General features: G+C 72.3%; 47 protein-coding genes, 2 rRNA genes and 1 pseudogene (1 of these 50 running past the window's edge). 37 read left to right on the forward strand and 13 right to left on the reverse strand.

The features are described 5' to 3' along the window. From AB0E91_RS16325 to AB0E91_RS16340, 4 genes and pseudogenes are all read left to right on the forward strand, one after another. Positions 1-74: ribosomal RNA gene (locus AB0E91_RS16325) — 23S ribosomal RNA — on the forward strand; the annotation flags it as partial. Positions 75-179: 105 nt separating this feature from the next. Further along, positions 180-296, forward strand: a 5S ribosomal RNA gene (rrf, locus tag AB0E91_RS16330). A gap of 125 nt (positions 297-421) precedes the next feature. Beyond that, positions 422-1036 (forward strand): annotated as a pseudogene (locus tag AB0E91_RS16335) (tetratricopeptide repeat protein); the annotation flags it as partial. Between the two features lie 699 nt (positions 1037-1735). Beyond that, a complete protein-coding gene (locus tag AB0E91_RS16340) occupies positions 1736-2503 on the forward strand; it encodes a hypothetical protein (protein ID WP_361782425.1) in 768 nt (255 codons plus the stop codon). Positions 2504-2599: 96 nt separating this feature from the next. On the opposite strand, the gene AB0E91_RS16345 is transcribed toward AB0E91_RS16340, so the two are convergent. Then, positions 2600-3883: a DUF1015 domain-containing protein gene (locus AB0E91_RS16345; RefSeq protein WP_361781368.1), complete on the reverse strand. Its 1284-nt coding sequence runs from the start codon at positions 3881-3883 to the stop codon at positions 2600-2602. A 73-nt stretch (positions 3884-3956) separates the two neighbouring features. Here AB0E91_RS16345 and AB0E91_RS16350 point away from each other — a divergent pair, with 73 nt between their 5' ends. From AB0E91_RS16350 to AB0E91_RS16365, 4 genes are all read left to right on the forward strand, one after another. Beyond that, the gene (locus AB0E91_RS16350) at positions 3957-4985 is read left to right on the forward strand and encodes an HAD hydrolase-like protein (RefSeq protein ID WP_361781371.1); all 1029 of its coding nucleotides are present in this window, start codon (positions 3957-3959) and stop codon (positions 4983-4985) included. Positions 4986-5103: 118 nt separating this feature from the next. Continuing rightward, a complete protein-coding gene (locus AB0E91_RS16355) occupies positions 5104-6147 on the forward strand; it encodes an iron chelate uptake ABC transporter family permease subunit (RefSeq protein ID WP_361781374.1) in 1044 nt (347 codons plus the stop codon). Further along, positions 6144-7190, forward strand: coding sequence for an iron chelate uptake ABC transporter family permease subunit (locus AB0E91_RS16360; RefSeq protein ID WP_361781377.1), 1047 nt, complete (start codon positions 6144-6146; stop codon positions 7188-7190). Before AB0E91_RS16355 ends, AB0E91_RS16360 begins: the two co-directional genes overlap by 4 nt. Continuing rightward, entirely contained in the window at positions 7187-8044 is an 858-nt protein-coding gene (locus AB0E91_RS16365; RefSeq protein ID WP_361781380.1) for an ABC transporter ATP-binding protein, read from the forward strand. Before AB0E91_RS16360 ends, AB0E91_RS16365 begins: the two co-directional genes overlap by 4 nt. Positions 8045-8059: 15 nt before the next feature. On the opposite strand, the gene AB0E91_RS16370 is transcribed toward AB0E91_RS16365, so the two are convergent. Then, positions 8060-8407 carry a sterol-binding protein gene (locus AB0E91_RS16370; RefSeq protein ID WP_361781383.1) on the reverse strand — a complete coding sequence of 116 codons (348 nt, stop codon included), beginning with the start codon at positions 8405-8407 and terminating at the stop codon, positions 8060-8062. Positions 8408-8449: 42 nt separating this feature from the next. Here AB0E91_RS16370 and AB0E91_RS16375 point away from each other — a divergent pair, with 42 nt between their 5' ends. The 6 genes from AB0E91_RS16375 (at position 8450) to AB0E91_RS16400 (ending at position 14455) form a co-directional block, all read left to right on the forward strand. Continuing rightward, positions 8450-8728 carry a hypothetical protein gene (locus AB0E91_RS16375; RefSeq protein WP_361781386.1) on the forward strand — a complete coding sequence of 93 codons (279 nt, stop codon included), beginning with the start codon at positions 8450-8452 and terminating at the stop codon, positions 8726-8728. A 38-nt stretch (positions 8729-8766) separates the two neighbouring features. Beyond that, a complete protein-coding gene (locus tag AB0E91_RS16380; RefSeq protein ID WP_361781389.1) occupies positions 8767-9582 on the forward strand; it encodes a TlyA family RNA methyltransferase in 816 nt (271 codons plus the stop codon). After that, positions 9579-10499 carry an NAD kinase gene (locus tag AB0E91_RS16385; RefSeq protein ID WP_161183543.1) on the forward strand — a complete coding sequence of 307 codons (921 nt, stop codon included), beginning with the start codon at positions 9579-9581 and terminating at the stop codon, positions 10497-10499. Before AB0E91_RS16380 ends, AB0E91_RS16385 begins: the two co-directional genes overlap by 4 nt. Positions 10500-10538: 39 nt before the next feature. After that, positions 10539-12281 (forward strand): DNA repair protein RecN, encoded by a 1743-nt coding sequence (recN, locus tag AB0E91_RS16390; protein ID WP_361781393.1) that lies wholly within the window; start codon positions 10539-10541, stop codon positions 12279-12281. Between the two features lie 55 nt (positions 12282-12336). After that, entirely contained in the window at positions 12337-13125 is a 789-nt protein-coding gene (locus AB0E91_RS16395; protein ID WP_361781396.1) for a hypothetical protein, read from the forward strand. A gap of 193 nt (positions 13126-13318) precedes the next feature. Continuing rightward, positions 13319-14455, forward strand: coding sequence for a glycosyltransferase family 4 protein (locus AB0E91_RS16400; RefSeq protein ID WP_361781399.1), 1137 nt, complete (start codon positions 13319-13321; stop codon positions 14453-14455). 10 nt (positions 14456-14465) lie between these two features. Here the strand turns inward: AB0E91_RS16400 and AB0E91_RS16405 are convergent, their stop codons facing one another. The 3 genes from AB0E91_RS16405 to AB0E91_RS16415 all read right to left on the reverse strand — a co-directional run bounded on the left by AB0E91_RS16405 (position 14466) and on the right by AB0E91_RS16415 (position 19493). Beyond that, positions 14466-16109, reverse strand: a complete 1644-nt coding sequence (locus AB0E91_RS16405) for a PucR family transcriptional regulator (protein ID WP_361781402.1) — start codon at positions 16107-16109, stop codon at positions 14466-14468. Between the two features lie 88 nt (positions 16110-16197). Beyond that, positions 16198-17580, reverse strand: coding sequence for an FAD-binding oxidoreductase (locus AB0E91_RS16410; RefSeq protein WP_361781405.1), 1383 nt, complete (start codon positions 17578-17580; stop codon positions 16198-16200). 110 nt (positions 17581-17690) lie between these two features. Further along, positions 17691-19493 (reverse strand): glycoside hydrolase family 15 protein, encoded by a 1803-nt coding sequence (locus tag AB0E91_RS16415; RefSeq protein WP_361782428.1) that lies wholly within the window; start codon positions 19491-19493, stop codon positions 17691-17693. A gap of 722 nt (positions 19494-20215) precedes the next feature. On the opposite strand from AB0E91_RS16415, the gene AB0E91_RS16420 reads away from it, so the two are divergent. The 11 genes from AB0E91_RS16420 to AB0E91_RS16470 all read left to right on the forward strand — a co-directional run bounded on the left by AB0E91_RS16420 (position 20216) and on the right by AB0E91_RS16470 (position 33232). Then, a complete protein-coding gene (locus tag AB0E91_RS16420; protein WP_161181989.1) occupies positions 20216-21883 on the forward strand; it encodes a CTP synthase in 1668 nt (555 codons plus the stop codon). Positions 21884-21968: 85 nt separating this feature from the next. Next, on the forward strand, positions 21969-22595 hold the full coding sequence (locus AB0E91_RS16425; protein ID WP_361781409.1) for an NUDIX hydrolase: 627 nt from the start codon (positions 21969-21971) through the stop codon (positions 22593-22595). A gap of 186 nt (positions 22596-22781) precedes the next feature. Continuing rightward, positions 22782-24872, forward strand: a complete 2091-nt coding sequence (locus AB0E91_RS16430) for a tetratricopeptide repeat protein (RefSeq protein ID WP_361781412.1) — start codon at positions 22782-22784, stop codon at positions 24870-24872. Between the two features lie 148 nt (positions 24873-25020). Continuing rightward, a complete protein-coding gene (gene ald, locus AB0E91_RS16435) occupies positions 25021-26136 on the forward strand; it encodes an alanine dehydrogenase (RefSeq protein WP_361782431.1) in 1116 nt (371 codons plus the stop codon). Positions 26137-26549: 413 nt separating this feature from the next. Beyond that, the gene (locus AB0E91_RS16440; RefSeq protein WP_161180223.1) at positions 26550-27686 is read left to right on the forward strand and encodes a ParA family protein; all 1137 of its coding nucleotides are present in this window, start codon (positions 26550-26552) and stop codon (positions 27684-27686) included. Continuing rightward, positions 27671-28222 (forward strand): hypothetical protein, encoded by a 552-nt coding sequence (locus AB0E91_RS16445; RefSeq protein ID WP_361781416.1) that lies wholly within the window; start codon positions 27671-27673, stop codon positions 28220-28222. Before AB0E91_RS16440 ends, AB0E91_RS16445 begins: the two co-directional genes overlap by 16 nt. 39 nt (positions 28223-28261) lie before the next feature. Then, the gene (locus tag AB0E91_RS16450; RefSeq protein ID WP_361781419.1) at positions 28262-29389 is read left to right on the forward strand and encodes a segregation/condensation protein A; all 1128 of its coding nucleotides are present in this window, start codon (positions 28262-28264) and stop codon (positions 29387-29389) included. Then, the gene (gene scpB / locus AB0E91_RS16455; protein WP_361781422.1) at positions 29386-30024 is read left to right on the forward strand and encodes an SMC-Scp complex subunit ScpB; all 639 of its coding nucleotides are present in this window, start codon (positions 29386-29388) and stop codon (positions 30022-30024) included. Before AB0E91_RS16450 ends, scpB begins: the two co-directional genes overlap by 4 nt. Positions 30025-30037: 13 nt before the next feature. Continuing rightward, positions 30038-31108: a pseudouridine synthase gene (locus tag AB0E91_RS16460; protein WP_361115165.1), complete on the forward strand. Its 1071-nt coding sequence runs from the start codon at positions 30038-30040 to the stop codon at positions 31106-31108. Positions 31109-31458: 350 nt separating this feature from the next. Further along, positions 31459-32481 carry an ADP-ribosylglycohydrolase family protein gene (locus tag AB0E91_RS16465; RefSeq protein WP_361781426.1) on the forward strand — a complete coding sequence of 341 codons (1023 nt, stop codon included), beginning with the start codon at positions 31459-31461 and terminating at the stop codon, positions 32479-32481. 4 nt (positions 32482-32485) lie between these two features. Next, a complete protein-coding gene (locus tag AB0E91_RS16470) occupies positions 32486-33232 on the forward strand; it encodes a nucleotidyltransferase domain-containing protein (protein ID WP_361781429.1) in 747 nt (248 codons plus the stop codon). Here the strand turns inward: AB0E91_RS16470 and AB0E91_RS16475 are convergent. After that, the gene (locus AB0E91_RS16475; RefSeq protein WP_361781432.1) at positions 33161-33901 is read right to left on the reverse strand and encodes a nucleotidyltransferase domain-containing protein; all 741 of its coding nucleotides are present in this window, start codon (positions 33899-33901) and stop codon (positions 33161-33163) included. The genes AB0E91_RS16470 and AB0E91_RS16475 overlap by 72 nt on opposite strands. Before the next feature lie 22 nt (positions 33902-33923). After that, on the reverse strand, positions 33924-34358 hold the full coding sequence (locus tag AB0E91_RS16480) for a Rieske (2Fe-2S) protein (RefSeq protein WP_361781435.1): 435 nt from the start codon (positions 34356-34358) through the stop codon (positions 33924-33926). Positions 34359-34709: 351 nt separating this feature from the next. Here AB0E91_RS16480 and AB0E91_RS16485 point away from each other — a divergent pair, with 351 nt between their 5' ends. The 4 genes from AB0E91_RS16485 (at position 34710) to der (ending at position 38847) form a co-directional block, all read left to right on the forward strand. Further along, positions 34710-35795, forward strand: a complete 1086-nt coding sequence (locus AB0E91_RS16485) for a prephenate dehydrogenase (RefSeq protein WP_361781438.1) — start codon at positions 34710-34712, stop codon at positions 35793-35795. 139 nt (positions 35796-35934) lie between these two features. Next, complete coding sequence (gene cmk / locus AB0E91_RS16490; RefSeq protein WP_361781441.1) at positions 35935-36627, forward strand: (d)CMP kinase; 693 nt, start codon at positions 35935-35937, stop codon at positions 36625-36627. Next, a complete protein-coding gene (locus AB0E91_RS16495; RefSeq protein WP_361781444.1) occupies positions 36624-37292 on the forward strand; it encodes a lysophospholipid acyltransferase family protein in 669 nt (222 codons plus the stop codon). Before cmk ends, AB0E91_RS16495 begins: the two co-directional genes overlap by 4 nt. 64 nt (positions 37293-37356) lie before the next feature. Next, a complete protein-coding gene (gene der, locus AB0E91_RS16500) occupies positions 37357-38847 on the forward strand; it encodes a ribosome biogenesis GTPase Der (protein ID WP_361781447.1) in 1491 nt (496 codons plus the stop codon). A 64-nt stretch (positions 38848-38911) separates the two neighbouring features. On the opposite strand, the gene AB0E91_RS16505 is transcribed toward der, so the two are convergent. Both AB0E91_RS16505 and AB0E91_RS16510 read right to left on the reverse strand, forming a co-directional pair. Next, positions 38912-39313: a hypothetical protein gene (locus AB0E91_RS16505; protein WP_361781450.1), complete on the reverse strand. Its 402-nt coding sequence runs from the start codon at positions 39311-39313 to the stop codon at positions 38912-38914. A 328-nt stretch (positions 39314-39641) separates the two neighbouring features. Continuing rightward, entirely contained in the window at positions 39642-40439 is a 798-nt protein-coding gene (locus AB0E91_RS16510) for a hypothetical protein (protein ID WP_361781453.1), read from the reverse strand. 543 nt (positions 40440-40982) lie between these two features. Here AB0E91_RS16510 and AB0E91_RS16515 point away from each other — a divergent pair. After that, positions 40983-41687 (forward strand): transglycosylase family protein, encoded by a 705-nt coding sequence (locus AB0E91_RS16515; RefSeq protein ID WP_361781456.1) that lies wholly within the window; start codon positions 40983-40985, stop codon positions 41685-41687. A 441-nt stretch (positions 41688-42128) separates the two neighbouring features. Then, a complete protein-coding gene (locus AB0E91_RS16520; protein ID WP_361781459.1) occupies positions 42129-42344 on the forward strand; it encodes an I78 family peptidase inhibitor in 216 nt (71 codons plus the stop codon). A 73-nt stretch (positions 42345-42417) separates the two neighbouring features. On the opposite strand, the gene AB0E91_RS16525 is transcribed toward AB0E91_RS16520, so the two are convergent. Together AB0E91_RS16525 and AB0E91_RS16530 are read right to left on the reverse strand one after the other, a co-directional pair. Then, on the reverse strand, positions 42418-43440 hold the full coding sequence (locus AB0E91_RS16525) for a phosphatase PAP2 family protein (protein WP_361781461.1): 1023 nt from the start codon (positions 43438-43440) through the stop codon (positions 42418-42420). A 308-nt stretch (positions 43441-43748) separates the two neighbouring features. After that, positions 43749-45014: a mannosyltransferase family protein gene (locus tag AB0E91_RS16530; RefSeq protein WP_361781464.1), complete on the reverse strand. Its 1266-nt coding sequence runs from the start codon at positions 45012-45014 to the stop codon at positions 43749-43751. Between the two features lie 301 nt (positions 45015-45315). Here AB0E91_RS16530 and AB0E91_RS16535 point away from each other — a divergent pair, with 301 nt between their 5' ends. Continuing rightward, positions 45316-47040: an MFS transporter gene (locus AB0E91_RS16535; RefSeq protein ID WP_361781467.1), complete on the forward strand. Its 1725-nt coding sequence runs from the start codon at positions 45316-45318 to the stop codon at positions 47038-47040. 110 nt (positions 47041-47150) lie between these two features. After that, the gene (locus AB0E91_RS16540) at positions 47151-48341 is read left to right on the forward strand and encodes an acyl-CoA dehydrogenase family protein (protein ID WP_361781470.1); all 1191 of its coding nucleotides are present in this window, start codon (positions 47151-47153) and stop codon (positions 48339-48341) included. Between the two features lie 38 nt (positions 48342-48379). Here the strand turns inward: AB0E91_RS16540 and AB0E91_RS16545 are convergent, their stop codons facing one another. After that, positions 48380-48817, reverse strand: a complete 438-nt coding sequence (locus AB0E91_RS16545) for a cell division protein SepF (RefSeq protein WP_161182495.1) — start codon at positions 48815-48817, stop codon at positions 48380-48382. A 310-nt stretch (positions 48818-49127) separates the two neighbouring features. After that, positions 49128-50180, reverse strand: coding sequence for an ABC transporter substrate-binding protein (locus tag AB0E91_RS16550; protein ID WP_361781474.1), 1053 nt, complete (start codon positions 50178-50180; stop codon positions 49128-49130). 461 nt (positions 50181-50641) lie between these two features. Here AB0E91_RS16550 and AB0E91_RS16555 point away from each other — a divergent pair, with 461 nt between their 5' ends. The 4 genes from AB0E91_RS16555 to AB0E91_RS16570 form a co-directional block, all read left to right on the forward strand. Then, entirely contained in the window at positions 50642-51499 is an 858-nt protein-coding gene (locus tag AB0E91_RS16555; RefSeq protein WP_361781477.1) for an amino acid ABC transporter permease, read from the forward strand. Next, positions 51496-53256, forward strand: a complete 1761-nt coding sequence (locus AB0E91_RS16560; protein WP_361781481.1) for an FAD/NAD(P)-binding protein — start codon at positions 51496-51498, stop codon at positions 53254-53256. Before AB0E91_RS16555 ends, AB0E91_RS16560 begins: the two co-directional genes overlap by 4 nt. A 204-nt stretch (positions 53257-53460) precedes the next feature. Beyond that, entirely contained in the window at positions 53461-54360 is a 900-nt protein-coding gene (locus AB0E91_RS16565) for a S1 family peptidase (RefSeq protein WP_361781484.1), read from the forward strand. Between the two features lie 495 nt (positions 54361-54855). Beyond that, positions 54856-57671, forward strand: partial view of a DNA polymerase III subunit alpha gene (locus tag AB0E91_RS16570; RefSeq protein WP_361782434.1) — the 5' portion only. It continues 595 nt past the right edge of the window; the window shows 2816 of its 3411 coding nt (coding positions 1-2816); it begins with the start codon at positions 54856-54858; the stop codon falls past the right edge of the window.

Below are 57671 nucleotides of genomic sequence, written 5' to 3' on the forward strand. Positions count from 1 at the left end.
GGTTGATAGGCCAGATATGGAAGCCCGGTAACGGGTGGAGTTGACTGGTACTAATAGGCCGAGGGCTTGTCCTCAGTTGCTCGCGTCCACTGTGTAAGTTCTGAGGCAACGAACAGTTGCCGGTTCAGAGCTGAACTCACAAATAAAAAGTGTGCTTGTTCGCTCGAAACCATTAGGGTTTCGGTGGTCATAGCGTGAGGGAAACGCCCGGTTACATTTCGAACCCGGAAGCTAAGCCTCACAGCGCCGATGGTACTGCAGGGGGGACCCTGTGGGAGAGTAGGACGCCGCCGAACAATCTTTGGAGGACCCCTGGTCCCAGCGTTCAGCTGGGACCAGGGGTCCTTTTGTTTTTACAATGCTTGTTGTACCTGAAGACAGGAGTCATCCGATGGCCACCAACTCTCCCGACGACCGACCGGAGCGCGACCAGCGGCGACGGGACAGTGGTGACCGCGGCGAACGCGGCGGTTACCGCGGTGCCCCGCGTCGCAGCGGCGGCAACGACCGTGGTGACCGCGGTGGTTACGACCGTGGCGGCTACGGCCGGCGCGACGACAACCGCCGTGACGACAACCGTGGCGACCGTGGCGGCGACCGTCCGTCCTACCGCCGGGACGACCGCAGCGGTGGTGACCGTCCGTCCTACCCGCGTCGCGATGACCGTGGTGGCGACCGCCCCTCGTACCCGCGTCGTGACGACGACCGTGGTGGCTTCCGCCGCGACGACCGCCGCGATGACCGTGGTGGCGACCGTGGCGGTTTCCGCCGCGACGACAACCGTGGTGGCGGCGACCGCCCGTCCTACCCGCGCCGTGACGACAACCGTGGTGACCGCGGTGGCTTCCGCCGGGACGACCGTCGCGACGATCGCGGCGGCGACCGTGGTGGTTTCCGGGGCCGCGATGACCGTGGTGGCGACCGTCCGTCGTACCCCCGTCGTGACGACAACCGTGGTGACCGTGGTGGTTTCCGTCGCGACGACCGCAGCGGTGGTGACCGTCCGTCCTACCCGCGTCGTGACGACCGTGGTGGCGACCGTCCCTCGTACCCCCGTCGTGACGACGACCGTGGTGGTTTCCGCCGCGACGACCGTGGTGGTTTCCGTCGTGATGACCGCAGCGGTGGTGACCGTCCGTCCTACCCGCGTCGTGACGACCGTGGCGGCGACCGCCCCTCGTACCCGCGTCGCGATGACGACCGTGGTGGTTTCCGCCGCGACGACCGTCGTGACGACAACCGTGGTGGCGGCGACCGTCCGTCCTACCCGCGTCGTGATGACCGTGGTGGCGACCGTCCGTCGTACCCCCGTCGTGACGACAACCGTGGTGACCGCGGTGGTTTCCGTCGCGACGACCGCAGCGGTGGTGACCGTCCGTCCTACCCCCGTCGTGACGACCGTGGCGGCGACCGCCCCTCGTACCCCCGTCGCGATGACGACCGTGGTGGCTTCCGTCGCGACGACCGCCGTGACGACCGTGGTGGCGACCGTGGTGGTTTCCGGGGCCGTGACGACCGTGGTGGTGACCGTCCGTCGTACCCCCGTCGGGACGACCGTGGTGGGCGTCCGGCCGGCGGTGGGTTCCGGGGTCGGGACGACCGGCGTGGTGGGGACGACCGGCGTGGTGGTTTCCGGGGTCGGGACGACCGTGACCGGGACCGTGACCGCGACCGGGAGCCGATCAAGCGGCTGCCGATCCCCGAGGACGTCACCGGTGACGAGGTCGACAAGGACGTGCGGCAGGAGCTCCAGAGCCTGCCGAAGACGCTCGCCGAGGACGTTGCGCGCAACCTGGTGATGGTCGCCCGGCTCATCGACGAGGACCCCGAGGGTGCCTACGGCTACTCCCGGGTGGCCCTGCGTCTGGCGTCCCGTGTCGCCGCCGTCCGTGAGGCGGCCGGTTTCGCGGCGTACGCGAACCAGAAGTACTCCGAGGCCCTGGCCGAGTTCCGGGCCGCGCGGCGGATGACCGGCAACACGGACCTGTGGCCCGTGATGGCCGACTGCGAGCGTGGTCTGGGCCGTCCGGAGAAGACGCTGGACATGGCCGGTGCCCCCGAGGTGCAGAAGCTGGACAAGGCCGGTCAGGTCGAGATGCGGCTGGTCGCGGCCGGTGCCCGGCGTGACATGGACCAGCTGGACGCGGCGATCGTGACGCTCCAGAGCCCCGAGCTGGCCTCCAACTCGGTGCAGCCGTGGACCGCGCGTCTGCGGTACGCCTACGCCGACGCCCTGCTGGCCGCCGGCCGGGAGACCGAGGCGCGCGAGTGGTTCGCCAAGGCCGTCGAGGCCGACCGTGACGGCAGCACCGACGCTTCCGACCGGCTCGCCGAGCTGGACGGCGTGGAGTTCGTCGACGCCCTCAACGAGGACGAGACCGACGCCACCGTCACCGTCACGGAAACCGAGACCGAGACCGTGACCGAGACCCCGGCCGCCGAGGCTGAGGACGAGGACGACGAGGACGACGAGCCCGTCGTGCGGAAGACCGACGAGGACTGACGCGTCACGCGGTGACCACAGCACATGAGTGAGGGGCGGAACCCGGCCGGGTTCCGCCCCTCACTCATGTCCGGAGCCGGTCGGCCGGCCGGAACGTCAGATGTCCAGCACCCGCAGCACAAGCCCCGACGCAGGCTTCGGGCCGAACGAGGTCGACTTCCGGGGCATCGTCACGCCCTGGCGGGCCAGCTCCCGTACGACGTCCTCGTGGACCGGGTGCAGCAGTACGGCCGTGGCGCCGCTGCGTTCGGCCTTCGCGACCGTGGCGGCGGTGTCGTGGATGTAGGCGATGTGGGCGGGGGAGTCCTCGGGGATGTGCCACACATGCTCGAGGAGCGTGGCGTGCAGGACGGTCGCGTCCAGGGAGCGCCAGGCGGCGGGACGGTCGGCCGGGACCGTGCGGGCCAGCAGCTCGGGGTCCGGCCGGTCCAGAAGGTGGAAGGCGCCGTCCCCGGCGAGCAGGAAGGCGTTGCCCTCGGCGGCCGCCTCCGCCAGCTCCGTCAGCGCCTCGGCCAGCGGCAGTTCCAGGCGCCGTACCCGGAACAGGTCCCGCACCGCCGTCAGCGCGTCCGCCAGCGGCAGGCCGTGCAGCAGACGGTGGATGGCGCGGACGCGCAGGGGATAGCGGACGGTGTCGACCAGCAGGACCAGGCCGTGGTCCCAGGGGCTGGGCGAGGGGTGTTCCGCGCGGAGCAGCCGGTAGGTGGCCCAACGGTGGTGTCCGTCGGCGATGAGGGCCTGGTGTCCGGCCAGGTCGGAGGAGACGAGGGTGAGGTCACCGGGGTCGGTGACCGCCCAGAGGCGGTGCCGTACGCCGTCCTCGGTGGTGGTGGCGAGCAGCGGCGCGTGCGCGACCGTGCGCTCCACGACCTCGGCCGTGGCGCCGTTGCCGCGGTAGGTCAGGAGCAGGGGTTCGAGGTTGGCGCGGGTGGCGCGCATCAGGGCCGCGCGGTCGGCGACCACCGGGGGCATGACGTCCTCGTGCGGGAGGACGACGCCCTCCTCGGGTTCCGAGACGCGCAGCGCGCCGATGACGCCGCGCTGGACCAGGCCCTCGACGTCGCGCTGTTCGTACACGTACAGCGCGGGCTCGGGGTCGGCGGTCAGGACGCCCTCGGCGAGCCAGCGGCTCAGGGTGCCGGCCGCCTGGCCGTTGCGGACGGTGGGGGTTTCGGCCTGCGGGAGGATCAGCCGGACGATGTTGTGCGGGTCGGCGTCCTGGAGGTGGTGCAGGCCGTCGGGGCGTACGACCACGTCGTACGGCGGGGAGGTGACGGAGGCGAGGCTGCCGACCCGTTCGGGGTCGTAACGAAGGCCTCGGAACGGGGTGAGTTCCAGGCCTCGGGGCGCCATTGCTTCCGAGTGACCTGCGTTGTTCATCCCGGCATCGTACGTGTGCGGAGGCTGTGGGGGATGATCGGGGGAAAGAGCGTCGAACGAGGAGCGATACCGCATGAGCCAGAGCGTCAGGACGAGGCCCGAGGGCAGTGGGCGGCCCCTGAGCGAGGCGTACGACACGGCGCTGCTCGATCTGGACGGGGTGGTGTACGCGGGCGGCGAGGCCATCGCGCACGCCGTGGACTCGCTCGCGGTCGCGCGCGCGGAGGGGATGCACCTCGCGTACGTCACCAACAACGCGCTGCGCACCCCGGACACGGTCGCCGGACACCTCACGGAGCTGGGCATACCGACTGCGGCCGGTGATGTGATCACCTCCGCGCAGGCGGTGGCGCGGCTGATCAGCGAGCAGGTGCCCGCCGGGGCGAAGGTGCTGGTCATCGGCGGTGAGGGGCTGCGGGTGGCGCTGCGCGAGCGCGGGCTGACGCCGGTGGAGTCGGCGGACGACGACCCGGTCGCGGTCGTGCAGGGCTACGGCGGTCCGGACCTGACGTGGGGGCGCTTCGCGGAGGCGTCGTACGCGGTGGCGCGCGGGGTGCCGTGGTTCGCGTCCAACACCGACCTGACCATCCCGAGCGGGCGGGGCATCGCGCCGGGCAACGGCGCGGCCGTGGAGGTCGTCCGCATCGCGACCGGTGCCGAGCCGCAGGTGGCGGGCAAGCCGCTGCCTCCGATGCACAAGGAGACCATTCTGCGCACCGGCGCCGAGCGGCCGCTGGTGGTCGGGGACCGGCTGGACACCGACATCGAGGGCGCGTTCAACGGCGAGGTCGACTCGCTGCTCGTGCTGACCGGCGTCACCGACGGCGCCCTGCTGCTCGCCGCGCCGCCGCAGCACCGGCCGACCTATGTGGACGCCGACCTGCGCGGACTGCTCACCGGGCAGCCGGAGGTCACGGAGGCGGGCGACGGTTTCCGCTGCGGTGGCTGGACGGCGACGGCCGGGGCCGAGCGGCTGGAGCTGACGGGTGACGGCGAGCCGCTCGACGGGCTGCGGGCGCTGTGCGCGGCGGCCTGGACGGCGGCCGGTGAGGGCGCGTGCACGCTGGACGGAGGCAAGGCGCTGGCCCGGCTCGGGCTCTGACCACGGCGTATGTCCCGGACCCGGGCCCGTGCGGGGCTCGTCCGGGGCCCGTCCGGGGCTTGTACGAGGGCCCGTACCGGTCACTTGATCACATTGGAGGATAGGCTAACCTAACCTCGTGTTGGTCGAGAGTCCTCCGGAACCGCGCGCGGAAATCACCCCCGCGCCCCCGAAGCGACGCGCGGTACGGGCCCTCGGGCTCCTCCTCGCCGTCGTGCTCCTGGCGTTCGTCGCCGCGGCGAGCATCGCCATCGGCGCGAAAGCACTGTCTCCCGACCAGGTCCTGCACGGCCTGTTCCACGACACGGGGACGTACGGCGACACCGTCGTGGGCTCCCGGATCTCGCGCACCCTCCTCGGCCTGCTGGCCGGGGCCGCGCTCGGGCTCTCCGGGGCCGTGCTCCAGGCGGTCACCCGCAATCCGCTGGCCGACCCCGGTCTGCTCGGCATCAACGCGGGTGCCTCCGCCGCCGTCGTCACGGCCATCACCTTCTTCGGTGTGACCTCGCTGACCGGCTATGTGTGGTTCGCGTTCGCCGGCGCCGCCGTGGTGGGCGCGCTGGTGTGGTTCCTCGGCGGCAGCCGGGGCGCCACGCCGGTGCGGCTCGCGCTTGCCGGTACGGCGATCAGCGCCGCACTGTACGGCTACCTCCAGGCCGTGATGATCTCCGACGACGCTGCCCTTGGCCGCATGCGGTTCTGGACGGTCGGCTCGCTGGACTCGGCCACCAACCACACCATCGTCCAGGTGCTGCCGTTCCTCGCGGCCGGCATGGTCCTCGCGCTCGCCCTGGCCCGGCCCCTGAACGCCATGGAGATGGGCGACGACACCGCCCGCGCGCTCGGCGCCAACCTCCACCGCACCCGCGGCCTGGCCATGCTCGCCGCGACCGTGCTGTGCGGCGCCGCGACCGCCGCCTGCGGTCCGATCGTGTTCGTCGGCCTGATGGTCCCGCACGTCGTGCGCTCGTTCACCGGGCCCGACCTGCGCTGGATCCTGCCGTACGCCGCCGTCCTCTCGCCGGTGCTGCTGCTCGGCGCGGACATCATCGGGCGGCTCGTCGTGCGCCCCGCCGAACTGCAGGTGGGCATCGTCACCGCGATCATCGGCGGCCCGCTGTTCATCATGCTCGTACGACGCCGGAGGACGGCCCAGCTGTGAAGACTCACTTCCGGAGCCGTGCGGTACGTACCCCCGGCGGGCTCTCCCTGCGCGTGGACCCGCGTGCCCTGACCGTCGTCCTGCTGCTGATCGTGGCCGTGCTCGCCGCGGGCGTGGCCCTCATCGGCACCGGCGACGCGAAGATCCCGGCGGTCGACGTGCTGCGGACGCTCGCCGGGAACGGCAACGCGTACCAGGACTTCATCGTCAACGAGCTGCGGCTGCCGCGGCTGCTCGTCGCCCTGCTGGTGGGCGCCTCGCTGGGCCTGGGCGGCGCGCTGTTCCAGTCGATCTCGCGCAACCCGCTGGGCAGCCCGGACGTGCTCGGCCTCTCCCAGGGCTCGACCGCGGGCGCCCTCGTGATGATCGTGCTGTTCTCCGGCAGCGCCACCGCCGTGACCCTCGGCGCGCTGGTCGGCGGCCTGGTCACGGGCATCGCCATCTATCTGCTCGCCTGGAAGCAGGGCGTGCACGGCTACCGGCTCGTCCTGGTCGGCATCGGCGTCTCCGCGATCCTCACCGCCGTCAACGGCTATCTGATCACCAGGGCCGACATCGTGGACGCCGCCCGCGCGATCGTGTGGATGACCGGCTCGCTCGACGGCCGGGACTGGACCCAGGTCTGGCCGCTGCTCGGGATGTGCGCGGTCCTCGTCCCGCTGGTCCTCGCCAACGGGCGGGGCCTCAGGATGATGGAGATGGGCGACGACGTGTCGTACGCGCTCGGGGTGCGCGTGCAGCGGGTGCGCCTGGTGCTGATGGTCTCCGCCGTGCTGCTCACCGCCGGTGCCACCGCCGCCGCCGGACCCGTCGGCTTCGTGGCGCTCACCGCCCCGCAGCTCGCCCGGCGGCTGACCCGCTCGCCCGGCCCCAACCTGGTGCCCTCCCTCTTCATGGGCGCCGCCCTCCTCGTCACCGCCGACTGGCTCTCGCAGCGCGTCTTCGGCGCCGACCAGCTGCCCGTCGGCGTGGTCACCGGTGTCCTCGGCGGCGCGTATCTGCTGTGGCTGCTGGTCACCGAGCGCAGGGCGGGCCGGATATGAGCGGAGCCCCGCGCACGGACGGCACGACGACGAACACTTCTAGGAGCACTGTGAACCGCCTGTCCGCCGAGAACGTCACCCTCGCCTACGAGCAGCGCGTCATCGCGGAGAAGCTGTCGGTGGAGATACCGGACAACTCCTTCACCGTGATCGTCGGTCCCAACGCGTGCGGCAAGTCCACGCTGCTGCGGGCGCTCTCCCGGATGCTGAAGCCCAGCGAGGGCCGGGTGCTGCTCGACGGCCAGGTCATCCAGTCGATGCCCGCCAAGAAGGTCGCCCGCACGCTCGGCCTGCTGCCCCAGTCCTCCATCGCGCCCGACGGCATCACCGTCGCCGACCTCGTGGCCCGGGGCCGCTACCCGCACCAGGGCATCCTGCGCCAGTGGTCCGCCGAGGACGAGCGGGTCGTCGCCGACTCCATGGCCCGCACCGGCGTCGCCGAGCTGGCGGAGCGGTACGTCGACGAGCTGTCCGGCGGCCAGCGCCAGCGCGTCTGGATCGCCATGGCGCTCGCCCAGCAGACCCCGCTGCTCCTCCTGGACGAGCCGACCACCTATCTCGACATCCAGCACCAGATCGACGTCCTCGACCTGTGCGCCGAGCTGCACGAGACCCAGGGCCGCACCCTGGTCGCCGTGCTGCACGACCTCAACCACGCGGCCCGCTATGCCACCCACCTCATCGCCCTGCGCGGCGGCGAGGTCATTGCGGAGGGCGCCCCCGGCGACATCGTCACCGCCGAGCTGGTCGAGAAGGTCTTCGGGCTGCGCTGCCAGGTCATCGACGACCCCGAGACCGGCACCCCGCTGGTGGTCCCGGCCGCGCGCAGGGCCCGGGCGGCTACAGCGTCCTGAGCTGCGAGGCAGTCCTCACAGCAGCTTTCTCAGCCGGAACAGATCCAGCAGGTTCGCCTCCAGGCGCACCCGGCCCGACCCCCAGGCGGTCGCGAAGTTCAGCTCGCCGTCCACCAGGGACACCAGGTCGTCGCCCGCCAGGGCGAGCCGGATCTGCGCCCGCTCGCCCGGCGGTCCTGGCAGCGTCTCGTCCACCTTGATCCGGCCGCCCGTCATACGGCCGGCGAAGGTGACGTCCAGGTCGGTGATGTGACAGCTCACCGAGCGGTCCAGGGCCGCGGCGGCGCGCACGTCGCCCTCGGCGCCCTGCATGTTGTCCGAAAGTTTTTCCAGTGCGGCGCGGCACTGCTCGATCGTGGCCATCGCGCACGACGGTACCCCAGTCGTTCGCGGTAGCGTCTGGGCATGAGCGAGTCCGCCGCCGAGCCGCAGGGCGCCACCGGGCCCCGGCCCGCCCCGGAGCAGGGGTACGAGCCCGAGGCCCCCGCCCCGCTGAACGTCCCCCGCACCCCCACCGGCGACCCGGACGTGGACGCCCGCCTGGCACGGCTGGCCGACGCCGACCGCCTCACGGCCGACGGACACCTCACGGTGTACGAGGATGTACACGCGGGGCTGCGCGACGCGCTGAGCGCGCTCGACGCCCGGCCGGGGCCCCAGGCCCCCGCCGGACACCCCCGCTAGATCCGCAACACCGTGAGAAGTCAGGAGCTGAACCGAACGTGGCTGGAGTCGCACGCCGCCGTCTGGACGCCGAGCTGGTCCGCCGGAAGCTGGCGCGCTCGCGCGAGCACGCGAGCCAGCTGATCGCCGCCGGGCGGGTCAGCGTGGGCAAGACCGTGGCGACCAAACCGGCCACCCAGGTCGAGACCGCGGCGGCCATCGTGGTCCAGTCCGACGACGGCGACCCCGAGTACGTCTCCCGGGGCGGCCACAAGCTCGCGGGCGCGCTCGCCGCGTTCGTCCCCGAGGGGCTCGTCGTCGAGGGGCGCCGCGCGCTGGACGCGGGGGCCTCCACCGGCGGCTTCACCGACGTCCTGCTGCGCGCGGGCGCCGCGCGCGTCGTCGCCGTGGACGTCGGCTACGGCCAGCTCGCCTGGTCTCTGCAGAGCGATGAACGCGTCACCGTCAAGGACCGTACGAACGTACGCGAGTTGACGCTTGAGGCGATCGACGGGGAGCCTGTGGACCTGGTGGTGGGGGATCTGTCCTTCATTCCGCTGGGGCTGGTGCTGCCCGCTCTCAAGCGGTGCGTGACGCCGGACGCCGATCTGGTGATGATGGTCAAGCCGCAGTTCGAAGTGGGCAAGGAACGGCTGGGCAGCGGGGGTGTCGTACGGAGTCCGCAACTGCGGGCGGAGGCCGTGCGCGGGGTGGCCGAGAAGGCCTGGGAGCTGGGGCTCGGGGTGCGAGGAGTGACCGCGAGTCCGCTGCCGGGCCCCTCGGGCAATGTCGAGTACTTTCTCTGGCTGAAGTCCGGTGCACCCGAACTGGACCCGGCCGACGTCGATCGTGCAGTGGCGGAGGGGCCGCGTTGACACAGAACCGAGCGCGAACTGTTTTCCTGCTCGCCCACACCGGGCGTCCGGCTGCGATCCGCAGCGCGGAACTCGTGGTGAAGGGGCTGCTCTCGCACGGGATAGGCGTGCGGGTGCTGGAGGAGGAGGCGCGCGACATGCCGCTGCCGGGCGAGGTCGAACTCGTCACGGAGGCGGCACCGCACTCCCTGGACGGCTGCGAGCTGCTGATCGTTCTCGGCGGTGACGGCACGCTGCTGCGCGGCGCCGAATTCTCCCGCGCCTCCGGGGTGCCGATGCTCGGCGTCAACCTCGGCAGCGTCGGCTTCCTCGCCGAGGCCGAGCGGGACGACCTGGACCGGGTCGTGGACCGGGTGGTGGCCCGCTCCTACGAGGTCGAGGAGCGCATGACCATCGACGTGGTCGTGCACCGCAACGGTGACATCGTGCACACCGACTGGGCGCTGAACGAGGCCGCCGTCCAGAAGGTCTCCGCCGAGAAGATGCTCGAGGTGGTCCTGGAGATCGACGGCCGCCCGGTCACCGCCTTCGGCTGCGACGGCATCGTGCTCTCCACACCCACCGGGTCCACCGCCTACGCCTTCTCGGCCGGCGGTCCCGTGGTGTGGCCCGAGGTGGAGGCGCTGCTCATGGTGCCGATCAGCGCCCACGCGCTGTTCGCCAAGCCGCTGGTCACCTCGCCGGACTCGGTGCTCGCCGTGGAGGTGCTGCCGCACGTGCCGCCGGGCGTGCTGTGGTGCGACGGCCGCCGCACCATCGAGCTGCCGCCCGGCGCCCGGGTCGAGGTCCGGCGCGGGGCCGTCCCGGTCCGCCTGGCCCGGCTGCACCACGCGTCCTTCACCGACCGCCTGGTGGCGAAGTTCGCCCTGCCCACCACGGGCTGGCGCGGGGCCCGGCAGGACCACACCACCGAGTGACATGGGCGGCCTGTGTGCGCATCCCGCCCCGGACCTCGTATGGTCTGTTCCGTGTTGGAGGAGATGCGCATACGGTCGCTCGGGGTCATCGACGACGCCGTGGTCGAGCTGTCACCCGGGTTCACCGCTGTCACCGGTGAGACGGGTGCGGGCAAGACCATGGTCGTCACCAGCCTGGGGCTGCTGCTCGGCGGGCGCGCCGACCCGGCGTTGGTCCGGCTCGGCGCGGGCAGGGCGGTGGTCGAGGGGCGGATCGCCGTACCCGCCGACGCCTCGGCCGTCGTACGGGCCGAGGAGGCCGGGGCCGAGCTGGACGACGGCGCCCTGCTGATCAGCCGCACCATCTCCGCCGAGGGCCGCTCCCGGGCGTACCTCGGCGGCCGCAGCGTCCCCGTCGGGCTGCTCGCCGAGCTGGCCGACGAGCTGGTGGCCGTGCACGGGCAGACCGACCAGCAGGGCCTGCTCAAGGCGAACCGGCAGCGCGGCGCGCTCGACCGGTACGCGGGCGAGTCGGTCGCGGTGCCGCTGACCGGGTACGCGGACGCCTACAAGCGGCTGCGCGCGGTGAGCACCGAGCTGGACGAGATCGTCACCCGCGCCCGCGAGCGCGCCCAGGAAGCCGACCTGCTGCGCTTCGGCCTGGACGAGATCGCGGCCGTGGAGCCGCGTGCCGGGGAGGACGTGGAGCTGGCCGAGGAGGCCGAGCGGCTCGGGCACGCCGAGGCGCTGTCCTCCGCCGCGACCGCCGCGCACGCGGCCCTTGCCGGGAACCCCGAGGACCCCGAGGGCATCGACGCGGCCACGCTGATCGCCGGTGCCCACCGGGCCCTTGAGGCTGTCCGCTCGCACGACCCGGCGCTGGCCGCGCTCGCCGACCGCATCGGCGAGATCGGCATCCTCGCCGGGGACGTGGCCGGAGAGCTGGCCGGATACGCCGACGACCTGGACGCCGACCCGCGGCGCCTGGCCGCCGTGGAGGAGCGCCGGGCCGCGCTGAACGCCCTGACCCGCAAGTACGGCGCGGACATCGCCGCCGTGCTCGCCTGGGCCGAGCAGGGCGCCGCCCGGCTGACCGAGCTGGACGGCGACGACGAGCGGATCACCGAACTGACCGCCGAGCGCGACGAGCTGCGCACCGAACTGGGCGCGCTCGCCGAGCAGTTGACCAAGGCGCGCACCGAGGCCGCCGAACGCTTCGCGGCCGCCGTCACCGCCGAGCTGGCCTCCCTCGCCATGCCCCACGCCCGGGTGTCCTTCGACATCCGGCAGACCGAGGACCCCGACGGCGTCGAGTCCGGGGAGCGCACGGTGGCGTACGGCCCCTCCGGCGTGGACGAGGTCGAACTGCTCCTCGCCCCGCACCCGGGCGCCCCGCCCCGGCCCATCGCCAAGGGCGCCTCCGGCGGTGAGCTGTCCCGCGTGATGCTCGCCGTGGAGGTCGTCTTCGCGGGCACCGACCCCGTGCCGACCTACCTCTTCGACGAGGTCGACGCCGGAGTCGGCGGCAAGGCCGCCGTCGAGATCGGCCGCCGTCTCGCCAAGCTCGCCCGCACCGCCCAGGTCGTCGTCGTCACCCACCTGCCCCAGGTCGCCGCCTTCGCCGACCGCCAGCTCCTGGTCGAGAAGACCAACGACGGCTCGGTCACCCGCTCCGGCGTCAAGATCCTGGAGGGCGAGGACCGCGTCCGCGAACTCTCCCGGATGCTCGCGGGCCAGGAGGACTCCGAGACGGCGCGGGCCCACGCGGAAGAACTGCTGGCGACGGCACGCGGAGAGGCGTAGGACCGGGGTGCCCCTGCCCGGCGGGGGCGCCCCAACTCCCTTCTGGAGTGGCCGGATGATCACCCGCACGACCACCTTCACGACGGCCGCCCTCCTCACCCGGGGCGCCACGGCCGCCCTGCGCGCCCTCGCCCCCGGCGGCGCGAGCCGCTGGCAGCGGAAGAACCACGCGGGCCGGACCGTGGAGCTGTACTGCGGCCCGGCCTGTGCCGCCGCCACCGCCCTCGCGGCCGCACGCGTCCACCCCGCCGCCGGGCTCGCGGTGTTCGCCGCCGGTGCCTGCGGGGCGTACGACGACGTCGCCGGGGCCGACGATCCGCGCCGGGGCTTCCGGGCCCACCTGGGCGCGCTGCGCGAGGGCGAAGTCACCTCCGGCGCGGTGAAGTTGTTCGGCATCACGGCCGCCGCGCTGGTGGCCGGGGCGTTCCTGAAGCAGCGGCCGCTGGACCGGCTGCTGGCGGGCGTGGTGATCGCGGGGGCCGCGCACACCGTGAACCTGCTCGACGTACGCCCCGCGCGCGCCGCCTCGGCGGTGCTCGCGCTGGGACTGCCGGGGGTGGTGCGTGGTGGAACCGGTGGTGCGCTGGCGGCGGCCGCCGTGGGCGGGGCGGGGGCCGTGCTGCCCGAGGATCTGGGGGAGCGCGCGATGATCGGGGACACCGGGGCGCACGCCCTGGGTGCCGCGCTCGGAACCGCCGTGGTGGCGGCCAACGGGCGCGCGGGGCTGCTCGCGCACGCCGTCGCCGTCGTGGCCGCCACGGTGTACGGGGACCGGGTGAGCGGCTGGGCGCGGGGGCTGGGGGCCGATGGCAGCATGGTTCGGTTGGCTCACCCGGACGGGTGATATGCGCCTGTGTGTTGCCTCTGTCCGCCGGGGTCCGCGCTGACCGGCGATTGCCGGAACCGCCTTGGCTCCTGGCATCCTTGAGGGGGATGGCGGCGGGAGCGGAGGGGGCGCGGCAGCTCCTCGCGGCGCCGGCGACCGCTACCGTCTGTACGTCCCTTCGTGAATGCCCGCCGAATCAGGAGCCGGCCCCGTGAGCCCCGTGAGCAGCACCGCACCGCCCGGCCAGTCGCCGCTGCGCACCGTACAGGTGCTCGGCGGAGGCAACGCGGGCAGCAGCGCGCATGTGCGCTCCCTGGCGGCGGGCCTGGTCGCGCGCGGGGTACGGGTCACCGTGTGCGCCCCGGCCGAGGCCGACGGGGTCTACGACTTCAGCGGGACCGGCGCCGAGCACCTGCCCGTGCCCCGCAGCGGCGACCCGGCGGCCGTGGCCGCGCTGCGGGCGGCCTGCGCGGACGCCGACCTGGTCCACGCGCACGGCCTGCACGCCTCTCTCCGTACCGTGCTCGCGCTCGGCGGCCGTACCACCCCGTTGGTGGTCACCTGGCACAACCGGGCCCACGCCGAGGGTGCGCGGGCGCGGCTGCTGCGGATGCTGGAGCGGCGCGTGGTGCGGAGCGCGACCGTCGTGCTCGGCACCAGCTCCGACCTGGTGGACCGGGCCCGCAGGACCGGCGCGCGGGACGCCCGGCTCGCCGCCGTGGGCCTGCCCGGCGGCAGGTACGGCGGCCGCGGCCCCGACCCCGAGCGGCCCGCCGACAAGGTGCGGGCCGAACTCGGCGCCACCGGACGCCCGTTGCTCGTCGCCGTCGCCTCCCTGGACCCGCACCGCGGTCACGAGACGCTGCTCGACGCCGCCCGCGCCTGGCGCGACCTCGACCCCCAGCCGCTGGTCGTCGTCGCGGGGGAGGGGCCGCTGCGGCCGGAGTTGCAGCGGCGGATCGAGGCCGAGCATCTGCCGGTCCGGCTCCTCGGCGTCCGTGACGACGTGCCGGACCTGCTCGCCGCCGCCGACCTGGCGCTCCTGACCGGCCGTTGGGAATCGCGTTCGGTGTTCGCGCAGGAGGCGCTGTACGCCCGGGTGCCGCTCGTCGCGACCGCCGTCGGCGGTGTCCCGGACCTCGTGGGCGACGCCGCCCACCTCGTCCCCTACGGCGACGGACCCGCCCTCGCCGCCGCCGTCACCGATCTGCTCGACGACCCCGAGCGGCGCGAGCACTTGCGCGAACGGGGCGTACGGCAGGCGGCCACCTGGCCGACCGAGGACGAGACGGTCGCCCAAGTCCTCAGCGTCTACGACGAGTTGACTCTTCCGGTCCCGCTCGCCTGAGACCTGCTCACTAGGCCACGTGCTCCCGGGCGCGCAGCGCGAGGCTCAACGCCAGTACCGTCTGCGGGTCGTCGAGGTCGGTGCCCAGCAACTCGCCTATCCGGGCAAGCCGGTTGTAGAGGGTCTGCCGGTTCAGATGCAGTTCGCGGGCGGTCTCCGCCTTGCGGCCCGCGTGCGCGAGATAGGTCTCCAGGGTCGGCAGCAGCGGCGGCCGCGAGCGCGCGTCGTGCTCCAGGAGCGGACCGAGCGCGCGGTCCACGAACGCCGCCAGGTCCGGGTGGTCGCGCAGCCGCCACAGCAACAGGTCGATGTCGAGGCGCCGCGCGTCGTACCAGGGCCGGTCGGCCGGGCCGCGCACCGCCGTCGCCGCCTCCGCCGCGTGCCGCAGCCCCGCCGGTACGGCCGCCCAGCCGCCCGCCGCCCCGACCACCACCAGCGGCGGCGGACCGCCCGGCCGCAGCAGCCCGGCGCGCTCCACCCCGGCCCGCAGCGCGGCCGCCACCCGGTCCGCGACCGCCGCCCGCTCCGACTCGGCCCGCAGCCCCGCGAGCACCGGCACCCGGCCCTCCACCGGCCGCACCCCAAGGAGCACCGGCACCCCCACCGAGGCCAGCTCCTTCGCCACCGCCTGTGCCAGCACCGCCCACCCCGCGCCCGGTCCGACACAGTCCCCGACCCGCATCACGACCGGCAGCAGCGGGCCCTCGCCTGGCCGGAAGCCCAGCACCCGGGCCTGCGCCAGGGCGTCCTCGGCAGCGATCCGGCCCTCGGCGAGGTCGCTCAGGAAGTCGCCCCGGCCGCGTGCCGCCAGCTCCTCCTCCTGCCGGGCCTGCATCAGCACCACGGCGACGATCCCCGCCGCCCGCTCGGCCGCCATCCGGTGCACCGGCGCCAGCGGCCCGCGCACCGGCAGCAGCACCAGGCGCGCCCGCACCGAACCCGGACCGGGCCCGCCCCCGGGCACGTCCACCAGGACCGAACCGGCCGGGGGCGGCACGTCCCGCTGCTTCCCGCGCAGCCCCTCCCACACCTGCAGGGCGTCCGCGCCCTCGGGGCCCGCCCCGGCCGCGTACAGCAGCCGGCCGTCCGCCGTCTCCAGGAACACCGGGTTGGCCGCGAAGTCCGCCAGGATGCCCAGCATCTGCGGCACCCCGCCCCCGCCGAGCAGCGCCTCGGTGCAGCGGCGGTGCACCTCCTCCGCCCGCTGGAGCAGGGCGTAGTGCCCGTTGACGATCTCGGTGTGGATCTCCTCGGTGACGGTCACGAACGCCACCTCGCGGTGCAGCTGCACCAGCGGCAGCCCGGTCGCCCGCGCCGTGTCGACCAGGGCGGCCGGCAGCCGGGAGAAGCGCGGGCCCAGCTCCACCACCAGCGCGGCGATGCCCCGCTCGGCCAGCGTCCGTACGAACGCCCGCTGCTCGGCGGGGCGCGTGCCGAGCCCGTACCCGGTGGTGAGCAGCAGCTCGCCGCCCTTGAGCAGCGAGGCGATGTTCGGCACCTCGCCCGCGTGCACCCAGCGCACCGTGCGACCGAGGCGGTCGCCGCCCGCCAGGATCTCCGGCAGACCGCCGCGCAGCCCCGGCAGCTCCAGGGCGCGCCGGACGGTTATCCCCGCGCCGCGCGGGGCGGGCCCGCTCTCCGTACCGCTGTCCATGCGCCGGACGCTACCCGCGCGTCCGCCGCTCCGACAGCCCCGGCCGGGGCGGCCCGGAACCGGCGCTCCGGCCTGCGTGCCAACTCCGCTACAGCGGCCGGATGTTGTGGTTGAAGCGGAACACGTTGTCCGGGTCGTACGCCCGCTTCACCTTCTCCAGGCGCAGCAGGTTCTCCGCGCCGAGCCCCGCGCGGACCCGCTCCGCGCCCTCGTCGCCGATGAAGTTCAGATAGACGTCGCCCGTGCTCCACGGCTTCACCGCCGCGCGGACCTCACGCACCCAGTCGACCGCCCGGGTGTCGTCGGCGGGGTCCTCCCAGACGGCGAAGGGGTGCGCGACCCAGGCCGCGTCCCGGTACGACACCGGGTACTCGTGCGGCCCCGCGGCGATCGCGCCGCCCTGCGGGAACAGGATGTGCTGGGTCGCGGTCGGCACGGGCTCGCTCGCGGACAGGGCGCAGTACACGTCCACCAGGTCGTCCGGCATCCCGGTCAGATACTCGGCCGACCAGTAGTTCCGCAGCCCCGGCGGATCGTCGATCATGCACTGGACGTCGGCGTACGGCATCCCGCCGACCAGGCCGCCCTCGTACGGCAACGCCAGCAGCGGCGCCGCCAGCTCGTGCAGCAGGTCGAGGGAGCCCGCGTGCGTCACCAGCACCGCGCAGACCAGTCGGCCCACCATCTGCTCGGGGACGAACTCGAAGGGCGGGCCGGTGAGATAGATCGTGGCGCCGCTCAGGGAGTCGGGGCCCGCCGCGATCACGTCACGGAACGTGCGGACCGCCTCGGGGCCGTCCTCCGGCGCGAACAGCAGCAGCGCGATCGAGAACTCGGGCAGCTCGTGCAGGCCCAGCGTGAGCGCGGTCGCCACGCCGAAGTTGCCGCCACCGCCGTGCAGCGCCCAGAACAGCTCGGGGTTCTCCCGGGCGCTCGCGCGCACCGGCTCGGCGTCGGCGGTCACCAGCTCCACCTCGCGGAGATTGTCGACGGCGAGCCCGTAGATCCGGTCCAGCCAGCCGGTACCGCCGCCGAGCACGAACCCGCCGACCCCGGTGGTGGACGCGCGTCCACCGGTCGTGGCCAGACCGTACGGCTGGGTGGCCCGGTCCATGTGGCTCATGGTGGCCCCGCCCCCGACCCGCACCTCACGGGCCTCCAGGTCGACGTCCACCTGATGCATCCGGCGCAGATCCACCACCACCGCGCCGTCCCCCAGCGCCGTACCGGCCACACTGTGCCCGCCCCCGCGCACCGCGACCGGTAGATCCAGTTCCCGCGCGAACCGCACGGCCCGGACCACGTCGGCCACATCCGCACACTGGGCGATCACGGCAGGCCGCCGGTCGATCATCCCGTTGTAGACGGCCCTGGCCTCGTCATAGCCCGCGTCCCCCGGCGCGAACACCTCTCCGGCCAACTCCTCGCGCAGCACGGCCAACGCCGCACCCGCCTTCGAGAGGGAAGCCATGGGGCCGCCCCCTTCCGAGATCGGGGGCAGAATGCGCTCCCAGCCTAGGCGCGCGCGGCGAGGCGGTCATCCGCAGGGCTCCCGCGCTGCGGCGGGAGCCCTACTGGCCGTCAGCCCCCGTACGCCCCCGAAGCCGTCAGCCGCAGTGCCGTGTCGATCAGCGGCACATGGCTGAACGCCTGCGGGAAGTTGCCGACCTGGCGCTTGAGGCGGGAGTCCCATTCCTCGGCGAGGAGGCCGAGGTCGTTGCGGAGGGCGAGGAGTTTCTCGAAGAGTTTGCGGGCCTCGTCGACGCGGCCGATCATCGCGAGGTCGTCGGCCATCCAGAAGGAGCAGGCGAGGAAGGCGCCCTCGTCGCCGGGGAGGCCGTCGACGCCCGCGTCCTCGCCGTCGGTGGGGTAGCGCAGGATGAAGCCGTCCGGGGTGGACAGCTCGCGCTGGATCGCCTCGATGGTGCCGATGACGCGCTTGTCGTCGGGGGGCAGGAAGCCCATCTGGGGGATCAGGAGCAGGGAGGCGTCCAGTTCCTTGGAGCCGTAGTACTGCGTGAAGGTGTTGCGCTCCGGGTCGTAGCCCTTCTCGCAGACCTCGCGGTGGATCTCGTCGCGCAGTTCCTTCCAGCGCTCCAGGGGGCCTTCCGCGTCACCGGACTCGATCAGCTTGATCGTGCGGTCGACGGCGACCCAGGCCATCACCTTGGAGTGCACGAACTGCCGGCGCGGCCCGCGCACCTCCCAGATGCCCTCGTCCGGCTCCCGCCAGTGGTCCTCCAGATAGCGGATCAGCTTCATCTGGAGCACCGAGGCGTAGTCGTTGCGGGCGAGCCCGGTCATGTGGCCCAGGTGCAGCGCCTCGATGACCTCGCCGTACACGTCCAGCTGGAGCTGGTGCGCCGCGCCGTTGCCGACCCGGACCGGGGTCGAGTGCTCGTACCCCGGCAGCCAGTCCAGCTCGGCCTCGCCCAGCTCGCGCTCACCGGCGATGCCGTACATGATCTGCAGGTTTTCGGGGTCGCCCGCGACCGCCCGCAGCAGCCACTCGCGCCAGGCGCGGGCCTCGTCGCGGTAGCCGGTGCGCAGCAGCGAGGACAGGGTGATCGCCGCGTCCCGCAGCCAGGTGTAGCGGTAGTCCCAGTTCCGCACACCCCCGATGTCCTCGGGCAGCGAGGTGGTGGGCGCGGCGACGATGCCGCCGGTCGGGGCGTACGTCAGCGCCTTCAGGGTGATCAGCGAGCGGATCACGGCCTCGCGGTAGGGGCCGTGGTACGTGCACTGCTCGACCCACTCGCGCCAGAACTCCTCCGTCGCCTCCAGCGACTGCTCCGGCTCGGGCAGCGGCGGCGGCTCCTTGTGCGAGGGCTGCCAGGAGATCGTGAACGCCACCTGCTCACCGGGTGCGACGGTGAAGTCGGAGTACGTCGTCAGGTCCTTGCCGTAGGTCTCGGCGTCCGTGTCGAACCACACCGAGTCCGGCCCCGCGACCGCCACCGTGCGGTTGTCGTGCTTGTGCACCCACGGCACCACCCGGCCGTAGGAGAACCGCATCCGCAGCTCCGAGCGCATCGGAACATGCCCGCTGACGCCCTCCACGATCCGGATGAGCTGCGGGGCGCCGTCGCGCGGCGGCATGAAGTCGGTCACCCGGACCGTGCCGCTCGGGGTGTCCCACTCCGACTCCAGGATCAGCGAGTCGCCCCGGTAGCTCCGCCGCGCGGCCTTGGGCGGCGGCGCGTCGGCCGCGTGCGCCGGGCCGATCCGCCAGAAGCCGTGCTCCTCGGTGCCCAGCAGACCGGCGAAGATGGCATGGGAGTCGAAACGGGGCAGGCACAGCCAGTCCACCGTGCCGTCCCGGCAGACCAGCGCCGCCGTCTGCATGTCTCCGATGAGTGCGTAGTCTTCGATGCGCCCGGCCACGTGCAACTCCAGTCGAACGGCCACGTCACCCCCGCGCGAGGGGGCTGTCGCTTGGTGCGGTCAAGGGATCGTCGGTTGTGCGTCGTTGAGCGGTGAAGCAAAGCAGCCGTCCGAGCCCTGAGGCAAACGGCAGTCCTCGCTCGACGAACTGCCACGCTGTGGTTGTCTCCGGCGGGTGGTGCGGGCGGGGGTGTGCCGTCGTTCCGGCCGGGCTCGGCAGCGAGTGTCCGAGCAGGATACGACGCACGTAGATGATCTGCGCGCCGCTCCGGACAACCCGTGTGAGCCGAACGAGTTAGGGCCTGCCGTCGACCTCCCGTCTGCGGGGCGACGCCATGCACGCACTCTCGCCGCACCGGGCGCGGACCCACGTACGTCCAGTACGAGGGCCCACGCCCGGCACGCCGAGAGCACGCACCTGACGCCGCCCCGCCCGCCCTCCGGGCGGACGACGGGAGGTCGACGACAGGCCCTGCCCCCGGTGAGAACCCCTCGACCGCCCCGGAAGACCTCCCGGCACTGGTCACAGCCGCATGCCCGGGTCGTCGCGGAGCGTGCCCGGACGCCATTCCCTCCGGGCGCTGATACCCTGGTAGCCCGTGGACCGGTGGGCGTAAAACCCCCGAACCGCAGCGACGGCGCCACCGCGAGGAAGACATGATCCTCCGGGCCGACGGCCGTTCCGCATCACAGACAGCGACCACGGGAGCCCCCTCTTGGCCATGCCGCCGAAATCTACGACGACCAAGCACATCTTCGTCACCGGGGGTGTTGCCTCCTCGCTCGGCAAGGGCCTCACCGCCTCCAGCCTGGGCATGCTGCTCAAGGCCCGTGGCCTGCGTGTCGTCATGCAGAAGCTCGACCCGTACCTGAACGTGGACCCGGGCACGATGAACCCCTTCCAGCACGGCGAGGTGTTCGTCACCAACGACGGCGCCGAGACCGACCTGGACATCGGCCACTACGAGCGCTTCCTCGACCGCGACCTCGACGGCTCCGCGAACGTCACCACTGGCCAGGTCTACTCCACCGTGATCGCCAAGGAGCGGCGCGGCGAGTACCTGGGCGACACCGTGCAGGTCATCCCGCACATCACCAACGAGATCAAGCACCGCATCCGGCGCATGGCCACCGACGAGGTGGACGTCGTCATCACCGAGGTCGGCGGCACGGTCGGCGACATCGAGTCGCTGCCGTTCCTGGAGACCGTCCGCCAGGTCCGCCACGAGGTCGGCCGGGACAACGTCTTCGTCGTGCACATCTCGCTGCTGCCGTACATCGGCCCCTCCGGCGAGCTGAAGACCAAGCCGACCCAGCACTCCGTCGCCGCGCTGCGCAACATCGGTATCCAGCCGGACGCCATCGTGCTGCGCTGCGACCGCGAGGTCCCCACCGCCATCAAGCGCAAGATCTCGCTGATGTGCGACGTGGACGAGGCCGCCGTCGTGGCCTGCCCCGACGCCCGCTCGATCTACGACATCCCGAAGGTCATCCACGGCGAGGGCCTGGACGCCTACGTCGTGCGCAAGCTCGACCTGCCCTTCCGCGACGTGGACTGGACGACCTGGGACGACCTGCTGGACCGCGTCCACAAGCCGGACCACGAGATCACCCTCGCGCTGGTCGGCAAGTACATCGACCTGCCCGACGCCTACCTGTCGGTCACCGAGGCGCTGCGCGCGGGCGGCTTCGCCAACAAGGCCCGCGTCAAGATCAAGTGGGTCACCTCGGACGACTGCAAGACCCCGGCCGGTGCCGCCGCCGCCCTCGGCGACGTGGACGGCATCTGCATCCCCGGCGGCTTCGGCGACCGCGGTGTGCTCGGCAAGGTCGGCGCGATCCGCTACGCCCGCGAGAACAAGATCCCGCTGCTGGGCCTCTGCCTGGGTCTGCAGTGCGTGGTGATCGAGGCCGCGCGCAACCTGGCCGACATCGCCGACGCCAACTCCACCGAGTTCGACCCGTCCACCGCGCACCCGGTCATCTCGACCATGGCCGAGCAGATGGACATCGTCGCGGGCGAGGGCGACATGGGCGGCACCATGCGCCTGGGCATGTACCCGGCCAAGCTGGCCGAGGGCTCCATCGTGCGCGAGGTCTACGACGGCAAGGAGTACGTCGAGGAGCGGCACCGCCACCGCTACGAGGTCAACAACGCGTACCGCGCCGAGCTGGAGAAGAAGGCCGGTGTCCTCTTCTCGGGCACCTCGCCCGACGGCAAGCTCGTCGAGTACGTCGAGTACCCGCGTGACGTCCACCCCTACCTGGTCGCCACGCAGGCCCACCCCGAGCTGCGCTCCCGGCCGACCCGGCCGCACCCGCTGTTCGCGGGCCTGGTGAAGGCTTCCGTCGAGCGCAAGACGGCGGGCAAGCCGAAGAACTCCAAGTAACACACCGATTGTTACGGTGACCGGGGTGCGAACCTTCAACAGGGACGCACCCCGGTTTTCTTTTGCGTGACGGGAAGGACAGGGCATGACGATCAAGGACACCCCCGAGGAGTGGGAGGTCCGCGGCACCGCGACCCCCTTCACGGGCAACAAGACCTCCGTCCGCACGGACGACGTGGTCATGCCCGACGGCTCGGTGGTCCGCCGCGACTACCAGGTCCACCCCGGCTCCGTCGCCGTCCTCGCCCTGGACGAGGAGGACCGGGTCCTGCTGATCAACCAGTACCGCCACCCGGTGCGCCACAAGCTCTGGGAGATCCCGGCGGGCCTGCTCGACGTGCCCGGCGAGAACCCGCTGCACGCCGCGCAGCGCGAGCTGTACGAGGAGGCGCACGTCAAGGCCGAGGACTGGCGGGTCCTCGCCGACGTCTACACCACCCCGGGCGGCTGCGACGAGGCCGTGCGGATCTTCCTCGCCCGTGACCTCGCCGAGGCCGAGGGCGAGCGCTTCGAGACGGAGCACGAGGAGCAGGACATGGGGTACGCCCGCGTGCCCGTCGACGAGCTGGTCCGGCTGGTCCTCGCCGGGGACGTGCACAACAACTGCCTGGTCGTGGGCGTCCTCTCGCTGGTCGCCGCGCGCGGCGGGGAGGGCCTGGACGCCCTGCGCCCGGCCGACGCGCCGTGGCCCGCGCGACCGTTCAGCGCGTGACCGTACGCGGGACGGCAGGCGTGAGGCTCGCGTGACGGTATTGGTGTGACCATCGCTTGATCCGATCGGGGGATGTGCCCGCCCCGCTCGCACGGGAAGGTCGCAGAGCGTGAACTAGGCTCTGGAATCGCCCGTACCGGAAGAACCGGCGGGCTGTGCGCGTGCGGTGGGACGGGAGCGTGACCCGTGACGGATCAGGCGGTGGACCAGAACGACGTGCGGCCGGCGGAGCCTCCAGCCGCACCGGCCTCGTTCCTGGGCCGCACACGGGAGTTGAAGGAACTGCGCGCCGACATCGAGCGCACGGGACTGGACACCCTCGCCGGGCGCAAGGCCCCCCGCGCGAGGGTCCTCCTCATCGCCGGGCGCCCCGGTTCCGGCCGCACCGCCCTCGCCGAGGAACTCGTCCGCCAGGTCGCTCCCCGTTACCCCGACGGCGTCCTGCGCGCCCGGCTCAGCGACCCCGACGGCACCCCCGTACCGGTCGAGCGCACCGCCCGCGACCTGCTCACCGCCCTCGGCGTGCGCCCGCCCGCCGGAGCCCCCGAGGACGTCCTGACCGAGGTGCTGCGCACCGCCCTCACCGGCCGCCGCACCCTGCTCCTGCTGGACGACGCGACCGGCGCCGAACAGGTCGACGCCCTCCTCCCGGACGCCCCGGACTGCCTGGTCGTCGCCGTCTCCGCGGGACCCCTCACCGGCATCTCCGACGTCCGCCCCTGCACCCTGGGCGGCCTCGACACCAAGTCGGCCGTCGAACTCCTCACCCGCTGGGCCGGATCGGTGCGCGTCACCGTCGACCCGCGCTCCGCCGAGAGCCTGGCCGAGATCTGCCAGGGGCAGCCCGCCGCGCTCACCCTGGCGGGCGGCTGGCTCGCCTCGCGCCCCCAGGCCGGGATCTCCGACCTCGCCAAGCGGATGCACGCCGACTCCGACGACGGCAGCGACAGCCCCCCGCTCACCCGCGTCCTCCGGCTCGTCCACGACCGGCTCCCCGTCGCCTCCGCCCGGCTGCTGCGCCTGCTCTCCCAGGCCCCGGCCGGAACCGTCGACCCGCACACCGCCTCCGCCCTGGCCGGCTGCTCGCCCACCCGCGCCCGCGCCGTCCTCGACGACCTCACCGCCGTGGGCCTGCTGCGCCGCGCCGACTCCGGGCCGCCCGAGTACGAGGTGCCCGGCTGTCTGCACCCCCTGCTGCGCGCCCTCGCCGAGAAGGAGGACCGTCCGGCCGAACTCCAATTGGCCCGCGCCCGCGTCCTGGAACGCGACGTACGGCTGCTGCAGTCCTGCCGCGCCACCGTCGAGACCGACAGCCCGCAGGCCCGCGAGAAGCTGCGCTCCCTGCCCCCCGCGCTGCGCTTCGCGGACCCCGGGGCCGCCGCCGAGTGGCTGACCGTCCGCAGGCCCGCCCTGCTGGCCGCCGCCCGGCTCGCCGTGGCCGACGGCGGCCTGGACACCCTCGCCCGCCGTCTGATGTCCCAGCTGGTGCGCGCCATGGTGGCCCACTTCGGTACCCGGGCCGCCGCGGCCGACCTCTACGGAATCCACGGCCTGGTCCTCGACGTGGCCGAGCGGCGCGGCCTGCCCCGCGAGCAGGCCGCAGCCCTGCTCAACCTCGGCGACCTCGACGCGCAGACCGGCCGCGTCCGCGACGCGCTCGCCCGCTACCGGGCCGCCCTGGACGCCGGACGCGCGGCGAGCGACCCCTACGCCACCGGCCGCGCGATGGAATCCGTCGGCGGCGCCCACCAGGAGCTGGGCGACCACGACCGGGCCGCCGACTGGTTCGGCCGCGCGCTGGCCGACCGGCTCGCCCGGGGCGAACGCGCCCAGGCCGCCCGGCTCTACGGCCGCATCGCCACCGCCCACACCTACGCGGGCCGCTACGGCGAGGCGCTGCGCAACTGGCGCTCCGCCGCTGCCGGTTACCGCAAGGAGGGCGACACCGCCTCCTATGCGCGGGCGCTCAGCGAGACGGCCCGCGTCCAGGAGTACGCCGGGCGCCCCGAGGAGTCGCTGCGCACCTGCCGCGACGCCGCCGAGTGGGCACGGCGCGCCGAGGACACCCGGCTCCAGGCCGCGCTCCAGCTGCGCATGGCCGACACTCTGGACCGTCTCGGCGACCCCGCCGCCGCCCGCCTGCATCGCGCCGCCGCGGAGCGCATCCTGGGGGAGGAGGGCCCGGCGAAGGCCCCGGAGCCGGACCGTGCGGGGGCGACTGATTCGGAATCCCTCGCCGATGCCTGCGAAATCCGTAGTTCGTCAGCTGAAGATTGATGCAATGAAAGGCTAGACACGCAGAACACCTTCATTAAACTGGCTCTGCCGCACGTTCTCCTGCGGTGTCTCCCGGTGTGCGCCAGTGCGCCCGGGTATGTCTTTCAGTGCACCCCCCATACCCTCTGAGCCAAGGACCGTGATCGACGTGAAGGTCGGCATCCCCCGCGAGGTCAAGAACAACGAGTTCCGGGTGGCCATCACCCCCGCCGGCGTCAACGAGCTGGTGCGCAACGGCCACCAGGTCGTCATTGAGCGCGGCGCCGGTCTCGGCTCCTCGATCACGGACGAGGAGTACGTCGCCGCCGGTGCCGGCATCCTCGACAGCGCCGACGAGGTCTGGGCCACCGCCGACCTGCTGCTGAAGGTCAAGGAGCCCGTCGCGGAGGAGTACCACCGCCTCCGCAAGGACCAGATCCTCTTCACCTACCTGCACCTGGCCGCCTCCCGCGAGTGCACGGACGCGCTGCTGGAGTCCGGCACCACCGCGATCGCGTACGAGACGGTCGAGCTGGCCAACCGCGCGCTGCCGCTGCTCGCCCCGATGTCCGAGGTCGCGGGCCGGCTGGCCCCGCAGGTCGGCGCCTACCACCTGATGCGCCCGGCCGGCGGCCGCGGTGTGCTGCCGGGCGGCGTGCCGGGTGTGACCCCGGCCAAGGCCGTCGTCATCGGCGGTGGCGTCTCCGGCTGGAACGCCGTGCAGATCGCCGTCGGCATGGGCTTCGAGGTGACGCTGCTCGACCGCGACATCAACAAGCTGCGCGAGGCCGACCGGATCTTCGGCAGCAAGGTCAAGGCGATCATGTCCAACGCCTACGAGCTGGAGAAGGCCGTCCTCGACGCCGACCTCGTCATCGGCGCCGTCCTCATCCCGGGCGCCAAGGCCCCGAAGCTGGTCACCAACGAGATGGTGTCCCGGATGAAGCCCGGAAGTGTCCTTGTCGACATCGCGATCGACCAGGGCGGCTGCTTCGAGGACTCCCGCCCGACCACGCACGCCGAGCCGACCTTCCGGGTGCACAACTCGGTCTTCTACTGCGTCGCCAACATGCCCGGCGCGGTGCCCAACACCTCCACCAACGCGCTCACCAACGCGACGATGCCGTACATCGTCTCGCTGGCCAACAACGGCTGGGCCGAGGCGCTGCGCCGCGACGCCGCGCTCGCCCGGGGCCTCAACACCCATGACGGCAAGGTGGTCTACAAGGAGGTCGCCGAGGCCCACGGTCTGGACCACGTGAGCATCGACGCGCTGATCGGCTGACCCCGACGGGTCCGGCGAGTCGTCAAGTCGTCAGCGTCGTAAAGGCGATTCGTCAACACATCCCGTCAACACCGCGCACCCGGCCGGACCTTGCCCGAAGGTCCGGCCGGATGTGTGTATGGTCACTTTGCGACACTCGGTCAACTCGCCTCGAACGTAACCATTCAACCGATTCGTACAGCGGTGAAACCTACTGTGCGACGGTCGTACGCCCTTGACAGAGGGATGTTTCATTGTCGACACATCCGGCCGGGTCCGGCGGATTGTGTTGCTGCGGACCGCCGACACGCCATAGAGTCGCCAACCGTCGGCATGGTGCCACGCTGACCTTGTCTAGAAGTTTCCTGGTCACCAAGGAGGTAAGACGACTTGTGAATGAGTCGACATTTTCTCCCGGGGGTGGTCAACCAGGAATGCCGGCACGGGGTCACCAGGACCCCACGGGATTCGAGGCTGTCGGCTCCGTAGCTGTGCGCACCTTCGCAGCCCACCAGAGTCCGGTTCCGCAGACGGTCCGGACAGCACACCAGAGCATGGATGGCCATCACGTGAACGCCATGGCCGGCGACGGAAGTGGCGCGCCCCACAACCACTTCGCCGACTACGACGAACTGCCCGAGGGGCACTTCTACGACCCCGACGCCGAGTACGAGCCCGATCCGGAGTACGCGGCCACGCTCGCGCCCGACGCGGCCCGTCAGCGCCGTGAGCGCGTCGGCCCGACCGGGCGCCCGCTGCCGTACTTCCCGATCCCGGGCCCGCTGACCGACCACGGCCCCGCGAAGATCATCGCGATGTGCAACCAGAAGGGCGGCGTCGGCAAGACCACGTCGACCATCAACCTGGGTGCCGCGCTCGCGGAGTACGGCCGGCGCGTGCTGCTCGTGGACTTCGACCCGCAGGGCGCGCTGTCGGTGGGTCTCGGCGTCAACCCCATGGAGCTGGACCTCACGGTCTACAACCTGCTCATGGAGCGGGGCATGTCGGCGGACGAGGTCCTGCTGAAGACGGCGGTCCCCAACATGGACCTGCTGCCCTCCAACATCGACCTGTCGGCCGCCGAGGTCCAGCTGGTCTCCGAGGTCGCGCGCGAGTCCACGCTCCAGCGCGCCCTGAAGCCGCTGATGGACGACTACGACTACATCGTGATCGACTGTCAGCCCTCGCTCGGCCTGCTCACCGTCAACGCGCTCACCGCGGCGCACAAGGTGATCGTGCCGCTGGAGTGCGAGTTCTTCGCGCTGCGCGGTGTGGCCCTGCTGACCGAGACCATCGAGAAGGTCCAGGAGCGGCTCAACCCCGAGCTGGAGCTGGACGGCATCCTCGCCACCATGTACGACTCGCGCACGGTGCACAGCCGTGAGGTGCTCGCGCGGGTGGTCGAGGCGTTCGACGACCACGTGTACCACACGGTCATCGGGCGCACGGTCCGCTTCCCGGAGACCACCGTCGCCGGTGAGCCGATCACCACGTACGCCTCCAACTCCGTCGGTGCCGCCGCCTACCGCCAGCTCGCCAGGGAGGTGCTCGCCCGGTGTCACGCCGAGTGAGTCTGCCCGGAGCCGACGAACTGTTCCGTACGACCGGAGGGATGGCGCTCCAGCCCTCCACGCCCCGGCGGGGAGAGGCCAGGGTGCCGGCCCCGGCCGGGGAGAGCGATCCGGCGGCCGCCGCCGCGCAGGCGGAGGACGCGCCCCAGGCGGTGCCCGCGCGGGGCGGTGACGGCGAGGGCGCGGAGCACACGGCGGCGGTCGGGCCGGAGTCGTCCGAGACCGGTGAGTCCCGCATCCGGCCCGCGCGGCGGCAGCCCCCGCCGGAGGGTTCCGGCGGCGAGCAGCCCCGCAAGCGCGGGCGCGCCGCCTCCCGGCGTCCCAGCGGACGCGAGCGCCACGACGAGAAGATCACCGTGTACGTCTCCGCCGAGGAACTCATGGACCTCGAGCACGCGCGCCTGGTGCTCCGCGGTGAGCACGGGCTCGCCGTCGACCGGGGCCGCATCGTCCGCGAGGCGGTCGCCGTGGTCCTGGCCGACCTGGAGGCCCGCGGCGAGGCCAGCATCCTGGTCCGCCGCCTGCGGGGGCGCTAGCCGCGTTTTTCCCCGGCCGCCCGATAGCCTGCGACCCCCATGACCCCGAACCACACCCCCACCCCCGGCCCGAGACGCCCTCTGGGCCGGGGTCCGGGCGTTTCACCTCCGGCGGCTCAAGAGCCCGCCGCTTCGCCCACGGGGTCGCCTGCGGCGCTTACGGACGAGCTGGCTGTCGAGGCTCCGGCGGACGCCGAGCCCGTGCCGGGGGCCACCACCGGGTCGCCTGTGGCGCCCTCGGCCGTGGCGGCGGCCACGCCGGGGGCTGTCGTCGCGGGGTCGGTTCCGCGTTCGGAAGCGGCGCTCGCGCCCCAGGCCGGTGACACCTCGGGTGACCCCGAAGACAGCGGCGTCTTCAGAGTGCGGCTCGACAACTTCGAGGGGCCCTTCGACCTGCTCCTGCAGCTCATCTCGCGGCACAAGCTGGACGTGACCGAGGTGGCGCTGTCGAAGGTGACCGACGAGTTCATGGCGCACATCCGGGCCATGGGGGCGGACTGGGACCTGGACCGGACCACCGAGTTCCTGGTCGTCGCCGCCACGCTGCTCGATCTCAAGGCCGCCCGGCTGCTGCCCGCCGCCGAGGTGGAGGACGAGGCCGATCTCGCGTTGCTGGAGGCCCGGGATCTGCTGTTCGCGCGGTTGTTGCAGTACCGGGCGTACAAACGGATCGCGGACATCTTCAACGAGCGGCTGGAGGAGGAGGGGCGGCGGCATCCCCGTACCGTCGGGCTCGAACCGCACCACGCCGAGCTGTTGCCCGAGGTCGTCATCAGCATCGGGCCCGAGGGGTTCGCGCGGCTCGCGGTCAAGGCGATGCAGCCGAAGGCGGAGCCGCAGGTGTACGTGGACCACATCCACGCGCCGCTGGTCAGCGTCCAGGAGCAGGCCGGGATCGTCGTCGCCCGGCTGCGGGAACTCGGCGAGACGGACTTCCGCGCGCTCGTGGCCGACACCGACGACACCCTCACGGTCGTGGCCCGTTTCCTCGCCCTGCTGGAGCTGTACCGCGAGAAGGCCGTCGCCCTGGAGCAGGAGGCCGCCCTCGGCGCCCTGCTGGTCCGCTGGACCGGCGGAGACGGGCAGGACGTCCCCGTGGTCACCGACGAGTTCGACCGGCCCGCGGAGAAGGCCGAGGACGAGAAGGCCGAGGAGCAGAAGACGTGAACCACGAGACCGCCGCCGACCGGACCGTCGCCGAGCTCGCCCTCAAGCCCGCCCTGGAGGCCGTCCTCATGGTCGTGGACGAGCCCGCCTCCGAGGAACGCCTAGCCCGCCTCCTGGAGCGCCCCAGGCGCGCCGTCGCGGACGCGCTGCGCGAGCTGGCCGACGACTACACCGCCCAGGGCCGCGGCTTCGAGCTCCGTCACGTCGCGGGCGGCTGGCGCTTCTACAGCCGCGCCGCGTACGCCCCGGCCGTCGAACGGCTCGCCCTGGAGGGCCAGACCGCCCGGCTCACCCAGGCGGCCCTCGAGACCCTGGCGGTCGTCGCGTACCGCCAGCCGGTCAGCCGCAGCAGGGTCTCCGCGGTGCGCGGGGTCAACTGCGACGGCGTGATGCGGACCCTGCTCCAGCGCGGTCTGGTCCGCGAGGCGGGCGCGGAACCCGAAACAGGTGCGATCCTGTACGTGACGACGGAGTATTTCCTGGAGCGGTTGGGCCTGCGCGGCCTGGACGAGCTTCCGGAGCTCGCCCCCTTCCTCCCGGAAGCGGCGGCGATCGAGGCCGAGAGCCAGGAGGGTGTCCCGTCGTTCGACCCGGACGCGCCCGACGCGCCCGGCGGTCAGTACGCAGACGACTAAGACGGAAACCTTGATGCGAAGCAGCGGCAGCGACAGGAACAGCGGACGCGGGAACCATCGCGGCGCCGGCGACAACCGGGACGAGCGCCAGGGGCAGGGCGGCCGCCCCCGCAAGCCCCGCCCGGAGGAGCGCCGCTACGACGTCGGCCCGGGCGCCACGAAGGACGGCCCCAAGGCGGGCCGGGGCGGCGCGGCGCGCGGTGGCGCCAAGGGCGGCCCCAAGCAGTCCCAGAGCGCCGGGCGCGGCCGTACGGCCCCCGCGCGTTCGCGGGAGTACGAGACCCGGACCGAGGAGCGCAACCGGGAGCGGTACGCGGGCAAGAAGGACATCAAGCTGCCCAAGACCTTCCCCGGTGCCGAGCAGGAGGGCGAGCGCCTGCAGAAGGTGCTCGCGCGCGCGGGCTACGGCTCCCGGCGTGCCTGCGAGGAGCTGATCGAGCAGGCCCGCGTCGAGATCAACGGCGAGATCGTCCTGGAGCAGGGCCGCCGGGTGGACCCGGAGAAGGACGAGGTCAAGGTCGACGGCCTGACCGTCGCCACCCAGTCGTACCAGTTCTTCTCGCTGAACAAGCCCGCCGGTGTCGTCTCCACCATGGAGGACCCGGACGGACGCCAGTGCCTCGGGGACTACGTCACCAACCGTGAGACCCGCCTCTTCCACGTGGGCCGGCTCGACACGGAGACCGAGGGCGTCATCCTGCTCACCAACCACGGCGAGCTGGCACACCGCCTCACGCACCCGAAGTACGGCGTGAAGAAGACCTACCTCGCGCACATCGTCGGCCCGATCCCGCGCGACCTCGGCAAGCGGCTGAAGGACGGCATCCAGCTGGAGGACGGGTACGCGCGCGCGGACCACTTCCGCGTCGTCGAGCAGACCGGCAAGAACTACCTGGTCGAGGTGACCCTGCACGAGGGCCGCAAGCACATCGTGCGCCGCATGCTGGCGGAGGCGGGCTTCCCCGTCGACAAGCTGGTCCGCGTCTCCTTCGGCCCGATCACCCTCGGCGACCAGAAGTCGGGCTGGCTGCGCCGCCTGTCCAACACCGAGGTCGGCATGCTGATGAAGGAAGTCGACCTCTAGGGCCTGTCTTCCGGATCTTGCCGGGGTCGCGGGGTCTGGCACGCACATCTGCGGCGTTGTCGTCACTCGCCGACTCCCCCACGCTCGGCTTCGCTCGCGCGGGGGCACCCCCATCGCGTCGACTCCCTCCTCCGCCTTGCAGCTGCACGCACCAGACCCCGCTCGGGTCGGCCACAAGACGCCGTCGGCCCGAGTCGGCCTGATCCGGAAGAAAGGCCCTAGGCCTCTGCCTGGAGGGGGCTTGCCGCCCGCCCCGGTCCGGCTTTATGGTCAACCTGACGATTAGTCGGGTGGGCCATGCGGCCGGACCAACGGGGGCCGGGGCGGGGTGCGCCCGGAAGGGCGTACCCATGACCACCACACCCGCGGGAAAGCGCGCTGCCACCGGCTCCCTGCTCGGCCTCGCCCTCGGCGACGCCCTGGGATTTCCGACCGAGTTCAACGACGTGCCGTCGATCCTCGCCAAGTGCGGTCCTTGGCGGGAGATGGAGCTGCCGGGCCGCGCCTTCGTCTCCGACGACACGCAGATGACCCTCGCGCTGGGACGCGCCCTGCGGACGGCCATGGGGCGGGGATACCTCGCGCCGAAGCGGCTGGAGCGGCCGCTGCGCGAGGAGTTCGTGGACTGGTACCAGTCGCCGGAGAACAACCGCGCGCCCGGCCGGACCTGCCTGACGGCGTGCGAGCTGCTGAAGGAGGAGGGCCGGGTCTGGCAGGACGCCAGCCAGGTCGGCTCCAAGGGGTGCGGCGCCAACATGCGGGTGGCTCCGCTGGGCCTGGTTCCGGGTCTGAGTCCCGAACAGCGGTCCGGCGCGGCCCAGTTGCAGTCCGCCCTCACCCACGGCCACCCCACCGCGCTCGCCGCCTCCGACCTCACCGCGCACGCCGTGTGGCTCCTCGCCCAGGGCACCGACCCCACCGGACTGGTCGGCCGCCTGCGCTCCTACGCCCTCGACCACCGCACCCACTACGACCACACCTGGCTCGGCGACCTGTGGACCCGGTCCCAGGACCCCAGCCCCGAACACTTCATCACCCGGGGCTGGGACGAGTGCCTGGCGATCCTCGACCGCCTCCAGGACGCGGTCCGCACGGTCTCCCCGGAGACCGACCCCTGCCTCGCCACCGGTGAGGGCTGGATCGCCGAGGAAGCCCTGGCCACCGCCCTGCTCTGCTTCCTGTGGTTCCCCGCCGACCCGGTCCTGGCCCTCCGCCGCGCCGCCTGCACCGCCGGTGACTCGGACTCCATCGCCTGCCTGACGGGCGCCTTCGCGGGCGCCTGGCTCGGCGCGGACGCCTGGCCGGAGGCTTGGGTGGAGCGCATCGAATACCGGGCTGATCTGCTGGAGTTGGGCACGCTCTGGGATGCTTAGGCCCATGATCGACGCTCTCGGCATGGACCTGACGCCCGTGATCGCGGAACAGCCCCACCCCCTGCTGTTCGCGACCGTCTCCGGGGCCCACCTCTACGGCTTCCCGTCCCGGGACTCCGACGTGGACCTGCGCGGTGTCCACCTGCTGCCCGCCGCCGACCTGGTCGGACTGCGCGAGCCCGAGGAGACCCGCTCGCGGGACTGGGTCCGGGACGGCGTCGAGATGGACCTCGTCACCCACGACCTGCGCAAGTTCGTCCGGCTGATGCTCCGGCGCAACGGCTATGTGCTGGAGCAGCTCCTCTCGCCCCTGGTCGTCCACACCACCGACGCCCACAGGGAACTGGCCGCGCTCGCGCCGGGCGTCCTCACCACCCACCACGCCCACCACTACCGGGGGTTCGCGGGCACCCAGTGGCGGCTGTTCGAGAAGACCGGCGAACTCAAGCCCCTGCTCTACACGTTCCGCGTCCTGCTCACCGGCGTCCATCTGATGCGCAGCGGCGAGGTCGAGGCCCATCTGCCCACGCTGCTCGGCGAGTTGGAAGCACCCGGCTATCTGCCCGAGCTGATCGCGGCCAAGGCCGAGCGGGAGCACGGGGACGCCGGGGTCGACCGGGAGCGCGTACGGGCCGACATCGAGCGGCTGCATGTCCGGCTCGACGAGGCCCAGGCCGCCTCAGTCCTGCCGGACGCCGTCACCGCCCATGACGCCCTCCACGAGTTCGTGGTGCGCCTGCGACTGGGCTGAGTCCCGGCGGACGCGGTAGAGGAAGTCGGCCACGCGGGCGTGGTCCGGGTCCTCCGGGAGCGGGGTGCGGAGCAGGGCCTCGTCGGTCTCCTCCGCCAGGTGGGTCATGCGGGACTCGATCTCCGGCCACGGGACCTCGCCACGCTTCACCGCGAGGAGGGACTCGCGCTCGGCGCCCACGTCCAGGTGGAGTTCGCCGGTGCGCAGGAGGTCGCGGGCGCTGGTCAGCAGGCGCAGGAGGTGCATCGCGTGTTTCCAGCGGGGGGCGCCGGTCGTGCGGATGTCGGCGTCCAGCTTGCGGCGCTGGCCGAGGGCGTACCGGGTGAAGGTGGCGTGGACCCGGCGGGAGAGGAACGCGTCCCGCAGTGAGAGCAACTCGCGGCCCGTGTCGGTCAGTTGCTCCACCAGGGGGGAGTGCAGGCACTCCAGGATGTTGGGGTTGCCGCGCAGGGCCAGTTCGCAGAAGCGCTCCAGCTCCCAGGAGAACTGTTCCTCGTCCGGACCCTCGACATGGGTCGGCGGCTTCTCGAAGCGCCAGAACAGGGGAGTGGGGGCGAGGAAGACGCCCCGCCGGTCGGTGTCGCTCGCGTCGGTGGCCAGGCCGAAGGCGCGCGAGCCCATGACACAGGCGTAGACGGTGTGGTCACGGACCAGGTCGGCGGGGCGCATGGCGCGAGCGTACGCGGGGGGATCAGCCCAGGGTGATCGAATTTCCCCGCACCGTGATCGGCTTGGCGGCCAGCGGCCGGGTGGCCGGGCCCTGGACCACCGAGCCGTCGGTGATGCGGAACTTGGAGCCGTGACACGGGCAGTCCACCGTGCCGTCCGCGACCTGGTTCAGCGCGCAGCCCTGGTGGGTGCAGACGGCCGAGAACGCCTTGTACTCGCCCTTGGCCGGCTGCGTCACCACGATCTTCTCGGCCGCGAAGATCCTGCCGCCGCCCTCCGGGATGTCGCTGGTGCGCGCCAGCGCCTGCGCGGCCGGGGCGGAGCCGTTCTCCGTGTTCTCGGGGGTCGCGTCGGCGGTGGAGCCCGCCGAGCCGTCGCCGCCGCATCCCACACAGCAGACGGCGAGCGTGGCGGCGCCCGTCGCGAGGAGCGTGCGCCGTGTCGCGGGCTGGGTCATGTCGTCACTCCGAACGTACGTGGCACCGTCGGCAACGGACGGGCCGCAAAAGGTGAGCAAAGCCGGATGTCCGGGCATCTTGGCACCGATGCGGGCCGGGACGAAGGAAGCGGGAGCCTCCCGTCACCGGATCGGCCCCTCCGGTGGTCCGTCCCGGCCTCACGGCCTGACTAGGCTGGACGCCGACGCAGCGCGCCGGGACGAGTCGGCGCGCGAGCCAGTGAGGAGCAGGGCAGTGGCGGTACGAGCGGTCCGGGGGGCGGTCCCGCGGCGGCGGGACGAGGCCGGTCACACCCGGCGTCCCGGCGGTCATTTCCACGTGAGCGCCGTCCGGCACGAGGGCGGCGCCCGGTGAGGACCGCACTCGTCATCGGCACCGGCCTCATCGGCACCTCCGCCGCGCTCGCGCTCACCCAGCGGGGCGTCGTCGTCCACCTCGCCGACCACGACCCCGAGCAGGCCCGCACCGCCGCCGCGCTCGGCGCCGGAACCGACGCGCCGCCCCAGGGCCCCGTCGACCTCGCGATCGTCGCCGCCCCGCCCGCGCACGTCGCCGCCGTCCTCGCCGACGCCATGAGCCGCGGCGCGGCCCGGGGCTACATCGACGTCGCCAGCGTCAAGGGCGGCCCCCGCCGCGAGCTGGAGGCGCTCGGCCTCGACCTCTCCGCGTACATCGGCACCCACCCCATGTCGGGGCGCGAGAAGTCCGGCCCGCTGGCCGCCACCGCCGACCTCTTCGAGGGCCGCCCCTGGGTGCTCACCCCCACCCGCGACACCGACACCGAGGTGCTGAACCTCGCCCTGGAACTGGTCTCGCACTGCCGCGCCGTACCGGTCGTCATGGACGCCGACGCCCACGACCGCGCCGTGGCCCTCGTCTCCCACATGCCCCACCTGGTCTCCAGCATGGTCGCGGCCCGGCTGGAGAACGCCGAGGAAGCCGCCGTACGGCTGTGCGGGCAGGGCATCCGCGACGTCACCCGGATCGCCGCCTCCGACCCCCGGATGTGGATCGACATCCTCTCCGCCAACCCCGGCCCCGTCGCCGACCTCCTCGCGGACGTCTCCGCCGACCTGGACGAGACCGTGCGCGCGCTGCGTGCCCTGCAGTCCTCCGACGAGGACAAGCGGCGCGCGGGCGGCGCGGGCATCGAGGACGTGCTGCGGCGCGGCAACGCCGGACAGGTCCGGGTGCCCGGCAAGCACGGCTCCGCCCCGCGCGCCTACGAGACCGTCTCCGTCCTCATCGACGACCAGCCCGGCCAGCTCGCCCGCATCTTCGCGGACGCGGGCCGCGCCGGGGTCAACGTCGAGGACGTGCGCATCGAGCACGCCACCGGGCAGCAGGCCGGTCTCGTCCAGCTGAGCGTCGAGCCCAAGGCGGTGCCGGTCCTGACCGAGGCGCTGCGCGAGCGGGGCTGGGCGCTGCGGCAGTAGCGCGGGTCCGGCAGCGCAGGTCCCGGCCGGTCCCGGGGCGGACGTACGTCCGTACGAGTGACCCACACCCAGTAACCTTGTGCGGGGCGCCCTCGCGTCCCGACCCACCGACCACCCTTCACCAGGAAGGTGCCCTCCCGTGGAAAACGGCGCCGCCCCGACCGAGCCCGTGATCGTCGCGATCGACGGCCCCTCCGGCACGGGCAAGTCGAGCACGTCGAAGGCCGTCGCCGCGCAGCTCGGCCTCAGCTACCTGGACACCGGCGCCCAGTACCGGGCCATCACCTGGTGGATGGTGACCAACGGCATCGACCTGGAGGACCCGACCGCGATCGCCGCCGTCGCCGGGAAGCCCGAGATCGTCTCCGGCACCGACCCGTCCGCGCCCACCATCACCGTGGACGGTTACGACGTGGCCGCCCCGATCCGCACCCAGGAGGTCACCTCCAAGGTCAGCGCGGTCAGCGCGGTGCCCGAGGTGCGCACCCGGATCACGGAGCTCCAGCGCACGATCGCCACGGGCGCCGAGCTCGGCATCGTCGTCGAGGGCCGCGACATCGGCACCACCGTGCTGCCCGACGCCGACCTCAAGATCTTCCTCACCGCCTCCCCGGAGGCCCGCGCGGCCCGCCGCAGCGGTGAGCTGAAGGGCGCCGACGTCAACGCCACCCGCGAGGCCCTGATCAAGCGGGACGCGGCCGACTCCAGCCGCAAGACCTCCCCGCTCGCCAAGGCGGACGACGCGGTCGAGGTGGACACCACCGAGCTGACCCTCGCCCAGGTCATCGAGTGCGTCGTCACGCTGGTCGAGGAGAAGCGGGCCGGGAAGTGAGCGACCCGGCGCTGCCCTCCGAGCAGGGCGCCGAGATCGGCCGGCGCATCGGCGTCGGCCTGATGTACGGCCTGTGGCGGCCGCGTGTGCTGGGCGCCTGGAAGGTGCCCGCGAGCGGACCGGTGATCTTCGCCGTCAACCACTCGCACAACATCGACGGCCCCATGGTCATGGGCGTGGCGCCCCGGCCGACGCACTTCCTGATCAAGAAGGAGGCGTTCGTCGGTCCCCTGGACCCCTTCCTGACCGGTATCGGCCAGCTGAAGGTGGACCGCACGAGCGCCGACCGCACCGCCATCGCCCGGGCGCTCGGCGTCCTGGAGAGCGGCGGTGTGCTGGGCATCTTCCCGGAGGGCACCCGGGGTGAGGGCGACTTCGCCTCGCTGCGCGCGGGCCTCGCCTACTTCGCGGTGCGCAGCGGGGCGCCGATCGTGCCCGTGGCCGTACTCGGCAGCGCCGAGCGGTCCGGCCGCCTGATCAAGGCGCTGCCGCCGCTGCGCTCCCGCGTGGACGTGGTCTTCGGAGATCCGTTCGAAGCGGGCGACGGCTCGGGGCGGCGTACGCGCAAGGCGCTGGACGAGGCGACCGAGCGCATCCAGAAGCGGCTCACCGCACACCTGGAAAACGCCAGGCGCCTGACCGGGCGCTGGGCGACACTTGAGTAGTGGAACCGGCCCGAAACGGGTCACTTCCACCGATCACCACGAACGACGACGAGGTACGGACTTCATGAGCGACCAGAACCAGCCCGACGGCTCGGCCGAGCACGAGTACGAGCACGGGGCTCTCGGCGACGCCGAGTACGCGGAGTTCATGCAGCTCGCCGCGGAAGAGGGCTTCGACATCGAGGACGTCGAGGGCGCCATCGAGGAGGCGGGCCACGGCCCCCTCCCCGTGCTCGCCGTCGTCGGCCGCCCGAACGTCGGCAAGTCGACCCTGGTGAACCGGATCATCGGCCGCCGCGAGGCGGTCGTCGAGGACAAGCCGGGCGTCACCCGCGACCGAGTCACCTACGAGGCCGAATGGGCGGGCCGCCGTTTCAAGGTCGTCGACACCGGCGGCTGGGAGCAGGACGTCCTCGGTATCGACGCCTCCGTGGCCGCCCAGGCGGAGTACGCGATCGAGGCCGCCGACGCGGTCGTCTTCGTGGTGGACGCCAAGGTCGGCGCCACCGACACCGACGAGGCGGTCGTCCGGCTGCTGCGCAAGGCCGGCAAGCCGGTCGTGCTGGCCGCCAACAAGGTCGACGGCCTCTCCGGCGAGTCCGACGCCGCCTACCTGTGGTCCCTGGGCCTCGGCGAGCCGCACCCGGTCTCCGCGCTGCACGGCCGCGGCACCGGCGACATGCTGGACGCCGTCCTGGAGGCGCTCCCCGAGGCGCCCGCGCAGACCTTCGGCGGCGCCGGTGTCGGCGGCCCCCGCCGCATCGCCCTGATCGGCCGCCCGAACGTCGGCAAGTCCTCCCTGCTGAACAAGGTCGCGGGCGAGGAGCGCGTCGTCGTCAACGAGCTGGCGGGCACCACCCGCGACCCGGTCGACGAGATGATCGAACTCGGCGGCAAGACCTGGAAGTTCGTGGACACCGCGGGCATCCGCAAGCGCGTCCACCTCCAGCAGGGCGCCGACTACTACGCCTCCCTGCGTACGGCCGCTGCCGTGGAGAAGGCCGAGGTCGCCGTCATCCTGCTGGACGCCTCCGAGAACATCTCCGTGCAGGACCAGCGCATCGTCACCATGGCCGTCGAAGCGGGCCGCGCGGTGGTGCTCGCCTTCAACAAGTGGGACACCCTCGACGAGGAGCGCCGCTACTACCTGGAGCGGGAGATCGAGACCGAGCTGGGCCAGGTCGCCTGGGCCCCGCGCGTCAACGTCTCCGCCCGCACCGGCCGCCACATGGAGAAGCTGGTCCCGGCGATCGAGACCGCGCTCGACGGCTGGGAGTCCCGCGTCCCCACCGGCCGACTGAACGCCTTCCTCGGCGAGCTGGTCGCCGCCCACCCGCACCCGGTCCGGGGCGGCAAGCAGCCGCGCATCCTGTTCGGCACCCAGGCGGGCACCAAGCCGCCGCGCTTCGTCCTCTTCGCCTCCGGCTTCATCGAGGCGGGCTACCGGCGCTTCATCGAGCGCCGTCTGCGCGAGGAGTTCGGTTTCGAGGGCACCCCGATCCACATCTCGGTGCGGGTGCGCGAGAAGCGCGGCGCCAAGAACAAGAAGAAGTAACGGGCACGACCGAAGGGCGGCTCCCGGTTCCTCTCAGGACCGGAGGCCGCCCTTCGGCGTCTCCTCAGCTGCCCTGGCGCGGGGCCGGGGGCAGCGCCGCCCGGTCCGGGCGCGGGGCCTCGGGCTCCTGCGGCCGCCCGATCGTGCCCACCCGCTGCCACTGCGACTGCTGGCGCGCGCTGTACGCCCCCGCGCTGTAGGCGCTGTAGGAACTGCTGAACGAACCCGGCCGGTGCCCGCCGTACGCCCCCGTGCTCTGCGGAAGGCTGCCGAAGGCCGTGAACTCCAGGTCCTCCTCGCCGCTGCGGTCGCCGGGCAGCGTGCGGAAGGTCTTGACCCACTCCGCGTAGAGCGTGTCGTAGATCGGCGTGGCCGAGGGCGTGCCGGTGCCGTCCTGCCCCGGCCGGGCGAGCGGTACGGGGGTGAGGGCGGTCGACCGGCGGGGCGGGGTGTCGTATGCGTGCACGTATGTCCAAACGACGCCGCGTGCAAAGGGATGCGGGGGCCTGCGGCGCTTCAGGGGGCTTGGCCGTGCGGGTTCCGCGCCCGGGCGCGGAGCCGCGTCGCGCGGGCTCGGGCGCGGAGAGGGCTGCGCGGGCGCGTGAGGGGGACGCGCGGGCGTACGGGAGTTGACCGGTGCAGGGGTGGGCGCGGACGTAGAGGTGCCGACTCGGGCGGTACGGGCGGGGCGGTACGGGTTGGGGCGGGGCGGTACGGGCTCGGGCGGGGCCGTACCGCCCTGCCCGTACCGGTGTGCCCGTACGCGGCCCGGTGTGCCCGTCCGCCCCCGCCCGTCAGGTGCCCGCGAGGGGCAGCGCGGCGGCGACCAGCTTGCCCGTGGCCGCCGACCGGTCCAGGGCGTCGCGCAGCAGGTCCTCGCGGGGCTGGCGGCCGATGGAGCCGACCGGGGCCGCGAACATCAGTACCTGCTGGTGCTTGTTGGCGGCCGCGCGCCAGCTGTCGGTGACCTGGAGCGGCTGGTGCGCCTGCCACCAGGCCACCTGCTGGCCGCCGCCCGGGCCCGGCTGGAGCACCGCGTGCAGCTGGCCCACGGCGAGCAGTACCGACCAGCCGTGCAGCACCTGCGGCACGGACGCCAGCTCGGTCACCGGCATGAAGCCCTGCTCGATGAGCAGCGGCAGGAAGTCGTCGCCGGGGCCGATGCTGCCCGGGCGCACGATCGGCGCGGTCGGCTCGACGACGAGTGCCGGGTGCAACTCGCCCTCGATCAGGACGAGTCCGCTGGTCACGCCGAGTACGGCGGGCTCCGGTGCGGCCGGGGCGGCGCTCTGGGGCGCCTCGGCGCCGGGCGTGAGGCCGTCGCCGATGGAGCGGACGGCGCCCTGCAGTTGCTCCTCGGTGACCTGCACGACCTGCGAGGGCAGACAGCCCGCGTGCGCGAAGGCCAGGACTGCGGTCTCCTCCCCGACGAACAGCACGGTGCTGGTGCGCTCCAGCTCGGAGTTGCCGGGTGTGCGGCAGGAGGTGCAGTCGTAACTGCCCGGGGCGTTCTCTCCGGCGAGCAGCCTGTCGGCTTCTTCGTCGCCGATCTCGGCACGTACGGCGTCACTGACGTCGAGCATGGGCGGCACGGTGACTCCCTCGGGGTGCGGTGCTGGGGCCGGCCGGGTGGCTCCCGGTCGCTGAGCCCCGGCGTCGCGGGCTCATGAAGAAGACAACGGGCGTCCTGTGGTGGGAGTCACGCCTTCAGGCGAACGGAATCGAACCATCCCGGCGAGGTCGTCACGTTTGGTGCGGAATCGGCCACTCAGCGTCAATTTCGAGCACAGTCAAGGGACTTGAACGAGTGAACTGGGTCACACTTCCCAAAGGTGAGCATCCGTTATGTCGGCACATAGTCGCATGTAGTGGGTGGCCGGAAGTCGCCGATACTCGCGGTAACGCCCAACTGGCCTGGAAAGAAGGGGTGTTGGTTGAAATTCGCGAGCTGTCCTCCCTAGATTCCTCCGCCGTGTGCAACGAGCACCGCTCGGGCAAGTCCGCCGGCCGTCCGTGATCGGATCACGATCACCGCATCGGCCGCGGCGGACGGGGCCGGGCGCGAGGAACCGCGGTCCTGTGCGGTGAGGCGCGCCCCGCCCTGGGGGAGCCCGGGTACGTGGAGAGGGAAATGCATGACCGAGTGTGCCGATACCAACCGTCCCGCCACCCGTCGTGAGGGTGCCCGCAAGGGCCGTACGACGGCCGTCCTCGCCGGAGCGGCGCTGCTGGCCCCGCTGGGCCTGCTGGCCGCCACCACGAACGCGGAGGCGGCGGACAACGGGGTGTGGGACCGCATCGCCCAGTGCGAGAGCGGCGGCAACTGGCACATCAACACCGGCAACGGCTACTACGGCGGACTCCAGTTCTCGGCGGGCACCTGGCGGGCCTACGGCGGCGCCGCCTACGCGCCGACGGCCGACCAGGCCTCCAGGAGCGCCCAGATCGCCGTCGCCACCAAGGTGCAGAGCGCCCAGGGCTGGGGAGCCTGGCCCGTCTGTTCGGCCCGCGCCGGGGCTTCCGGGGCGGCACCGGCCGCCGCGTCCCGGGGCGCGGCCACGAAGAGCGGCGCCACCTCGAAGAGCGGCGCCACGAGGAGCGGCGCGACGGCGAAGCGGACCCCCGCCCAGCCGCAGAAGCCCGCGAAGGCGCCCGAGCGCCCGGTGGAGCACACCGGCCGCAGTGCCACCCGCGGTGCCTACACCGTCCGTGCGGGCGACACGCTGAGCACCATCGCCGCCCGGCACGACACCACCTGGCAGCGGGTCTTCGCCGCCAACGAGAAGGTCATCGGTTCCGACCCGAACCTGATCGTGCCGGGCCAGCGTCTGGCGCTCTGAGCGCGGACGGGCGCAGGCCGCCCGGCAGTGACAGCCGTCGTCCCCGCGGGGGGCGGCGGTTGTCCGCGTGTGCGGGCCGGGGCGTACGCGCCCCGGGCGCGCGCCCTTCCGGAGCGCGGTGACGATGTGGTGAATCCGTGAATTTCCTATGAGCCGTCAGGTCCCCGGCAGGCTCGCCGGATTCCCCGTCAAAACAACTTCCGAACCTGCGCGGAGGAATCCGGCCGGAAACGTTCGGCGGGCGAAATTGGATGCCACGATCCCGACATCAGGAAATTCTGTTCGATTGCCCCGAGGAGGTGAACGGTAACCCCCATACGTGTGACGGAGTTCGGCGGTAACGGGTGCCGGGAAGCTGTGACAGAAGTGTGACCGTGCGCAGCGCATGACCTTCGCCGGGCCGGGGTTCCGTCACTGCCCGGAGCCGCCTAGCGTGGCCGCATGGCACAGATTCCCACTCCGCCGGCGGAGCCGCAGGACAGTCTGGACACCTATGTCGGCCTCGACGCCGACAGCGCCGAGCGCCTGGCCCGGGACCGGGGCTGGAGCACCGTACGGGCCCTGCCGCCGGGCACGGTCGTCACCATGGAGTACCGCGTGGGCAGGATCAACTTCGAGGTGAGCGACGGCCGGGTCCGGCGGGCCTGGAAGGGCTGACCGGACCCGGGGTCGGGCGGCTCGGCGGGGGCGGGTGGGTGCGTACCTGGCCCGCCGCCGGGCCGCCCGGCCGTCAGGGGCGGGCCGGCTGGGAGGCGCCGCGCGGCAGCCGGTCGGCGTGCGCCGGGCGGCGGCTGCCGGCCGGGGTGACCGGGGTGCGCTCCGAGCGGGCCGTGTGCGGGCCGGGAGTCAGATGGATCGGGGCACGTCCACCGCGCACGGAGGCCACCGGCTCGAAGACGGCCGGATGCGCCTCGGACTGCGCGGTCTGCGGCCGCAACGGCACCGGGGCGACCGGGGCGGGCGGAGCCGACGGAACCGCCGTCGTACGGCCGCGCCGGTCCCGCAGACGGTCCCGCAGGGCGAACACGGCGGACTCGGTCCGGGAGATCAGCGGCTCGAACCAGGGCAGCGCGAGCAGGATCAGCAGACCGGCGGCCCAGCCCAGAAGCACGTCGCTCAGCCAGTGCGTACCGAGGTAGACGGTGGTGAGACCGACGCCGAGCGAGGTGACGGCCGAGAGCGCGGACAGCCAGCGGCGCGCCCGCGGCGTGGAGGCCAGATAGGCCAGGATGCCCCAGGTCACGACCGCGTTGGCGGTGTGACCCGAGGGAAATATGTCTCCGCCCAGGCCCATCTCGTTCGAGCCGATCACGGTGGCGTAGTGCGGGCCGAGCCGCCCCATGCCGAGCTTGGCGGCGCCGACCGTGATGTTCAGCAGCAGCAGCGAGGCCGCCAGCGTCAGCAGCGGCCGCAGCGTGTGCTGCCGCCAGGAGCGCCAGCCGAGCCACGCCGTGACCATGACGGCGGTCGGGCCGCGCTGGCCCAGGACCACGTAGTAGTCGAGGAACGCGTGGATCTCCGGCCACTGCTGGTACGGGCGGAAGAACATGACCTGCCAGTCCAGCCGCACCAGCCAGGAGGTGGTGATCACGGCCCACACGATCGCCAGGTAGAAGGCCAGGGTCGCGGAGAACAGTACGACCCGGTGCCGGCTCATCCTGGGCATGTCGATGTGGGCCGGCCGTTCCGGCTCACGGTCCAGCCTGGCGAACACCCGGTCCAGACGCCGGGTGAGGTTTCGTTCGGTACGCACCCAATCGACATTACAGCGAGTGAGCGGTGTTCCCGGTCAGTACAGAGGCTTTGTGATGACGATGTGATGTGGGAAACCTCTCAGGAGAGATCCCCAATTCTCGGGATTCGGCAATGGCGCCCGGGAGGTTCCCGGAATTGTTTTGGGCATGCCGAAGGGGACGGTTTTTGGTCGCTTATGAATTCGTTAACCCGGGCATTGCGGCGAATTCAGGGGTCGCTCACGGCGCCCCCAGGAGTCGATCATGGTCGCCCGGCGGGGGCGGTCAGGGCGGTCACGGCGGTCCGGCGGGGGCCGTCACGGGGCCGTCACGGCGGTCCGGAGCCGTTCAGCCAGAAGGCGCCGTAGGCCGCGGCGGCCGTCGCGGCCACCGCCACGACCGCGGCCGCGCGGCCCGGACGCGCGGCCGCCAGGGCCCGGGCCAGAGGGAAGAGCACCGGGAAGGCGGGCATCAGCAGCCGGGGCTTGGAGCCGAAGTAGCTCGACGCGCACAGGGCCAGCGCCAGGACCACACCCGTGTAGACCAGCACGGACAGGGGCTGTCGCTGGCGCACACCGGCCAGGTGCAGCCGGATCAGCAGGACGACACCGACGGCCAGGGCCGCGCCCGCGAGGACCGACGGGAACGACGTGAACATGCCCGCCACGAAGCGGGCGAAGGCGTAGCCGCCGTCGAAGCCGTTGCGCCAGCCGGCCTGGACGCGGAGATAGCCGAGCGGCCCGTCCCCGGTGCGCAGACCGACCCAGAGGACGTATCCGGCGGCGCCGAGCGGGGCGAGGGCCATGCCGAGGAGACGGCGGCGCGCGGAGGTGTCCGCGCCGGGCGCGGGGGAGAGGGAGGGGGCGCGTACGTCCTCACGAGCGCCCCGTGCGTCATCCGCGCTCCGATTTCCCCCGAACGAGGTCACCCATGAGGTGACGCGCGCAGGGATTCGACCGGTCACGTAAGGAGCCGGCGCCGCCACCCACACCGCCGCGACCACCGCCATCCCCACCGGCCGGGTCAGCCCCGCCAGCGCCGCGAGCAGGCCCGCGGTCACCCAGCGCCCGGTCAGCACCGCGTAGAGCGACCACGCGGCCAGCGCCGTGAACAGTGACTCGCTGTACGCCATCGACTGCACGATCCCCACCGGCAGCACCGCCCACAGCAGCACCGCGCAGACCCCGGCCCGCGCGCCGTACAGCCACTCGGCCACCGCGAAGATCCCGCCCGCCGCCGCGAGCGAGGCGAGCAGCGCGACCACGAAACCGGCGTCCGCGTACGACAGCGGAGCCACCGCGTGCCCCAGCCGCTCCAGCCAGGGCAGCAGCGGGAAGAACGCCAGGTCGGAGTGGACGTCGCCGTTCGGCAGCCGCACCTCGTAGCCGTAGCCCGAGGCGGCCACCCGCGCGTACCAGAGGGAGTCCCAGCGCGCGGTCAGCAGCGTGTACGCGCTCTTGCCGCGCGCCGCGCTCCAGCCGGCCAGCACGGCCAGGCCCAGCACGCGGATCGCCGCGTAGCCGAGCAGGGCCGGGGCGGCCCGGCGCAGGAGAGGGGCGCGCGGCGGGGCCGGGCGCGTCACGAGTTCGGTCACGGGCTCGATTATCGACGGGCCCGCGCACCACCCCCGGCCACCGGACCGCCGCCCGCCCCCGAGCTGCCCCCTCGTACGCACACGCGCGCGCGAAAAGGCAAGTGGCGTACGCCACATGGGTTCGCCCGAGCAGGTGAGAGGTCCACCACGTGCCCCCGGGCCGAACTCGCGTACGCTGACGAGCCACCCGCGTGGGAAAGGCGCGGGCCGGAGCGAACCGCTCTTCTCCGGCCGTACGACGGGGAAATCCCCGACCCCGTCCCACTCCGCCGCGCACGAGGGATCATCTGGGAGGTAGTACATGTCCGGGACGACCACGGCCGAAATCGGGCCGTGCCGTCGGACGACCGGGACCGGTGCCAACCGCTGGGTCGTTCTCGTCGTCCTCTGTGTCAGCCTGCTGCTCGTCGCCCTCGACGCCACCGTGCTGCACGTGGCGGTACCCGCCGTCACCGAGGACCTTCGGCCCGGTGCCGAACAACTGCTCTGGATCGTCGACGTCTATCCGCTGGTCTGCGCCTCGCTGCTGATCCTCTTCGGCACACTGGGCGACCGCGTCGGACGCAGACGCGTCCTGCTGCTCGGCTACGCCCTCTTCGGCGTCGCTTCGGCCGTCGCCGCGCTGTCCCACAGCGCCGACACCCTGATCCTCGCCCGCGCGCTGCTCGGCGTCGGCGGTGCCATGATCATGCCCGCCACGCTCTCGATCCTGCGCCAGGTCTTCCCCGACCGGCGCGAACGCGCGCTCGCCATCGGCATCTGGAGCGCGGTCGCCGCCGTCGGCGCGGCCGTCGGACCGCTGCTCGGCGGGTTCCTGCTCGAACACTTCTGGTGGGGCTCGGTCTTCCTGGTCAACATCCCGCTGATGCTGGTGAGCCTGCCCATCGGCCGGATGCTGCTGCCCGAGTCGCGCGGCGAGCGCGACGGCCCCTGGGACGTGCTCGGCGCGCTGATGGCGGCGGCCGGACTCTTCGGCGTCGTCCTCGGCGTGAAGCGGCTCGGCGGCGGCGAACCGCCCCTGAGCCTCCTCACCGTCCTGCCCCTGCTCGTCGGCGCGGCGCTGCTGTACCTCTTCGTCCGGCGCCAGAGCCGCCGCACGCACCCCCTGGTCGACCTGCGGATGTTCCGGCGTCCCGCGTTCAGCACCTCCGTGGGCTGCATCGTCCTGGCGATGCTCGCGCTCGTCGGCCTGGAGCTGATCGCGGCGCAGTATCTGCAGCTCGTCCTCGGCCTGTCCCCGCTGGCCACCGGTCTACGGCTGCTGCCGCTGACCGCCGCCGCGATGGCGGCCGGGCTCGCCGGGGCCCGGATGCTGCGCGGGCTCGGCCCGCGCCGCATGGTCGTCTCCGGTTTCTGTCTCACCGCCGCCGCCGTGGTCCTGCTGACGGCGATGGGCGGCCAGGACAACACCCCGCTCCTGCTCTCCGGCTTCGTGCTGCTCGGCTTCGGTCTGGAGACCACGCTCTTCGGGGCGTACGAGTCGATGCTCAGCGAGGCCCCCGCCGACCGTGCGGGCGGTGCCGCCGCCATCGGCGAGACCTCCTACCAGCTCGGCGCGGGCATCGGCATCGCCCTGCTCGGCAGTGTCATGAACCGCGCCTACGCCCCGGCCCTCACCTCGGTGCCCGGCGTCCCCGCCTCCGACGCGGCGGCGGCCGGACACTCGCTGGGCGAGGCGTACGAGATCGCCGGACGGCTCGGCGGCTCCGCCGGAGAGGCGCTGCGCCAGGCCGCCCGTGACTCCTTCGTGCACGGCCTGCATGTGACCCTGCTGGTCAGCGCGGGCCTGCTGCTCCTCGGCGCGGTGATGGCGCTGCGGCTGCCCCGGACGATGAGCTGCCCACCGGAGAGCGGCGCGGTGGACGGGGAGGTCGCGGACCGGGTGGTCGGAGTGACCGAACTGCCCGAACCCGTCGCGGCCGCCCTGTCCGAGCCCCTCGTGTCCAGCGTGTCCGAGGGCGTCGCGTCCACTGTGACCGAGCTGCCCCCGCCCCGCGAGCCGGGCAAGCCGAGGGCGATCGCCTGACCCCGCGCGGGCCGCCCTGGACGCCGGGCGGCCCGCGCCGTAACGTCGGCCGGAGCATTCCGACTAGCGCCGCTAGTTTTCCGCGTGCCCACTGTGCCGGAGGGTGTTCCATGTCCGCGTCCGCGAAGCTGCCCCCGTTCGACCCCGCCGACCCGCTCGGCGTCGACGACCTCCTCGAACCGGAGGACCTGGCCGTCCGGGACACCGTGCGCGGCTGGGCGGCGGACCGGGTGCTGCCGTACGTCGCCGAGTGGTACGAGAAGGGCGAGCTGCCCGGCATCCGGGAGTTGGCCCGCGAGCTGGGCTCGATCGGCGCGCTCGGCATGTCGCTCACCGGGTACGGCTGCGCGGGCGCGTCGGCCGTGCAGTACGGCCTCGCCTGTCTGGAGCTGGAGGCCGCCGACTCGGGCATCCGCTCGCTGGTCTCGGTGCAGGGCTCGCTCGCGATGTACGCGATCCACCGCTACGGCAGCGAGGAGCAGAAGAACGAGTGGCTGCCCCGCATGGCCTCCGGCGAGGTGATCGGCTGCTTCGGGCTCACCGAGCCGGACCACGGCTCCGACCCGGCCGGAATGCGCACGTTCGCGAAGCGCGACGGCGACGACTGGGTGCTGACCGGGCGCAAGATGTGGATCACCAACGGCTCGGTCGCCGGGGTCGCCGTCGTCTGGGCGCGCACCGAGGACGGTATCCGGGGCTTCGTCGTCCCCACCGACCGCCCCGGCTTCTCCGCGCCCGAGATCAAGCACAAGTGGTCCCTGCGCGCCTCGGTCACCAGCGAACTCGTCCTCGACGACGTACGGCTGCCCGCCGACGCGGTGCTGCCGGAGGTCACCGGGCTGCGCGGGCCGCTCGGCTGTCTGTCGCACGCCCGGTACGGCATCGTCTGGGGGGCGATGGGCGCCGCGCGCAGCAGCTTCGAGGCGGCGCTGGACTACGCGCGGACGCGGGAGCAGTTCGGGCGGCCCATCGGCGGCTTCCAGCTCACCCAGGCCAAGCTCGCCGACATGGCGGTGGAGCTGCACAAGGGGATTCTGCTCGCCCACCATCTGGGGCGGCGCATGGACGCCGGCCGCCTGCGTCCCGAGCAGGTCAGCTTCGGCAAGCTCAACAACGTCCGCGAGGCCATCGAGATCTGCCGTACGGCGCGGACGATCCTCGGTGCCAACGGGATCTCCCTCGAGTATCCCGTGATGCGGCACGCGACCAATCTGGAGTCGGTGCTCACTTACGAGGGCACCGTCGAAATGCACCAGCTGGTGCTGGGCAAGGCACTCACCGGGCTCGATGCCTTCCGGTGAGCCCCCGAGGGGGCGGGGCCGCGGTGAACGGCCCCGCCTCAGCTCTGGTTGAAGAAGCCGTCCTGACGGCGGCCCGAGGGCTCGCCGCTGACGACCTCGGTGTGGGCGGGCGTGAGCAGGAAGACCCGGGTGGCGACCCGTTCGATCGTGCCCCGCAGTCCGAAGGTCAGACCGGCGGCGAAGTCCACGACGCGCTTGGCGTCGGTGGCCTCCATCGCCGTGAGGTTCATGATGACCGGGACGCCGTCCCGGAACATCTCGCCGATGGCGCGGGCGTCCCGGAAGCTGTCCGGGGTGACCGTGCCGATCCGGCGGCCCTTGTCCTCGGCCGTGTCCGTGGCGACCTTGACGCGCGGGTCCGTGACCCAGGCGTCCGCGGACTGAGCGCCCTCGGAGTAGTCGTCGTCGTAGTAACGCTCGTCATCGTTGTCGTCGACCAGGCCGAGCCACGCGCTCGCCTTGCGTACCGATCCCATGGACGCCTCCTCTCTCAGCGGTTTCTCTTGCTCTTCCCATCCCTATGGTCATCCATGATGCTGACAGCGCGCCAAGTGGATAGTCGGCGCGCGGGGGGTTTGTGACGGTACTGGTGCGCGGTCCATACGTCGAGAGCCCTTGTGTCACAAGGGCTCCGCCCCGTACGGCTGCTGACTGAGAGTGAAATATGATTGTTCGCGGCGGATGGGTGATGCATGGTGTGTCAGGGTGAACGAAGTGCCCTGCGTGACCTGATTGTCCGCTGATAGGAAGGTCTGGAACGGAGTGTGACGGACCGTCAGTCGCGCGTCAGTTCTTCAGCTCCGGTGGCGAGATCCGGGACGTGCTGATCGCGGAACCCGTCGTCCCCCACTTCTTCAGGATGCGCGCGTACGTCCCGTCCGCGATGAGCCGGTTCACCGCCGCGCGGAAGGCGGGCGCCAGGGGGGTGCCCTTCTTGAAGGCGAAGCCGACGTCGAGCCGGTGGTACTCGTTGAGGAATTTCAGGCCCGGCTGGTGCGCGACGGCGTAGCGCAGGCCGTTGATCGTGGACATCACGACGTCGCTGCGCCCCTGCTGGATCGAGGACCAGATCGCGCTCTGCTCGGCGTACGTCTGTACGTGATACGGCTTCCTGCCCGCGTCCGCGCACACGTGCCGGTTCTTCTCGAGCGTGGCCTCGAAGGTGGTGCCCGCGCCGGTCGCGATGTTCAGACCGCACAGCTGCCTCAGATCGGTGATCCTGGCGAGCTCGCTGTCCTTGCGGGTGACGAAGCCCTGCCCGTCGTTGACGTAGGTGACGAAGTCGATCGTCCTGCGGCGCTCGTCCGTGACGCCGAAGTTGCTCGCGCCGAAGTCGTACTTGCCGCTCTCCAGCGCCGGGAGGATCGCCTCGAAGCTCGCCTGCTCGATCTTGAGCTTGATGCCGAGCACCTTGGCGGCCGCCTTGGTGATGTCCACGTCCTGGCCGGTCAGGGTCGTGCCGTCGGCGAGGTACGTGGTGCCGGGCGGGGTGCCGCCCACGGCGACCGCGACGGTCAGCCGCGTGACCCCGGCCGGCAGCAGCTTCGCGGCCGCCGGGTCCTTCGCGATCCCGGAGACGACGTCGGTGGTGGGGATCGCGTCGGACCCGGCCGCGATGCGGGCGCCGGAGCCGGGGGAACCGGCGGAGCCCGAGCCGCAGCCGGTCAGCAGCAGCGCGGCGGAGACGAGGGCGGCGAAGGGCGCGAGGAGGCGGCGGGCGGGCGCGGACGGGTGGCGCGGGGGCAGCGTGGCGTGCTGCGTGGGTGCGGGAAGGCGGCGGCGTGCGGCCGGGGCGGGGCGGCGTGCGGGCATGGCGAGGTGGCGCGTGGGCGCGGGCATCGGGAAACGGTCTCCTGGAAGAAGGGGAGGACGAGCCGGACGCGAGGGGAGAAGGCGGTGCTACGGCAGGCGCGAGGGGAGGGAGGGTGCGGTGGGCAGGGCGCGCGCGTGAAGGCCGGAAAGGGAAGCGAAGTGAAGTGAAGAACGCGAAGGCGCCCGGAACGAGCGGGCGCGCAGGGGGTCAGCTCAACAGGACGCGGACCACACGCGACCGAAGTCGATGTGGGAGCGGGTGACCAGCCACTGCTGTGGGCGCATGGGCCAAGTGGAACAGGCATCCGGTTGGCCCGTCAACCGAGTTGAGACGGGCCGCTCACACTCCGGACACCCTTGACAGCGCCGGGAAACGGCGACGTACTCTCGTGGGACGGTCCTGCTGAGGGGCTCGGCCGTGACCGCGCCCTGGGGCGCGGCGGAGTGCGGGCATGGCGCGTCGGGTCCGACGTGTCACGGAGTCCCGCATGTCATCCGACACCCTCGCCAAACCCTCCGCCCCGTCCCCGGCGCCCTCGCGCCCGGACAATCCCCCGATCGTCCCCCGCCGCCGCTACGGCCAGTGGGTCGCCGCCGTCGTCGTCCTGGTGCTGCTCGGGCTCGTGGTCAACTCGGTCCTGCGCAACCGGGCCTTCCAGTGGGACGTGGTCGCCGACTACTTCACCTCGGTCTCCGTGCTGCGCGGACTCTGGCTCACCCTGTGGCTCACCGCCGTGGTGATGGTCCTCGGATTCGCCCTCGGCACCCTGCTCGCCGTCCTCCGGCTCTCCGCCAACCCGGTGCTGCGATCGGTCAGTTGGGGATACGTCTGGCTGTTCCGGTCGATCCCGATCCTGGTGCAGCTGCTGCTGTGGTTCAACATCGGGGCGCTGTACCCGCAGTTGTTCGGGATCAGGACCGTCAACCTGCTCGGACCGGTCGCCGTCGCCGTAGTCGGACTCACCCTGCACGAGGCCGCCTACGCCGCCGAGGTCGTGCGCGGCGGCATCCTCTCCGTCGACCACGGCCAGACCGAGGCCGCCCAGGCGCTCGGCATGAGCTCCTGGCAGCGGTGGCGGCGGATCGTGCTGCCGCAGGCCATGCGCTCCATCGTTCCCGCCGCCGGGAACATGCTCATCGGCACCCTCAAGGGCACCTCGATCGTCAGCGTCATCGCCGTCAACGACCTTCTTTTCTCAGCCCAGTTGATCTACCACCGCACCTACCAGGTGATCCCGCTGCTGATGGTCGCGACCCTCTGGTACACCGTCGTCACCTCGGTGCTCGGCATCGGCCAGTACTACGTGGAGCGGCACTACGCCCGCGGAACGGGGACCACCCGATGAGGCACCGGCTGGTCGTCGTGGGGGCCGGGCCCAGAGCGACCGGACTCCTGGAGCGCATCGCCGCCAACTCCCCCGAGCTGTACGGCGGTCAGGGCCTCGACATCCACCTCGTCGACCCCCATCCGCCGGGCGGCGGCCGCATCTGGCGCGAGGCGCAGTCCGAGCTGCTCTGGATGAACTCCCACGCCGCCGACATCACCATGTTCACCGACGAGACCGTGACGATGGAAGGCCCCGTCCGCGAGGGGCCCACCCTGCACGAATGGGCCCGCCTCGACGGCCGCACCTTCGCCGACCGGCGGATACAGGGCCGCTATCTGCGCTGGGTCTACGACCGCGCACTGGCCGACCTCCCGCCCGGCATCACCGTCCACCACCACCCCCGGCGCGCCCTGCGCGTCACCGGACCGGCCGACGGCCGCCAGCGGGTCTGGCTGGAGGGCCGTACCGAACCGCTCGTCGCCGACCTGGTCGTGCTCGCCCTCGGCCACCTCGACTTCGAACTCGACTCGGAGCAGGAGGGGTTGAGCGCATACGCCCGCGCGCACGGCCTCGTCCATCTGCCGCCCGACTTCACCGCCGACAGCGACCTGTCCGCACTCGCGCCGGGCGAGCCCGTGCTCGTACGCGGCTTCGGGCTGGCCTTCGTCGACCTGATGGTGCTGCTCACGGAGGGGCGGGGCGGACGGTACGAGGAGGACGGCGAGGGGGGTTGCGTGTACGTGCCCTCGGGGCGGGAGCCGGTGCTGTACGTCGGCTCGCGGCGCGGTGTGCCGTACCACTCGAAGATCGGCTACGACTGGACCGGGCCCCGCCCGCCGCTGCCACGCTTCTTCGGACCCGAGGAGGTGCGGTCGCTGCTCGAACGGCCCGAGGGGTACGAATTCCGGCGCGACATATGGCCGTTGGTGGAAAAGGAACTGGGATTCGCCCACTACCACCGGCTGTTCACCGCTCATCCCGGGCGGACGGCCATGGAGTGGGCCGACTTCGAGGAGAAGTACGCGGTGGCGGGTAGTGCGGAGGAGGTGCGGGCGCTGGTCGCGGCGGCGGTGCCGGATGCCCGCGACCGGCTGGATCTCGCCGCGCTGGACCGGCCGCTGGAGGGGGTGCGGTTCGCTTCGCACGCGGAGTTCCAGGAGGGGTTGCGGGCGTATGTCTCCGACGACTTGACGCAGCGTCATGATTCTTCGTTCAGCGCCGACCTGGGTGTCTTCCTTGGGCTGCTGTCCGTCTACGGGCAGTTGGTGCGGCTCGGGAATCTCGGGCCCTGGTGGCACGGGTTCTTCAGCTATCTGGCCTCCGGCCCGCCCGGACCCCGGCTGCGGCAGCTGCTCGCGTTGTCCCGGGCGGGGCTGCTGCGGTTCGTGGGGGCGGAGATGGAGGTCGCTGCCGAGGACGGGGTGTTCCGGGCGTCGTCCGGGTCGGTGCCGGGGTTCTCGGTGACCGCGCGTGCGCTTGTGGAGGCGCGGTTGCCCGATCCTTCGGTCGGGCGGGCCCGGGACACGCTGCTGCGCGAGCTGCACGCCGAGGCGCTGGAGACGGCGGACGGGCTGCTGCGGGTCGATCCCGCCGACGGGCGCGTCCTCGGGCGGGACGGGCGGCCGCATCCTCGGCGGTTCGCGCTCGGGCCGTACACCGACGCGCGGACACCGGGGGCGTTCACGCGGCCGCGGACGGGTGGGGCGGCCTTCCGGCAGAACGACGCGGTGGCTCGGGTGGTGTTGCGGGAACTGGGGGTGGTGGGTGAGGGGTAATTCGCCGTGAATTTAAGGGGGGTTGAGCTGGGCGGCGGGGCGCCCAGGCCGAAACGCACTCTTGTGCCGACCGGCCGTTCGGCCGAATACTCCCCCTCAGCGCTTGTCAGGGTCATGAACGCCTGACCGGTACTCCGCCCTGGCTGCGCCTCACGGGCCCCGACCCCACGCGGGCCCCCGACTTCCCTTGGGAGGGAACGAAAAGTGAGGATCAAGCGCACAACTCCCCGCGGCGGCACGGCGAGACGGACCCGGCTGATCGCCGTGGCCACCGGCTTCCTGGCCGCCGCCGCGTTCGCCGCCCCCACCGCGAACGCCAACGAAGCCCACACGTTCAGCGCCAGCCAGCTCACCCAGGCGAGCGACTCCGTTCGCCAGTCCGACATCCCGGGTACCGCCTGGGCCGTCGACAGCAAGAACCACCAGGTCGTCGTGACCGTCGACAGCACGGTCAGCGCCGCCGAGATCGCCAAGATCAAGGAACAGGCCGGGGCGCAGGCGGACGCGCTCACCATCAAGCGCACCCCCGGCAAGTTCAACAAGCTGATCAGTGGTGGCGATGCCATCTACGGCGGCCAGTACCGCTGCTCGCTCGGCTTCAACGTGCGCAGTGGCAGCACGTACTACTTCCTGACCGCCGGGCACTGCGGTGAGGTCGCCTCCACCTGGTACAGCGACTCCGGGCACAGCACGGTGCTCGGCACCAACGTCGGGTACAGCTTCCCCGGCAACGACTTCGCGCTGGTGCGCTACACCAACTCCTCGGTCTCGCACCCGAGTGCGGTGGGCAGCCAGACCATCTCCAGCGCGGCGACGCCCTCCGTGGGTACGACCGTGTACCGGCGCGGGTCCACCACCGGTACGCACAGCGGGCGCGTCACCGCGCTCAACACCACCGTCAACTACGGCGGCGGTGACATCGTCTCCGGGCTCATCCAGACCACGGTCTGCGCGGAGGGCGGCGACAGTGGTGGTGCGCTGTACGCGGGCAGCGTGGCGTACGGGCTCACCTCCGGTGGCAGCGGGAACTGCAGCTCCGGCGGTACGACGTTCTTCCAGCCGGTCACCGAGGCGTTGAGCTACTACGGGGTGACCCTCCCCTGATGGGTCCTTGGCGGGCCGTCCTTCCCTGACGGGGCGGTTCGGCGGGCCCCCATGCGTGTGTGTCGCGCGTGGGGGCCCGTTTTGTTTTTCGGGGAGCGGGTGGGGCCTGTCCGTGTTCATGGTCCTGTCGTCGTTTGCCGTCCCGCCGTCTCGCCCCCCGCCGTCCGTGGGTCGGGGCCGCGCCGGGGGGTATCCGTCCTCGGTCCGGCGGGCTGTCGGGAGAGAGGTGAGCGGAGTTTTCGCCGGCCGCTGCGGGCGGACACCCCCCGGCACGTCCCCTTCTCGCCGTGCGTGGGTGCGGGTGGTCCGGGCTTCCCGTCGTGTTCCCGGCGTTGTGCGCCGGTGGCGGGTCGTGGGGCGCTTCCGTCCCCCGTTCGCGCGGGCTGGGCCTTGTGTTTACGCAGGTCAGGTAGGGAGTGGACTGTATCGTACAAGCGTTCGAGGGTGGGGGTATGGTGGAAGGGAACGGGTGTTCGATAAGGATGGGAGGTGCTCGTGGCGGGGTTTGTGCACTTGCGTGTTGCTTCGGGGTTTTCCTTGCGGTACGGGGCCTCGCATCCGGAGCGGCTTGTCGAGCGGGCTGAGGAGAGGGGGATGGGGGCTCTTGCGCTGACCGATCGGGACACGCTGGCCGGGGCTGTGCGGTTTGCCAAGGCTTGCGCGGGGATGGGGGTGCGGCCGCTTTTCGGGGTTGATCTTGCTGTGGAGGAGGGGAGTGGGGGGTCTCGGCGGCGGCCTGTTCGGGGTGGGGCCTTTGTGGACGAGTCGGCGTCTCGGGTGACCTTTCTGGCGCGGGACGGGGCTCGGGGGTGGGCTGATTTGTGCCGGGTTGTTAGTGCTGCTCACTCGGGGGGTTCCGCTTCGCCCCGGCTTCCCCGGGAGAGCAATCGGGGGGACGGGCTCACCGTGTTGCTCGGGCCCGATTCCGATGTGGGGCGCGCTCTCGGGGCCGGGCGGCCCGATCGTGCCGCCCGGCTGCTCGCTGTCTGGCGTGAGGTGTACGGGGATGCCTTGCGGGTGGAGATTGTCTGGCACGGGCGGGCAGGGGTGGGGGCCGGGTCTCTGCGGCCGGCCGCTCGGGCTCTTGGGTTCGCTGTCGAGCAGGGGGTGCGGCCCGTGCTCAGTAATGCCGTTCGGTATGCCGATCCGGGGCAGGGGGCCGTCGCCGATGTTCTCGATGCCTCGCGGCGGCTTGTGCCCATTGATTTCCGGAAGGAGTTGGACTCCGGGGAGGCCTGGCTCAAAGGGGCTTCCGACATGCTTCGGGTCGCCGAGCGGGTGGTGGAGGCCGCCGGGTATCGGCGGGAGGTCGGGTGGCGGCTCGTCGAGCAGACGCTGGCCACTGCGGGGGAGTGTGTTGTTGATCCCGAGGCGGATCTGGGGATCGGGAGCGTTCGGTTTCCCGAGGCCCGGCTCGTGGGGGCCGGGCGGCGGACCGCTCAGCGGGCGCTTGCCTCGCGGGCCGCGGCGGGGATGGTGCGGCTGGGGTATGGCGGGCGGCGGGCGTACTGGGAGCGGATGCATGAGGAGTTGGGGGTCATCGCATATCACGGGTTCGCTTCCTATTTTTTGACGGTTGCTCAAGTTGTCGATGATGTACGTGGGTTGGGGATTCGCGTTGCTGCTCGGGGGTCGGGGGGCGGGTCGCTCGTCAATCACCTGTTGGGGATCGCTCATGCCGATCCTGTGGAGCATGGGCTGTTGATGGAGCGCTTCCTGTCCAAGGAGCGCGTGGTGCTGCCCGATATCGATATCGATGTGGAGTCCGCTCGGCGGCTCGAGGTCTACCGGGCGATCATCGGGCGGTTCGGGGTCGAGAGGGTTGCCACCGTTGCCATGCCCGAGACGTATCGGGTGCGGCACGCCGTAAGGGATGTGGGGGCCGCGCTGTCCATGGACCCCGCCGAGATCGACCGTGTGGCCAAGTCCTTTCCTCATATTCGGGCGCGTGACGCGCGTGCCGCGCTGGAGGAGTTGCCCGAGCTGAGGCAACTGGCGGCCGAGAAGGGGCGGTACGGCCGGCTGTGGGAGCTGGTCGAGGCGCTGGACGCGCTGCCGCGTGGTGTCGCCATGCATCCGTGCGGGGTGCTGCTCTCGGACGCCTCGCTGCTCGCTCGTACGCCCGTGGTGCCTACGAGTGGTGAGGGGCTGCCCATGTCCCAGTTCGACAAGGACGACGTGGAGGATCTGGGGCTGCTCAAGCTGGATGTTCTCGGTGTGCGGATGCAGTCGGCCATGGCGCACGCCGTCGCCGAGGTGGAGCGGGCCAGTGGGGAGCGTGTTGATCTGGAGGCGTTGCCGGAGGGGGATGAGGAGACGTACCGGCTCATCCGGTCCGCCGAGACGCTCGGCTGCTTCCAGATCGAGTCGCCGGGGCAGCGGGATCTTGTGGGGCGGCTTCAGCCGGAGTCTTTTGAGGATTTGGTTGTTGATATTTCGCTCTTCCGGCCCGGGCCCGTCGCCGCCGACATGGTGCGGCCGTTCATCGAGGCACGGCACGGGCGTGCTCCGGTGCGGTTTCCGCATCGGGATCTGGAGCGGCCGTTGAAGGGGACGTACGGCGTCGTCGTCTTTCACGAGCAGATCATCGACATCGTCTCGATCATGACCGGGTGCGGACGCGGGGAGGCCGACGCGGCGCGGCGGCTGCTGTCCGATCCGGAGGAGCAGGGGCGTATCCGGGTGTGGTTCGGGGCGCGGGCCGAGGGCAACGGGTACGACGCCGGGACCATCGAGCGGACCTGGGAGATCGTCCAGGCTTTCGGGTCCTACGGGTTCTGCAAGGCACATGCCGTCGCTTTCGCCGTGCCCACCTATCAGTCGGCGTGGCTCAAGGCGCACCATCCGGCCGCTTTCTATGCCGGGCTGCTCACGCATGATCCCGGGATGTATCCGAAGCGGCTGCTGCTGGCCGATGCGCGGCGGCGGGGTGTTCCGGTGCTGCCGCTGGACGTGAACGTGTCCGCCGCCGCTCACCGAATCGAACTGGTGTCCGGTAAGTGGGGGGTGCGGCTGGGGCTCTCCGATGTGCACGGGATCAGCGGGGCCGAGGCGGAGCGGATCGCGGCCGGGCAGCCGTACGCCTCCTTGCGGGACTTCTGGGAGCGGGGGCGGCCCGGGCGTCCGCTCGCCCAACGGCTCGCGCAGGTCGGGGCGTTGGACGCCTTCGGGGGCAACCGGCGTGATCTCCAGCTGCATCTGGCCGAGTTGTACCGGGGGGCCCGGGGTGGCCCTGGGGAGCAGCTTCCGTTGGGCGGGGGCGGGCGGACCGCTTCGGCCGGGCTGCCCGATCTCTCCCCGGCGGAGCGGCT

The sequence above is a fragment of the Streptomyces sp. NPDC026659 genome (genome assembly GCF_040638245.1).
In the GTDB taxonomy this organism is placed as follows: Bacteria; Actinomycetota; Actinomycetes; order Streptomycetales; family Streptomycetaceae; genus Streptomyces.

What these genes read in the sequence shown, in the direction of transcription:
- AB0E91_RS16460 (WP_361115165.1), top strand. Translation starts at nt 30,038, where the DNA reads ATGCGAAGCAGCGGCAGCGACAGGAACAGCGGACGCGGGAACCATCGC.
- AB0E91_RS16420 (WP_161181989.1), top strand. Translation starts at nt 20,216, where the DNA reads ATGCCGCCGAAATCTACGACGACCAAGCACATCTTCGTCACCGGGGGT.
- AB0E91_RS16395 (WP_361781396.1), top strand. Translation starts at nt 12,337, where the DNA reads ATGATCACCCGCACGACCACCTTCACGACGGCCGCCCTCCTCACCCGG.
- AB0E91_RS16365 (WP_361781380.1), top strand. Translation starts at nt 7,187, where the DNA reads ATGAGCGGAGCCCCGCGCACGGACGGCACGACGACGAACACTTCTAGG.
- AB0E91_RS16545 (WP_161182495.1), bottom strand. Translation starts at nt 48,817, where the DNA reads ATGGGATCGGTACGCAAGGCGAGCGCGTGGCTCGGCCTGGTCGACGAC.
- AB0E91_RS16410 (WP_361781405.1), bottom strand. Translation starts at nt 17,580, where the DNA reads ATGGCTTCCCTCTCGAAGGCGGGTGCGGCGTTGGCCGTGCTGCGCGAG.
- AB0E91_RS16375 (WP_361781386.1), top strand. Translation starts at nt 8,450, where the DNA reads ATGAGCGAGTCCGCCGCCGAGCCGCAGGGCGCCACCGGGCCCCGGCCC.
- AB0E91_RS16560 (WP_361781481.1), top strand. Translation starts at nt 51,496, where the DNA reads ATGAGGCACCGGCTGGTCGTCGTGGGGGCCGGGCCCAGAGCGACCGGA.
- AB0E91_RS16345 (WP_361781368.1), bottom strand. Translation starts at nt 3,883, where the DNA reads ATGAACAACGCAGGTCACTCGGAAGCAATGGCGCCCCGAGGCCTGGAA.
- AB0E91_RS16465 (WP_361781426.1), top strand. Translation starts at nt 31,459, where the DNA reads ATGACCACCACACCCGCGGGAAAGCGCGCTGCCACCGGCTCCCTGCTC.
- AB0E91_RS16475 (WP_361781432.1), bottom strand. Translation starts at nt 33,901, where the DNA reads ATGCGCCCCGCCGACCTGGTCCGTGACCACACCGTCTACGCCTGTGTC.
- recN (WP_361781393.1), top strand. Translation starts at nt 10,539, where the DNA reads ATGGTCTGTTCCGTGTTGGAGGAGATGCGCATACGGTCGCTCGGGGTC.
- AB0E91_RS16470 (WP_361781429.1), top strand. Translation starts at nt 32,486, where the DNA reads ATGATCGACGCTCTCGGCATGGACCTGACGCCCGTGATCGCGGAACAG.
- AB0E91_RS16520 (WP_361781459.1), top strand. Translation starts at nt 42,129, where the DNA reads ATGGCACAGATTCCCACTCCGCCGGCGGAGCCGCAGGACAGTCTGGAC.
- der (WP_361781447.1), top strand. Translation starts at nt 37,357, where the DNA reads ATGAGCGACCAGAACCAGCCCGACGGCTCGGCCGAGCACGAGTACGAG.
- AB0E91_RS16440 (WP_161180223.1), top strand. Translation starts at nt 26,550, where the DNA reads ATGCCGGCACGGGGTCACCAGGACCCCACGGGATTCGAGGCTGTCGGC.
- AB0E91_RS16405 (WP_361781402.1), bottom strand. Translation starts at nt 16,109, where the DNA reads ATGGACAGCGGTACGGAGAGCGGGCCCGCCCCGCGCGGCGCGGGGATA.
- AB0E91_RS16425 (WP_361781409.1), top strand. Translation starts at nt 21,969, where the DNA reads ATGACGATCAAGGACACCCCCGAGGAGTGGGAGGTCCGCGGCACCGCG.
- AB0E91_RS16555 (WP_361781477.1), top strand. Translation starts at nt 50,642, where the DNA reads ATGTCATCCGACACCCTCGCCAAACCCTCCGCCCCGTCCCCGGCGCCC.
- AB0E91_RS16370 (WP_361781383.1), bottom strand. Translation starts at nt 8,407, where the DNA reads ATGGCCACGATCGAGCAGTGCCGCGCCGCACTGGAAAAACTTTCGGAC.
- AB0E91_RS16450 (WP_361781419.1), top strand. Translation starts at nt 28,262, where the DNA reads ATGACCCCGAACCACACCCCCACCCCCGGCCCGAGACGCCCTCTGGGC.
- AB0E91_RS16480 (WP_361781435.1), bottom strand. Translation starts at nt 34,358, where the DNA reads ATGACCCAGCCCGCGACACGGCGCACGCTCCTCGCGACGGGCGCCGCC.
- AB0E91_RS16540 (WP_361781470.1), top strand. Translation starts at nt 47,151, where the DNA reads ATGTCCGCGTCCGCGAAGCTGCCCCCGTTCGACCCCGCCGACCCGCTC.
- AB0E91_RS16350 (WP_361781371.1), top strand. Translation starts at nt 3,957, where the DNA reads ATGAGCCAGAGCGTCAGGACGAGGCCCGAGGGCAGTGGGCGGCCCCTG.
- AB0E91_RS16550 (WP_361781474.1), bottom strand. Translation starts at nt 50,180, where the DNA reads ATGCCCGCGCCCACGCGCCACCTCGCCATGCCCGCACGCCGCCCCGCC.
- AB0E91_RS16535 (WP_361781467.1), top strand. Translation starts at nt 45,316, where the DNA reads ATGTCCGGGACGACCACGGCCGAAATCGGGCCGTGCCGTCGGACGACC.
- AB0E91_RS16515 (WP_361781456.1), top strand. Translation starts at nt 40,983, where the DNA reads ATGACCGAGTGTGCCGATACCAACCGTCCCGCCACCCGTCGTGAGGGT.